Consider the following 57671-nt stretch of genomic DNA (forward strand, 5'->3'; position numbering starts at 1 on the left):
GCCTTCGCCGCTTCCACGCCGGCGCGGATGTCGGCGGGCAGCGACTTGCCGTCCTTCACCACGAACCACAGGTCCGCGTAATCGACGTACGCGAAGTGACGCTCCGAACGCGCGTCGGCCGCGGCGAGCAATTGCTTCGCGGACGCCTCGTCGCGCTTCACGCCCATGCCGTTGGCGTAGACGAACGCCAGCATCGTCATCGGCGTCACGAACTCTTTTTCGGCATAGGGCAGCAACGCGTCGGCCAGGCCATCGGCGCATTGCTTCGGCGCGCGATCGTCGGCGCACGCGATCAACCACGTTTTCAACGACTGGATGCCGCCCGCGGTGGCCGCGGCACGCACGCGGGCCAGCTTGTTTTCGGGCGTGTCCGGGCCCTTCGCGCCGCGCAGCGCTGCGAGGTCGACGATAGCCGCATCGGCGCCGGGATCGTCCACCAGACCGTCGACGAGCGCGGTCACGGTGGCGGGGTATTGCATCTCGGGATCGCGCATCAGCCGGCGCGCGACGTCGACGAAATCGAACCGCAGGATCCGTTCGACCTTGCGTTGCGGATCCCAGGCCGCGACGACATATGGCAGATAACGTTCCGGCGCGGCCGAGCTGAAGTACGCGTAGCGATATTCCAGGCCCGCGACATCGAGCAGCGCGAGCGCGTCATCGTTGCGCACGACCGGGATCGGCCGCGCGTGTTCGCTTTCGCTCGCGGTGGCGAGCGCATGTTTGGCGAGTGCGGCGATCGCGCTCAGTTCGCGCTCGGCCGCTGCGTCGTCGTGCCGCGCTTCGGCGCACAACATCGCGACGCGGTGGAAGTACAGGCTGACCGGCGCGGCTTCCAGCGCCGTGCGCAGGACCGACGCGTTGGCCGTGCACGCATCGGCGTCGGCGGTGCCGTCCTGCTTGATCAGGGGATTGACGGCCTCGAACGCGGGATAGACGTTCTTAAAGTCGCCGTGCGCGAGGAACCACGTCCACGCACCCGCGGGGTCGGTCACGACGTCGGGTGCGGCCGCGAGTTTCGGTTCGGCGGCGTGCGCGAGCGTGGCGCAGGCGAGCGCGATGCCCGCGACGAGGCGACGCAGCGTGGTGATTCGGGTGTTCGTCACTCTGATTTCCCTCCATCCATGACGTTGCGCAACAGGCTCTTCAGCCGTTCGTCGCGTTCCTTCGCCTCCACGCGCGAGGGCGGTGCCTGGAAGCGCATGCGCGTTCCGAGGTCTTCGCGCAGCTTGCGCAGTTGCGCCAGGTGTTCGGTCGCGCCGGCCGCGGTGGTTTCGCGCGACTTGATGCGAAGGTCGTAGACGATCGCGACGTTGTCGTCGGTGACGTCGATGTCGCGCGCGAAGTCGAACGTCGATGCGACGACGTTCTGCTTGTCCTTGCTCTGCAGGACGCGCCAACCCTTCGGCAGGGCGATGCGGAACTCGTGGCGGTATTCGGCGGGCGTGCCGACGGCGAGCGGACCGCTGCGCGCCATCGACGGCGGCAGGCGCGTGATGCCGTCGAGCGAGGAACCGTACAGATCCAGCGCACGCGCCCCGCTGTCGGCAATGAACGGCGACTTGAGCGTGTACGACTCGGTGACGACCAGTGCGTTGCGTACGCGATCGTCGCGAACGCTCGGCGGGGACACGACATCGACGTCGCCATAGCGCGCGCGCAACTCATCGGCCGATTGGCGCGAGATGTCTTCCACGCGCATCGCGGCGATGCCGTTGCGCGCGATGTCGGCGGCGGGACCTTCGTACGTCGTCTCGATTTCGAGCTTGGCGCCGCTGTCCGACGGCGTCCACCGTTCGACGGACGCGATGCGCATCTTCGCCGTGCGCGGCGCCGCGATGGCTTCGGGCGCACGCACGCCGGGCGCGACGGGCAACGCCATGCCGAGATCGGCGAGGTCGAAGTCGCGCGGGTCGCCGCCCTGTTGGCGCAGGGTCGGGTCGACGTAGACGATGCCGTCGGGCATCGACGCGCGCACGATCACGTGGTTGAACACCGCGCCGGTCGGCACGAAGTCCATCGAGCGCTTGCCGCGTTCGGTGCTGACCAGCGCCGGCACCGCGTCGATCTTCAACTTGCGCAGGATCGTCGAGAGCAGGTAGGCCTTGTCCTTGCAGTCGCCGAAGCGGCGCGTCCAGGTTTCAGACGGCTGCGTCGGACGATGGGAGTTGCTCCCCATTTCGATGCCGAAGTAACGCACTTCGTCCTGCACGGCACGCAGCGCGGCCTGCAGGCGCGCGCCGGGATCGGGCAACGCGCTCCACTGTGCGATGCGCGCTTCCAGGTCGGGCGGCAGCGTGTCGACTTGCGGGAACAGCGTGACCGCCCACGTCGCGACGTCGCCCCAGGTGCGCGCCTGCGCGATCTGCAGCGTCATGAACGGCTGGTACCACGTCGGGTAGTTTTGTTCGTCGACGATCAGCGGCGCGGCGTGGCGCGCGACCTGCACTTCGATGCCATCGGGCATGCGACGCACGGTCGGGGCCGGCGCGCCGTTTTCCAGATGCCATTTCGGATCGGCGTTCGGCGGAAGAAGCACGCGCAAGCGTGCGTCGAGCATCGGCGTCGGGCCGCCGATCATGCCGTAGTCGAGCGTCTGGCCCGCGAGGATCGGGTTGCTGCCGTAGATCGTGTAGCTCGTGCGTACGACATCGCCGATGCGCACGTCGTCGAGGACGAGCAGCGCGGTGACCTGGCCGTCGGCGAGGTCGTTCTCGAATCCCGTTTCGCGGCGCGCGAGCGAGATCTTGTCGGGCACCAGGCGGTCGGTCCAACCACCATCGCGCCGCACCTGCACGCGATGCAGGACGAGCCGCTGGTATTCGGGATTGAACTCGATCTGGTAGCGGGCGGCCTGCGCGAGCACGGGCGCACCGCGCGCTTCGACCGCGATGTCGAAGTACTGCGCGTCCTGCTTGACCGAACGACGGTCGATCTGGCGGTCGATCAGCCAGTTCCGCCACACCTTTTCGTCGGTGCCCGGCGCGGCCGGATCCCATTGCGCGGGAATCTCCTGCGCCTGCACGAACGTCGGTGCGGGACCGACGAAGAACGTGAAGTCACCGCGCTTGTGTTCCGTCTCCGCCGACCGGCACACCCCCGACATCATCAACGCCACGCACACCACGACGCCCACGCAAAAGCGCTTCATGCCGATCCTTCCCCCGAAGTCCCCGGGGTCAGGCTACACCAACAAACGTTGTTGTCAGCCGCGCGCCTGCAAAGCCGCTACCGCCGGTAACGTCTTGCCTTCCAGGAACTCCAGGAACGCGCCGCCGCCGGTGGAGATGTAACCGACCTGGGCGGCGATGCCGTACTTGTCGACGGCCGCCAGCGTGTCGCCGCCGCCGGCGATGGAGAACGCCTCGGACTTCGCGATCGCGCGTGCGAGGGCTTCGGTGCCCTTGCCGAAGGCATCGAACTCGAACACGCCGACCGGGCCGTTCCACACGACCGTGCCGGCTTTCATGATCAGCTCGGCGTAGCGCTTGGCGGTGTCCGGCCCGATGTCGAGGATCATTTCGTCGGCGCCGACCTGGTCGACGGCCTTGACCGTCGCCGGTGCATCGGCCGCGAACGCCGGCGCGACGACGACGTCGCTCGGCAGCGGGATGTCGGCGCCGCGCGCCTTCGCATCGGCCATGATCTTGCGGGCGGTGTCGATGAGGTCGGGTTCGAAGAGCGACTTGCCGACGCCATGGCCCATCGCGGCGATGAAGGTGTTGGCGATGCCGCCGCCGACGATCAGCTGGTCGACCTTGCCCACCAGCGAGCCGAGCAGTTCGAGCTTCGTCGAGACCTTGCTGCCGGCGACGATCGCGAGCAGCGGGCGCTTGGGCGCTTCGAGCGCCTTCGCGAGCGCGTCGAGTTCGGCCATCAGCAGCGGGCCACCGGCCGCGACCTTCGCGAACTTGATCACGCCATGCGTGGAGGCCTGCGCGCGGTGCGCGGTGCCGAAGGCATCCATGACGAACACGTCGCACAGGTCCGCGTACTTCTTCGCGAGCGTCGGGTCGTCCTTGCCTTCGCCCACGTTCATGCGGCAGTTCTCGAGCAGCACGATCTCGCCGGGCTTCACGTCGAAATCCGCGGACAGCCAATCGCGCACGAGCCGCACTTCGCGGCCGAGGCGTTCGGACAGGCGCTGCGCCACGGGCTGGAGGGAGTCTTCGCCGGTGAAATGCCCTTCCGTCGGGCGGCCCAGGTGCGACATGACCATGACGGCGGCGCCCTGGTCGAGCGCGGCGACGAGGGTCGGAATGGCGGCGGAAATGCGTTGTTCGGAGGCGACCTTGCCGTCCTTGATCGGCACGTTCAGGTCTTCGCGGATCAGGACGCGCTTGCCGCGCAGGTCGAGGTCGGACATCCGGACGATGGGCATGGCGGCGCCTGAAGCATTTCGGGGGCGCACATTGTAGCTAAAGCGATACGCGATTCCGGCCGGCGTGCTTGGCGCGATACAGGGCCGCATCGGCGCGCGCCAGCATCACTTCCGGATCGTCGCCGTCTTCGGGCAGGTTGGTCGCCACGCCGATGCTGACCGTCAGCATGCCGATCGGCGATCCGGCGTGCGCGATGTCGGCATGCAACACGCTCGCGCAGATGCGCTCGCCGACCCGCACCGCCTGTTCCAGCGTGGTGTCGGGCAGGAAGACGATGAACTCTTCGCCGCCCGGACGCACGATGACGTCTTCACGGTGATAGAGCGCGCTTCGCACGGCGCCGGCGAAACGCTTCAGCGCGTTGTCGCCGCGCGGATGGCCGTAGCGATCGTTGTAAGCCTTGAAGTGATCGATATCGAGCGCGAGCGCCGACAACATGCCGCCCTTGCCGTGCGTGTCGCGCCACAACTGGTTGGCGACTTCGCGGAAGCCGCGATAGTTGAGGCAGCCGGTGAGCGCGTCGGTGCGGCTGAGGCGGTCGAGTTCGGCGACGACGTTGCGCAGCTCGGCGGTGCGCTGCGCGATTTCGCGCTCGCGTGCGTCGACCACTTGCTCGAGCGAGGAACGCAGGCGGCGTTGTTCTTCCAGGCTGCGGCTGGTCGCGCGATACGCATCGGCCATGCGATCGCTGAGCTGGTTCATCGCGTCGGCGAGCGGCGCGAGTTCCTGCGGCATCGATTCGGCGGAGATCGGCGAGGACGCATGTTCGAGTGCGAAGCGCTGCATCTGCACGAGCAGCCTGTGCACGCTCGTCGAGAGCCGGCGCATCTGCCACCACGCGATCCCGAGCACGCCCGCGGCGACGGCGATCAGCAGGCCGAGCATCGTGGCGATCGTGCGGAACAGTTCGGCATCCAGCGTCGACTTCGGCATCAGCACGAGCAGGCGCCAACCGGACTGCAGCGGCATGGCGATCGCGTACGCGTCTTCGTCGCCGTGCAACACGCCGTCGACGCGCTGCCAGCCGGTATCGGAGTCGCCGGGCGCCAACGCACGCAAGGCTTGTCCGCCGGGCGTGGCGTCGAGCTTGTCCATCGTGGCGAGCGGCAGGCCGCTGCTGGCGTACGCGACCTGCCCCAGGCGATCGACGAGCACCGCTTCGTAGCCATGCATGCGCAGCCACGCGATGCGCTGGCCGGAGTTCTCCACGCGCATCGCCGCTTCGACGATGCCCGCGAAGCGCCCGTTCGCATGCAGGGGCGCGGCGACGCACGCGAGGGGGGGCGTGTTGGGCGAGGTGCGATAGACGTCGGAAACGGTCGGCGCGTCCTGGCTTTGCGCGGTGGTGAAGCACGGGCCCGGTTCGGACCCTGCGCGCTCCACCGGATCGGCGGCGATCACGCGCCCCTGCGCGTCGAGCACGCGCATCGCGGAGAACGCGGGGTAGTGGTCGCGCAGGCGGCGGAGATCGTCGGTCCAGCGTGCGCGATCGCCGAGCGTGGTTTCGTTGCTGCGGCGTGCGGCGAGCACCGAGGCGACGGCGCCGTGCATGCGGAGGAAATCGTCGAAGTCGCGCGCGGTGATCTCCGCGGCCGAGTGCAGTTGCGTGGCGGCCGCGGCGCGCTGCGAAGCGGACTGGCTCCAGGCCAGCAATGCGCACAGGATCAGGGCGGGAAGCACCACCGCGACGACCAGCAGGCGCGCAAAGTCCTTCCGCAGCGCCCAGTCGGGGCCTGCCGACCGGATTTCGATGGGAAGCACCGCCGCCATAGCCCTGCACGCTACCGGGGCCGCGCGGGGTCGGCAACGGGGAAACCCCTATCGCAGTCGGCACTACGTCTCAGAAATACGCGACCCCGCAAAAGCGGGGTCGCGTGTGAAGGCCGGTCCGTGACCCTGTCCGCAGGGCAAGCCTGATCGGAGAAGGCCGGCGCAGGGGCGATCAGCCCTTGGCGATGACCTTGACCATCTCCAGGCACTTGTTCGAGTAGCCCCACTCGTTGTCGTACCAGCTCACCAACTTGACGAAGGTGGCGTCCAGCGCGATGCCGGCATCGGCATCGAAGATCGACGTGCGCGCATCGCCGCGGAAATCGGTGGCGACGACCTTGTCTTCGGTGTAACCGAGGATGCCCTTCAGCGCGCCTTCCGACTGCGCCTTCATTTCGGCGCAGATCTCGGCGTAGGTCGCCGGCTTTTCGAGTTCGACGGTCAGGTCGACGACCGAGACGTCGGAGGTCGGCACGCGGAACGACATGCCGGTGAGCTTCTTGTTGAGCTCCGGGATCACCACGCCCACGGCCTTCGCCGCGCCCGTGCTCGACGGGATGATGTTTTCCAGGATGCCGCGGCCGCCGCGCCAGTCCTTGTTGGACGGACCGTCGACGGTCTTCTGCGTCGCGGTGGCCGCATGCACGGTGGTCATCAGGCCGCGCTTGATGCCCCACTTGTCGTGCAGGACCTTGGCGAGCGGCGCCAGGCAGTTGGTCGTGCACGAAGCGTTGGAAACGATCGCTTCGCCGTTGTACTTCTGGTGGTTCACGCCGTAGACGAACATCGGCGTGTCGTCCTTCGACGGGGCCGACAGCAGCACCTTCTTCGCGCCGGCATCGATGTGCTTCTGCGCGGTGGCCTTGTCGAGGAACAGGCCGGTGGATTCGATGACGACGTCGGCGCCGACTTCGTTCCACTTGAGGTTGGACGGGTCGCGTTCCTGCGTCAGGCGGATCTTCTTGCCGTTGACGATCAGCGCGCCGCCTTCGATCTTCACGTCGCCCTCGAAGCGGCCGTGCACCGAGTCGTACTGCAGCATGTAGGCCAGGTAGTCCGGCTCGAGCAGGTCGTTGATGGCCACGATCTCGATGTCGTTGCCGAAGTTCTGCACGGCGGAACGCAACACGTTGCGGCCGATGCGGCCGAAGCCATTGATGCCAACCTTGATCGCCATTTCGACTCCTGGAACGGGGTGGGGAGCTGGGGAAGGATGCGGCCGCGGTGGCCCGCGTCCGGGAAAGCCCGGTATTTTAAGGGAACCTTCCGCCACGGCCACCTTGATGTCCCGACTTCCGCATGCCCTCGCCCCCCTGGCCCTGTTCGTGGGCGCCCTGATCACGGCGCCGCAGGCCCAGGCCTGGAGCGCGCTGGGGCACCAGATGGTGGGTGAATTGGCGCAGCGGCACGTCCAGCCGGCCACGCAGGCGCAGATCGACGCGCTGCTGGCCGGGGAAAAGGACCCGACCCTGGCCGGCGTGGCCACCTGGGCCGACGATCTTCGAAACAGCGACAGCGAGCGCTTCAGGGCGACCTCGCGCTGGCATTACATCAATACGACCGACGGCACCTGCGATTTCGACCTGGCGCGCGACTGCCCGGACGGCCAGTGCGTGGTCGCCGCGATCGAAAAGCAGCGGCAGATCCTCGCCGACCGCACGCAGCCCATGGAAGCGCGCCGCGATGCGCTGAAGTTCATCGTTCACTTCGTCGGCGACGTGCATCAGCCGATGCACGCGTCCAACCACCCCGACAAGGGCGGCAACGAGTACCAGATCAGCCTGTCGACCAAGCTGGAGCCCGAGGCCTACGCGAAGAAGAATTACGTCGACGGCGTGATGGGCACCAACCTGCACTCTATCTGGGATTACTACATCCTCGGCGAGGTGGGCGTCGAAAAGCCCGGCCATCCGGGCCTCGGGCTCAAGGGTTACGCCGATCGCCTCGATGCGCTGCCGTGGCCGCCGGAATCGGGCGCCGTCAGCCCGCCGATGGCGTGGGCCGGCGAGTCCTGCCGCCTCGTCGATGGCCGTTCGCTGTATCCGAGCGGGCACAAACTGGATCGCACGTATCTCGACACGATGCGGCCGCTCGCCGAGCAACGCGTGCGCCAGGCCGCCTGGCGCCTCGCGAAACTGCTCGACGACACACTGGGCGCGCCCGCGCCCTGATCTTTGCAGGAGCACCGCCATGCGCCCCGACGTCGCCCCCTTCCACGACCCCGCCACCGGCACGTGGAGCTACGTGGTGTCGGACCCGGCGACGCGCGTCGCGGCGATCCTCGATCCGGTGCTCGACTTCGACGCGAAGTCCGCGCGCACGACGCACGCTTCGACGCAGAAGCTGCTCGACCATGTTGCATCCAACGCGCTCGACGTGCGCTGGCTGCTTGAAACGCACGCGCATGCCGATCATTTGTCGGATGCGCAGTGGTTGCTGGAGCGGTATCCGCAGGCGACGCTCGCCATGGGGAGCGGGATTCGGCAGACGCAGCGCAGCTTCGCGCCGGTGTTCGGGTTCGGCGACGATGTGGCGTTGGATGGGTCGCAGTTCGGGCGATTGTTCGAAGCGGGGGATCGATTTGCGATCGGCGCGCTCGATGTCGAAGTGATTGCAGCGCCGGGCCATACGGCCGATTGCGTCGCCTATCGCATCGGTGATGCGCTGTTCTGCGGGGATACGTTGTTCATGCCTGATGCCGGCACCGCGCGCACCGATTTCCCGAATGCGGATGCGGCGACGTTGTATCGCACGATTCAATCGTTCTATGCGCTGCCTGAGGAGACGCGCGTGTTCGTCTGTCATGACTACGGACCGAACGGGCGCGCCGTTGCTTGCGAGACCACCATCGGCGAGCAGAAGCGCGAGAACATCCATCTGCGCGCGGACACGAGTGAAGCGGAGTACGTCGCGTTGCGCCAGGCGCGGGATGCGACGTTGCCGATGCCGGCCTTGATCCTGCAATCGCTGCAGGTCAATTTGCGCGCCGGGGTGCTGCCCTCGCCTTCCGACAACGGCGTGCGTTATCTGCGCATTCCGCTCGACAGGATTTGACGAATGCGTTGGATCGTTCGCGGGATTGCCGGGCTTCTGATCGTAGTTGCATGCATGGCACCGGCATTCGCGGGCGAACCGCTGACGGTGTTCGCGGCGGCGAGCCTGAAGGAATCACTCGATGAGGCTGCGCGTGCCTACGAGCAGAAGACTGGGCAACCCGTGCGCGTGTCCTACGCGGCCAGCTCCGCGCTCGCGCGGCAGATCGAACAGGGTGCGCCGGCGGATGTATTCCTTTCCGCCGACGTCGAGTGGATGGATTATCTCGCCCGCGCGAAAGCGATCGACGCGACTACGCGGCGCGACCTGTTCGGCAACACGTTGGTGTTGATCGCGCCGCGTGACTCGAAGCTTGCGCCGATTGCGTTGAAGCCTGGCGTTGATCTCGTGAAGGTACTCGGTGATGGACGTCTTGCCGTCGCGCTTGTCGACAGCGTCCCCGCCGGCAAGTATGCGAAGCAATCGCTGATCGCGCTCGGTGCCTGGGACGGTGTGAAGTCGCGCACCGCCGAAGCGGAGAACGTGCGTGCAGCCTTGTTGTTGGTTTCGCGCGGGGAAACGCCGCTTGGCATCGTTTACGGCAGCGACGCGCTGGCCGAGCCGAAGGTCAAGGTGGTCGGCACGTTCCCCGATGCGTCGCACGCGCCCATCATCTATCCGGTCGCGCGCGTCGCTGCGAGCAAGCACGCAGGTGCACGCGCGTTCGTGCAATGGCTGCAGGCGAAAGATGCGCGTGCGATCTTCCTGCGCCACGGTTTCCGGTCGCTCTGACGCGTGCAACTGACGCCCGCCGAAACCGCTGCGATCCTGCTCAGCCTCAAGGTGGCGACGACGGCCGTGTTGTGCAGCCTGCCGTTCGGTATCGCGCTCGGATGGCTGCTCGCGCGCAAACGCTTTCCCGGCAAGTTGCTGCTCGACACCGTGCTCGTGTTGCCGCTGGTGTTGCCGCCGGTCGTGACGGGCTTCGTGTTGCTGATGGCGTTCGGCGCGCGCGGGCCCATCGGCATCTTCCTGCGTGAGACGTTCGGCATCGTGTTCGCGTTCCGCTGGACGGGCGCCGCGCTCGCCTGCGCGATCATGGGCTTTCCGTTGATGGTGCGCGCGATTCGTGTCGCGATCGAGACCGTCGACGCAAGGTTGGAACAGGCGGCCTCGACGCTCGGTGCGCCGCCGTGGCGCGTGTTCCTCACCGTCACCGTGCCGCTCGCATGGCCGGGCATCATTGCCGGCGCGGTGCTGGCTTTTGCGAAGGCGCTGGGCGAATTCGGCGCGACGATCACCTTCGTCTCCAGCATTCCGGGTGAAACGCAGACGCTGTCCTCGGCGATTTACGGTTTGATGCAAGTGCCCGGCGGTGAATCGAGCGTGTGGCGCCTGTGCGCGGTGGCGGTCGCGATCTCGTTCGCGGCGGTGTTCTGCTCCGAATGGCTCGTGCAGCGGCAACGGCGTGGAGCGGCGGAATGATCGCGCCGATGTTCTCCATCGATGTCGACCTGGCGCGGGGCGCGTTCAAGCGCACCGTGCGCTTCGAAAGCACGCGGCGCGTGATCGCGCTGGTCGGGCGCTCGGGCGCAGGGAAGACGTCGTTGCTGCATGCGATCGCCGGCCTCGTGCGACCTGAGCGTGGGCGAATCGCGATCGGTGGGCGGTGTCTGTTCGATTCGTCGACGCGCGTGGATGAGCCTGCGCATCATCGTCGAATCGGTTACGTGTTCCAGGATGCGCGCTTGTTTCCGCATCTCGATGTGCGCGAGAACCTGCGCTATGGCGCGCCGCGCGGACGCGGGGGTGAGACGCGCTTCGTGTTCGACCACATCGTCGAATTGCTCGGGATTGGCGAGCTGCTGACGCGTCGCGTCGAAGGCCTCTCCGGCGGTGAAGCGCAACGCGTGGCGATCGGTCGCGCGCTTCTGTCGCAACCCGAACTCCTGCTGCTCGACGAACCACTGTCGATGCTCGATCCCGAACGCAAGGACGAGCTGCTGCCCTGGTTGCGGCGGTTACGCGATGAAGTCGCGTTGCCGATGGTGTGGGTCAGTCATTCGCAGGAAGACACGGCGCGGTTGGCGGATGCGGTGCATAGGTTGGATTAATTGCCGGGTTACCAAGCACCAAACAGAATAAAAGCCCCCGGAGAATCCGGGGGCGATGTGGCTGTCGCTAATTGGATGTCATGGAGTGAACTCCAGGGTGACCTGCGCAATGTTCAAATAGGTGATACCAGGCTTCGTCCCTTTAACTTCGAGAGTCCAGGTTCCATTTGCAGGACTCCCGGAAGCATCGATTGTCGTGAATGCGGCACCGTTGGCTGCTGACGGGAAAGTGACGGCGAAGCGCGTGCCGTTCGGCGCTATCAACGTGCAGTTGGCTGTGCTGTCGGAGTAACCCCTGTAGCCTCGCCATAGGCCTACCTTCAGGTTTGCGGGTGCATTTCCGCTACGGTTCGAGATGCTGATCGGAATGAGGGCGGGGGGCTGGTTAGAGCCTTGGAAGTCCCAGTTGCCGGTCACGCGATATCTGACTTCCTTGCTGGTGAAGAACGTCTCGGTCGTACCGGTGTCACCGGTGGAATCTCTCGGCGTTACCGAGAATCCGACGTACATGCCCTGGTCCGACGGCGTTAGCACGTGCGTCTTTGCAGTTGCACCGGGAACCGCAACCTTGGTGGTCCCTGCCGCGTCGTGTGCGGTATACCACTGGTAGGTATGCGTCCCCTCGCTGTGGTTATCGGGGTCCGAGTAGGACCAGATGGCTTCAACCGTCTGACCGTAGTCGAGTGTCCCGGAGATGCTGAGTTGGGTCGCGGCGGGCGGACTGGTCACCGCAGGAGTGCTCGTCACCGCCGTGACCGCGGCACCGGTGTTCGGCGTACCGGTCGCACTGACCGGTGTGACGCGCACCATCAGGAACTTCGCGACGTCATCGACGCGCACGACATAGGTTGCGCTGGTCGCACTCGGGATCTGTACCGGGATGTCGCCGGCGACGTTGTCGACCTGGAACCACTGGAACAGATGCGTGCCTTCCGAATCACCGTCCGGGTCGTCGAACCCCTGCGGCACGGCCGTCAGCGCCTGGCCGACCGCGACCGTACCGTTGATCAGCGGCGTGGTCATCGTCGGCGGGCGGCCGTCGATCACACCTTGGCGCGAAGCCTGCCACTGTCCCGAGGGGCTGGTTGGACGCAGGCGCTCATTCGGCACACCGGTCAGCGTCGCGGCCTTCTCCACGCTGAACCACACGCGACGATTGGTGCCGATGTCTTCCGGACGAAGCGTGAAGGTACGACCGGTCTCCCCGGGCACCACCACCGGACCACCACCTGTCGGCGAGGAGCTGACCAACCACTGGTACTGCATGTTGGCTTCGTCGATCAGGTCGCCTTCGGGATCCTGCAGGTCGAAGGCCGCCGTGATCACGCCACCCACGCGCCAGTCACCACTGATCGCAACGTTGATGATGTTCGGCGCGGTACCCGGCACCGCGATGCTTGTGACCCTGGTGACCGCCGTGCCCGTGTTTGGGGTACCGGTCGCACTGACCGGCGTAATGCGCACCATCAGGAACTTCGCCTGGTCGACATTGCGCACCACGTACGTATCCGACGTCGCGCTGCCGATCGCCACCGGGTTGTCGCCGGCGACGTTGTCGACCTGGAACCACGCGTACAGGTGCGTGCCCTGGGCATCGCCATCCGGGTCGTCGAAGCCTTGCGGCACGGCCGTCAGCGTCTGGCCTACGGCGACCGTGCCGTTGATCAGCGGCGTGGTCATCGTCGGCGCGTGGCCTTCGATCAGGCCCTGGCGCGTCGCCTGCCACTGGCCAGCAGGGCTGGTCGGACGCAGCCGCTCGTTCGGCACACCGGTGAGCGTCGCGGCCTTCTCCACGCTGAACCACACGCGGCGATTGGTGCCGACGTCTTCCGGACGGATCGTGTACGTGCGACCGGTCTCGCCGGGTACTGCAACCGGACCGCCACCTGTCGGCGACGAGCTGACCAACCACTGGTACTGCATGTTGGCTTCGTCGATCTGGTCGTTTTCGGCATCCTGTAGGTCGAAGGTGCCCGTCAGCACTTCACCCACGCGCCAGACACCACTGATCGCAACGTTGATGATGTTCGGCGCCGTCCCCGGCACCACAGCCGAGACTGCGAACGCTTCCACGCCCGTCGTCGGCGCCACCGTGCTGACCGGAATGACACCGAACACCAGATACTGGGCCTGGTCTTCGGCAACCGGTGTGTACGTTGTCGAGGTCGCGTTCGTGATCGCCGTGCGCGGCGTGCCGCTGGAATTCGCCGAGCGGTACCACTGATATGTATGCGTGCCTTGCGGGTCGTTCTCTACGTCGTTGTAACCCGGATTACCCGTCAACTGCGTACCCACTGCCACTGCGCCGGTGATCGTCGGCGTCGCCGTCGGCGCGCTGCCCGAGACAGAGTTGTTCGTGACCGCAGTGACCGCGGCACCCGTGTTCGGCGTACCGGTCGCACTGACCGGCGTAACGCGCACCATCAAGAACTTCGCGAGGTCATCGATGCGCACGACATAGGTTGCGCTGGTCGCGCTCGGGATCTGCACCGGGTTGTCGCCGGCGACGTTGTCGATCTGGAACCACGCGTACAGGTGCGTGCCTGCCGCATCACCATCCGGGTCGTCGTAACCCTGCGGCACGGCGGTCAGCGTCTGGCCCACGGCAACGGTGCCATTGATCAACGGCGTGGTCATCGTCGGCGGGCGCCCTTCGATCAGCCCCGTGCGAGAAACCTGCCACTGGCCGCTAGGGCTCGTCGGGCGCAGCTGTTCGTTCGGCACACCGGTCAGCGTCTTCGCCTTGTCGACGCTGAACCATACGCGTCGATTGCTGCCGATGTCTTCCGGACGAATCGTAAACGTGCGACCGGTCACGCCTGGTACCACCGCCGGACCACCGGTACCGTTGGGCTGCACGCTCACGTACCAGCTGTAGACCATGCCCGATTCGTCGATCTGGTCTCCTTCGGGATCGACCAGATCGAAGGTCGCCGTAATCACGCCGCCCACGCGCCAGTCACCACTGAGCGCGAGGTTGGTGATGCTCGGCGCCGTGCCCGGCACCACAGCCGTGACCGCGAACGCTTCCACGCCCGTCGTCGGCGCCACCGTGCTGACCGGAATGACACCGAATACGAGGAACTGCGCTTGGTCTTCGGTGACCGGCGTGTACGTATCCGACGTCGCATTCGTGATCGCCGTGCGTGGCGTGCCGCTGGCATTCGCCGAGCGGTACCACTGGTACGTGTGCGTGTCTTGCGGATCGTTCTCCGCATCCGCATAGCCCGGATTACCGGTGAGCTGCGTGCCCACCGTCGGCGTGCCGGTGATCGTCGGCGTCGCCGTCGGTGCCGTGCCCGTTGCAGATGCACTCGTGACCGCGGTGACAGCCGTACCCGTGTTCGGTGTACCGGTCGCGCTGACTGGCGTGACGCGGACCATCAGGAACTTCGCGAAGTCCTCTACGCGCACGACATAGCTCGCGCTGGTCGCACTCGGGATCTGTACCGGATTGTCGCCGGCCATGTTGTCGACCTGGAACCACTGGAACAGATGCGTGCCTGCTGCATCACCATCCGGGTCGTCGTAGCCTTGCGGCACGGCTGTCAGCGTCTGGCCGACCGCAACGGTGCCGTTGATCAGCGGCGCGGTCATGGTCGGCGGGCGGCCTTCGATCAGGCCTTGGCGCGACGCCTGCCACTGGCCAGCAGGGCTGGTCGGACGCAGGCGCGAGTTCGGCACGCCGGTGAGCGTCGCGGCCTTCTCCACGCTGAACCAAATGCGGCGATTGGCGCCGATGTCTTCCGGACGAATCGTGTACGTGCGACCGGTCTCGCCGGGCACCTGCACCGGACCGCCACCCGTGGGCGACGAGCTGACCAGCCATCCGTACTCCATATTGGCTTCGTCGATCAGGTCGCCTTCGTCATCGACCAGGTCGAAGGTCGCCGTAATCACGCCACCCACGCGCCACTCGCCACTGATTTGCACGTTGATGATGTTAGGCCCTGTACCCGGCACCACCGCCGACACCGCGAACGCTTCCACACCCGTCGTCGGCGCCACCGTACTGACCGGAATAACACCGAACACCAGGTACTGCGCCTGGTCTTCGGTCACCGGCGTATACGTCGCCGAATTCGCATTCGCGATCGCCGTGCGCGGCGTACCGCTGGCGTTCGCAGAGCGATACCACTGGTACGTGTGCGTGCCGGCCGGATCGTTCTCCGCATCCGCATAGCCCGGATTACCGGTCATCTGCGTGCCCACCGTCGGCGTGCCCGTAATCGTCGGCGCCGCCGTCGGCACCGTGTTGTTCGTCACCGCCACGCTCGTGCTGCCCGTGCCGCTCGCAGGATCGGTGATCGCCGAATCCGTCGTCGCAATCGCTTCGACGGAAAGCGTCAAACCGCGGTCGGCTTCGACCACGGTGTAGGTGTTGGTGCTTGCGATTTCGGTACCGCCGCGTAGCCATCGGTAACTGGTCGCGGTGATCGTGTCGCCATCCGGATCGGTCGTCGTCGTGGTCGCGCGCAGCGCGTCACCGACGAGGGCGGCTTCGCCCGGTCGCGTCACGTTCTCCACCGCCACCGTGACCACCGGCGCGCGGCCGATGACCGATGTCGTGACCGCTTCGACCTGCACCACCCGCGGCGCCACCGATTGCGCAGAGGCGACCGAGAGCAGGGCGACGACCAGGAAGCCCACGAGCAGCGAGCGAACCAGCCTGGACAAACGTGTCGAAGTAGTCATGCGCGAAACCTTCTTGTTCGATCTGGTCCGCGGCCGCATGCATCGCATGCGTCGCGCACCCGGAATTGAGTGACGCTGCCGACGGGATTTCCCCGGGGCAACGTAACGAACCTGCTTTCGTTCCGCGATTACACCTTCGTGCATTTCGCGTGCGGGCCTGCCCATGCAGGACCGCCCAACCGCCGGGCGTGGACGCGTGTCCACGCCCGGCGACCCATCCGCGCGCCTGGTAGGGCAGGCGCGCCTCGGGAATCGATCAGGGTTTGGCGACCTGTACGCGGATGCGACGCTTCTGGTCGCCGGCCGTCACCGTGTAGGTCTGCGCCGTAGCGCCGACGATGTCGATGTACGTGCCCGAACCGATCGCGCTTTCGATCTGCCACTGATAGGTCAGCGTGGTCGGGCACTGGCCGTCGCCGGCGCACGTCACCGCGGCATCGAGGACCGAGCCCACCATCGGCGAACCGGTGAGCGGATTGCCGTTGAAGTGCACGTTGACGCCCGTCGGCGCATTGCCCGTGCCCGGATCGTTGGGATCCAGCGGATTGGTGCCGTTGTCGACTTCGGTCTTGTCGTCCAGCCCGTCGCCGTCGGTATCGGGCTTGTTCGGATCGGTGCCGTGCGTTTGTTCCTGCTCGTTGCTCAGCCCGTCGCCGTCGGGATCGATGTCGATCACGTCGATGATGAAGTGCTGCTGCGCATTGCGGCCGCGGCCGTCGACCACGTTGACGGTGACTTCGAAGCGGTTGTCCTTCGCAAGGTCCGCGGAGGTCATCTTCGTGGCATCCAGGCGCAGCTCGTTGCCGACGAGTACGAACAGCGCCGCATCCGTACCGCTCAGCGTGAACGAATACGGGTCGCGCGCACCGCTGACCTGCAGCAGGTAGCTGTACACCGCATCGGACATCACGCTGGCGTTGACCACCGCCGGTCCGACGAACGCCAGCGGGATCACCTTCTCGCGGATCTCGGTGACGATCTTGTCTTCGCGCTCGACGAAGTCGGTCGCGCGCTGGCGGATGTCGTTGCGCTGGGCGACGTTCTTGCGCGCCTGCTGCGCTTGCAGCGACTCGTTGAGCTGGTACTTGAAGTTGAACGAGAGCCGCGTGTCGCGTTGACCGGTGCCCATCGCGCTGTCGTGTTCGACCGCGATGTCGAACAGCGGCACCGGAGAGTACGCAATCTTCGTCGTCAGCACGAACGGATTCCGATACGTCTGCCCGCTTGCGAACACATCGACGTGCTCGCCCTTCCAGCGCGTGCCCTTGACCGACAGGTCCAGGCCTGGGGCCTGGAGCGGGCTCCACGTCAGGCCGAGGTCGTAACCGCTGGCGGCGCGTTCTTCGAAGTCCGGCTTGTTGTCGAGCGTCTTCCACGAATCCGACGCCGGCGCATAGGTGTTGGCGAAGTAGCGCATCGACGGCGTCGCTGCTTCGACACCGAAGCCGATGCGGTGCGCGCCATTGTCGAAGTCGTGGTCGTAGAACAGGTTGGTGCCGAACAACCAGGCGTCTTCCGGCGCGATCCAGCGATAGACCAGGCCGAGGTTCGCGGTCGCGCGTTCGCCTTCGTTGTGCACGCCGAACTGCGTGAGCAGGTAGTGGCGCTTGTCTTCGCCGCCGACAATCGTGCCGATCGTGCGCAGGTCGATGTCGATGCCGCCTTCCGTGCCGAAGGTCAGCCCGCCTTCGATGCGCTGGAGGAAGGGGTTCGTCGATTGCTTGAGCGCGTCGATGCCGGTGGCGACGGCCGCATTGGCCATGTCGCTCTTGAACTGGTCGGTCGCGCTGGTGCTGGTGGTGCTGGTGTTGTTCGACGACGTGCTGGCCGCCGACTGCGCGGCGCTGATCGCCTTGCTCGTCAGCGCGTCGGTGGTGGCCTTCGCCTGGTTGGGGCCCTGCGCCGCGCCGCCGATGTCGGGCAGGTTGTCCTGCGCCTTTTGCGTTTGCGCGCGCGCATTCGCCTCGAGCATGGACGCGTCGTTCGCGGCCTGTGCGCCTTGTTTCTTGTCTTCGGTTGCGAAAGCCACCGGGCTTCCGAACGAGAACATCAGTGTCATGGCGATCGATTTCGCCAGGCGGTTGGAACGGTGTTGCTTGAGCAATTGCGCAGCCATCGGATGCGTCCCCTACGACAGTCATCAAAGTGGCGCGCATTGTTCGGGTCGGGGTGGATGCTCGACACGAGCCGATGTCCATGTGACCTGTGAGAAAGCTCTACGTGGGGTTCGCCTACGGACTGGACGCGGCATGCGTCAAGCGCAAAAAAAAGCCCCCGGAAAATCCGGGGGCCGAAGTCGTGCAAATCGCATTGCGCGCCCATGCAGGCTCGCTTGCATGAAGTTACGGCTGGCTTGCGACGACCTTGATCTTCCGCTTCTGGTCGTCCTTGACAGGCGTGTACGTCGTGCCGGTTGCGCCGGCGATGTCGGCGTAGGTGCCGGAGCCCGAAGCCGTTTCGATCTGCCACTGATAGGTGATGCCGCCAGCGCACGTCGAGACGCAGGTCGGGGTTGCGGTGAGCGTCGTGTCGACGATCGGGTTGCCCGTCGGCGTGACCGCGACGGAGAGCAGCGCGTTCGGATCGGCCGGATTGATTTCGCCGCCGCCGCCAGGGCCGGTGCCACCGCCGCCGCCATCCGCACCGATGTCGGCTGCGATCGTCAGCGCACCCTGGTAGGGATCGGTGACACCCGGATCGGTATGCGGCATCAGCCTGTAGGTGATGACCTTGCCGGCGTCGGCCGCCTGCACCGTGTAGGTCATGCTGCCCGGCGCACCGACGGCCGTACCGTCGACGGTCCACTGGACGGTCGCGTTGGTTGCGGTCGTGTCGATCGTGTCGCTGTCGGGATCGGTGACGGTGAACGTTGCGGTCAGCACGTCACCGGCGAGCACCTGGCCACCGGCGCCCGAAGGCGTCACGCCGATCACCGCGGTCGCAACGACCGGCGCGCGGCCCTTGACGGTCGCGGTTTCCGGCGACGTGACGACGGTCTGCGCGTAGGCCAGGCCCGACAGCGTGAGGCCGATGAAGGTCGCGAGAAGCGACGTGCGCAGCGTTTTGTTGGACGGTTTGTTGCGTTGCATCCTGGAGTTTCTCCGGTTGATGTTGACGAGGCTTGCAAGGAACGGCACTCGCCGAGGCGAACGCAGAAGTGGCGCGCATTGTTCTGGCGGGCTGCGAAGCCCGACACAGGCCGATGTCCACACGACCTGCAAGAAAGCTCTACGTGCGATGCCAGTACGGACGGGACGCGTCACGCAACGCACAAAAAAAAGCCCCCGGAACATCCGGGGGCCATGCGTTGTTCCGCGATTGCAGCTGTTACGGCGCGGTGGCGACCACCTTGATCTTCTTCTTCTGGTCGTCCTTCTTCGGCGTGTACGTCGCGCCGGTCGCACCGGCGATGTCGGTGTACGTGCCGGAGCCCGACGCCGTTTCGATCTGCCACTGGTACGTGATGCCCGCACCGCAGGTCGCCACGCAGGTCGGGGTTGCGGTGAGTACGGTGTCGACGATCGGGTTGCCCGACGGCGTGACTGCAACAGACAGCAGCGCAGTCGGATCGGCCGGATTGATTTCGCCGCCGCCGCCAGGGCCGGTGCCGCCGCCGCTGCCGTCCGCACCGACGTCGGCTGCGATGGTCAGCACACCCTGGTAGGGATCGGTGACACCCGGATCGGTGTGTGGCACCAACCTGTAGGTGATGACCTTGCCGGCATCGGCCGCCTGCACGGTATAGGTCATGCTGCCCGCCGAACCGACGGGCGTGCCGTCGACGGTCCACTGGACGGTTGCACTGGTTGCGGCCGTGTCGATCGTATCGGTGTCGGGGTCGGTGACCAGGAAGTTGGCGGTCAGCACGTCACCCGCAAGCACCTGGCCACCGGCGCCCGAGGGCGTGACGTTGATCGTCGCCGTGGAAACCACCGGCGCGCGGCCCATGACGGTACTGGTTTCCGGCGAAGTGACGACAGTCTGCGCGTACGCCAGACCCGACAACGCCAGGCCGAGGAAAGTCGCGAGGAGCGACCTGCGCAGCGTGTTGTTGGAAGTTGTGTTGCGTTGCATCTGGGGGATCTCCGGTTGGTGTTGCGGGTCTTGCAAGAACCTGCGCGCGCGCGAGCGCACGCAGAAAGCCTTCAGGGCTGGGTGGCGAGCACGCGGATGCGACGCTTCTGGTCGCCGGCCACCACGGTGTAGGTCGCGCCGGTGGCGCCGGCGATGTCGACGTAGGTGCCGGAGCCGACCGCGCTTTCGATCTGCCACTGGTACGTCAGCCCCGTCGTCGGGCAACTGCCGTCTTTGCAGGTCACTGCGGCGCTGAGCACCGATCCCACCAGCGGCGCGCCGGTGAGTGGACTGCCGTTGAAATGCACGTCCACGTTCGTCGGCACGTTGCCGGCGCCCGGGTCGTTGGGATCCAGCGGATTGGTGCCGGTGTCGATCTCGGTCTTGTCGTCCAGGCCGTCGCCGTCGGTATCCGACTTGTTCGGATCCGTACCGTGTTCTTTTTCCTGTTCGTTGCTCAGCCCGTCGCCATCCGGATCGATGTCGATGACGTCGACGATGAAATGCTGTTGCGCGACGCGCCCGCGGCCGTCGATCACATTCACCGTCGCTTCGAAGCGGTTGTCCTTCGCCAGTTCGGCGGAGGTCATCTTGGTCGGATCCAGGCGCAGCTCGTTGCCGGCGAGCGTGAACACCGCCGCGTCGGCGCCGGTCAGCGTGAAGCTGTGTCCATCCTTCGCGCCGGTGACCTGCAACCCGTAGGTGTACATCGCATCCGACATCACGCTGTCGTTGACCACCGCGGGGCCGACGAACGCGAGCGGAATGTCCTTCTCGCGAATCTCGGTGACGATCTTTTCTTCGCGCTCGACGAACTCCGTCGCGCGCTTACGGATGTCGTTGCGCTGGGCGACGTTCGTGCGTGCGGTCTGCGCACCCAGCGTTTCGCCGAGTTGATACTTGAAGTTGAACGAAACGCGCGTATCGCGCTGTCCGGTGCCCATCGCGCTGTCGTGTTCGAGCGCAATGCCGAACATCGGCACGGGCGAATACGCAACCTTGGTCGTCAGGACGAAGGGATCCTTGTACGTCTGGCCGCTGCCGAATACGTCGACCTGATCGCCATGCCAACGCGTGCCCTTCACCGTCAGGTCCAGGCCGGGCGCGCGCGTCGGGCTCCACGTCAGGCCGAGGTCGTAACCGCTCGCGGCGCGTTCCTCGAAGTCCGGCTGGTTCTCGATCGTTTTCCAGTCGGAGGCCGGCGCGTAGGTATTGGCGAAGAAGCGCATCGACGTCGTCGCCGCTTCGACGCCGAGGCCGACGCGATGCGCGCCGTTGTGGAAGTCGTGGTCGTAGAAGACGTTGCCGCCGAGCAACCACGCATCGTTGGGCGCGATCCAGCGATACACCAGGCCGACGTTCGCGGTCGCGCGGTCGCCTTCGTTGTGCACGCCGAATTGCGTGAGCAGGTAGTGGCGCTTGTCTTCGCCACCATAGAGCGTGCCGATCGTCTTCAGATTGACGTCGACGCCGCCTTCCGCGCCGAGCGTGACGCCGCCCTCGAGCCGCTGGAGGAATTGATTGTCGGATTGTTTGAGCGTGCTGATGCCGCTGGAGATCGCGGCGTTGGCGACGTCGGCGGTGAACTGGTCGGTCGCGCTGGTGCTCGACGTGCTGGTGTTGCTCGACGAGGTCTTGGCCGCCGACTGCGCGGCGCTGATCGCCTTGCTCGTCAGCGCGTCGGCGGTCTCCTTCGCCTTGTTCGGGCCCTGGTCGCCACCGCCGATGTCGGGCAGGCCGTCCTGCACGTTCTTGGTCTGCGCGCGCGCGTTGGCTTCGACGAGGGCAGCATTCCGCGCTTCCTGGATCTTTTTCTTCTTTTCTTCCTCCTCGGCGAGCGCCGCCGGACTCGCGAAAGAAAAGGTGATCGCCATGGCGATCGATTTCGCCAGGAAAGTAAAACGATTCGGCTTGTGCGGTTGGTCGGTCATTTCCCGCAAGGGAACCGCGACCGGCTGGGTGGCCGCTATAGACCCAAGGGGCAAGGAAATGCGGGGCTGGAACTTTTGATGGCGGACGCGTCCCGTCCGCGCGTCGACGCGCGATGTCGCATGGCGTTTTGAAGGCGCCAGAAACGACAAAGCCCGCGAATGCGGGCCTTGTCATGGGTCTTGCAGTGCGTCGAACTTACGCGAGCTTCTTCGCCACCTGCACCACGTTCTCCACCGTGAACCCGAAGTGCGGGAACAGCTTCTCCGCCGGCGCGCTCGCGCCGAAACGGTCGATGCCGATTACCGCGCCATCCAGGCCGACGTACTTGCGCCAGAAGTCGCTCACACCGGCTTCGATCGCAACGCGACGGCGGCAAGCGTTCGGCAGCACGGCTTCGCGATAGGCGGCGTCCTGTCGATCGAACACATCCGTGCTCGGCATCGATACCACGCGCACGCCATCGCCGAGTTGCGATGCGGCCTGCATCGCGAGTTCGACTTCCGAACCGGTGGCGATGAGGATCAACTGCGGCGCGCCCTTGCTGTCGCGCAGGATGTAGCCGCCGCGGCGAATGTCGGCGACCTGCTGCGTCGTGCGCGGCTGGTGCGCGAGGTTCTGGCGCGTGAACACCAGGCACGAAGGGCCGTCGTGTTGTTCGATCGCCGCGCGCCAGGCCACTGCGGATTCGACGGCGTCGCACGGCCGCCACACGTCGTTGCCGGGGATGTAGCGCAGCGAGGAGACGTGTTCGATCGGCTGGTGCGTCGGACCGTCTTCGCCCAGGCCGATCGAATCGTGCGTGTAGACATGGATCGCATGCGCGCCCATCAGCGCGCTCATGCGCACGGCGTTGCGCGCGTAGTCGCTGAAGACCAGGAAGGTCGCGTCGTACGGAATGAAACATTCGTGGAGGCCAAGACCATTGCTGATCGCGGTCATCGCGAACTCGCGCACGCCGAAGTAAATGTAATTGGCGTTGGCATCGTCGCTGGTGACGGACTTGCTGCCCTTCCACAACGTCAGGTTGGAATGCGCGAGGTCCGCCGAGCCGCCGATCAGTTCCGGCAGCAGCGGGCCGTAGGCTTCCAGCGCCATCTGCGAGGCCTTGCGCGACGCGACGACCGGGCCTTCGGCCTGCAGCTTCGCGATGTACGCATCCGCGGCGGCGGCCCAGGTGTCGGGGAGTTCGTTGCGCGCGCGGCGCACGAGTTCGTCGGCGAGTTCGGGATAACGCGCGGCGTACTGGTCGAACAGGCGGTTCCACTGTTCTTCGCGCACCAGGCCCGCGTTGCCGGCGCGCCAGCCGTCGCGGATCTCCTGCGGGATGTCGAACGCTTCGTGCGGCCAGTTCAGCGCGGCGCGCGTGGCGACGATTTCGTCCTTGCCCAGCGGTGCGCCGTGCGAGGACTCCTTGCCCGCCTTGCCCGGCGAACCGAAACCGATCGTCGTGCGCGCGCAGATCAGCGTCGGCTTGTCGCTCGATGCGAGCGCGGCATCGACCGCGCGCTTGATCGCATCGGCGTCATGCCCGTCGACGCCGCGCACCACGTTCCAGCCATAGGCTTCGAAGCGCTTGCCGGTGTCGTCGGTGAACCAGCCCTGCGTGTCGCCGTCGATGGAGATGTGGTTGTCGTCCCAGACGGCGATGAGCTTGTTGAGGCCCCACGTGCCCGCGAGCGACGCGGCTTCGTGCGAGATGCCTTCCATCAAACAACCATCGCCCATGAACACCCACGTGTGGTGGTCGACGACTTCCATCTCGGGGCGGTTGAAGCGCTGCGCGAGCAGTTTTTCCGCGAGCGCCATGCCGACGGCGTTCGCGAAGCCCTGGCCGAGCGGGCCGGTCGTGGTTTCCACGCCCGGCGTCATGAAGTTTTCCGGATGGCCCGGCGTCTTCGACTCGAGTTGGCGGAAGGCCTTCAGGTCGTCGATCGACATGTCGTAGCCGGACAGGTGCAGCAACGCGTAGTGCAGCATCGAGCCGTGGCCGTTGGACAACACGAAGCGGTCGCGGTTGAACCACGACGGGTTGTTCGGGTTGTGGCGGTAGTAGTCGTTCCAGACGACTTCCGCGATGTCGGCCATGCCCATCGGCATGCCCGGATGGCCGGACTTCGCGGCCTCGACCGCATCGATGGCGAGGAATCGGATGGCGTTGGCGAGGTCGCGGCGGCTGGGCGTCGGCATGGCGGGGGCGGGGTCGGAATCGGCGGGCAGGAACGGAATTGTCCCATGCCCGGGGTTGCCGATGCTCCGGGCCCGCTCGCCTATGGGCCAGCGGCTGTTTCGCCAGCGCCCAGGTCGGGCTCGCCCGCGGCCACCAGGGTGGCGAGCGTGAGGTCGCCGGTGACGTTGAGCGTGGTTCGGCACATGTCGAGGAAGTGGTTGACGCCCAGGATCATGCCGATGCCGACGGGGTCGACGCCGACCATCGCGCAGATCAGCGCCACCACCGGCAGCGAACCCGACGGCACGCCGGCCGTGCCGATGCCGCCGAGGATGCAGACCAGCATCACCATCGCCTGCTGGCCGAGGCTGAGGTCCACGCCGAAGAACTGCGCGAGGAACAGCACCGTCACGCCTTCGAACAGGGCCGTGCCGTTCTGGTTGGCGGTGGCGCCGACGGTGAGCACGAAGCGCGCGATGCGGCGCGGCAGGCCCAATTCCTCTTCGGCCACGCGCAGCGCGGTGGGCAGGGTCGCGTTGCTGGAGGCCGTGGAGAAGGCCATCACCATCGCTTCCTGCGCGCCCTTGAAGAACCGGACCGGCGAATGGCCGGCGATCTTCAACGCGATCGAATAGTTGACGAACAGGTGGAACGCGAGCGCGAGCACGACGACGCCGACGTACGCCCCCAATCGAATCAGCAGGTCGAAGCCGAAGATCGACACCAGGTTGAACATGAAGCAGAACACCGCGATCGGCGCGAGGCGGATCACCAGGCCGATCAGCGTCATCGAGATTTCGAGCAGGCCGTCGATGCCGCGCTTGAGCACTTCGGTCTGCGGCGTGGGCGTCAGCACCAGGCCGATGCCGAACATCACCGCGAAGAACATCAGCGACAGGATCGAACCGTTGCTCGACGCCGCGGCGATCACGTTGTCGGGCACGATCGAGACGAGCATGTCGATGCCGCGCGGTTGCGTCCCGACGCTGGCGACGATTTCCTTCGCGCGATCGGCGTTGTCGGCGAGCAACTGTTGCGCCAGCGCCGGATCCACGCCCGCGCCGGGCTGGAGCCAGTTCACCAGCACCAGGCCGAGCAGCACCGCCACCGCCGAGAGCACCACGGTGTAGAACAAGGTCTTCCAGCCGATGCGGCCGAGCGCGCGCACGTCGCCCATTTCCGCGATGCCGACCACGAGTGCCGAGAACAGCAACGGCACGATCAGCATGAAGATCAGCGCGAGGAAGACCTTCGAGAACGGCGTGGTGACGTAGGTGGTGAAGGCCTGCACCCACGCCAGATCGGTGATGCCGCCGGCGTGGATCGCCAGGCCCGCCAGGATGCCGGCGATGAAGCCGATCGCGATCTTCGTGTGCAGCGGGAGGCGCTTGCGCGCGGTGGGCGTGGCCATGCAGGTTCCTGGGCCGCGGACCCCCCGCGGAACGGATGCGACTGTAACGCGCGGCTCAGGCCGGGGGATAGAGCGGCGGCAGCGGTTCCGGGACGTTGGCGGCGCGTGCAGGCTTCTCCAGGCGCACGCCACGGGTGAAGGCGCGCCGCAAGGACTCGCGCGCGGTGCGCGGATCGGCGCCGGCCCAGCGCGCGCGTTGCAATGCGTCCAGTGCCGCACGCTGATCGGCGTCGGCGATGCGCGCGCGCAATGCATCGATGTCGGCGGCGGGCGGATCGACGGAGGCGCACAAGGTTTCGGCGATGTCGCCCAGGTCGCCGTCGGCCAATGCGCGCTTGAGGTCGGGGCGCGGGGATGCGGACTTCGCGGGCAACTCGGTCTTGTGCGCGTGCGTCGGATGTCGGCCGAGGAAGAACAACAGCGTGAACAGCCAGAGCAGCGCGAACGCGGCGGCCGTCGCGGCCCAAGGCAACACGCGCCCCTGGATGCCGGGAATCGCGATGCGACCATCGCCGGTTTGCGTTGCGTCGGCGACATCGGCGGGCGCGCCGACACCGGGCACGCCATTGGCATTCGCACCGGTGCCCGGCGTGACCTGCAGTTCGATCGGCGGCAAGGTGGCCGTGCGCGCGACGCCCGCGCGCACGTCCCACCATTCCAGGCGCGGCGGATCGATGCGCAGCGCGCCGGCGCGCGTGGGCACGATCGAGAACGTGCGCGACAACGTCGTGCGCGGCCGGCCTTCGGTGAAGGATTCGTCGGCCTGCAAGGCGGCGGGGAACACTTGCGCCGCGCCGCTGGAGGCGAGTTTCAGTTCGGGCATCTGCGCTGCGACCGCGCCGTCGGCGATCGCTTCGATCTGCACGGTCGCCGATTCACCCGCGCGCACGGCTTGCGGCAACGCGACGTAACGCAGGCGCAGGTCGGTCAGCGGCAACCACGGTTGCGGCGCGTTCGCGGGAATCGCACGGACCTGCACGACGCGATCGGGTGCGTCGGCGGCGAGCGGACGTCGTCCATCGCCGAGCAGATCATCGAAGAATCCACCGACACCCTGCCCGCGGAAGCGCGCACCCGGCAACACGATGCGCCCGCTGCGTTCGCCGATGACGAGGAACCGACGTTCGACCACGTTGTAGCGGCGTCCGCCCATTTCCTGCGAATACTGCAGATCCTGGCCGACCTTGCGCAGCGTCGCGCCTTCCGGTTGGGATTGTTCGAGCGCGCCGGAGACCAGCGGCACGGCGGTGTACAGCCGCACTTTCAGGCCGACCGCCTGTTGCACCCACGGATCGCCGTCGTCGATTTCCGATTCGATGAATGCATCGTCGCCCGCCTTCGTCGGCACGCGGCTCATCGGCGCGACGGTGAGCGTGAGCGGCGGCGTGGTTTGCCCGCCGATGCGCAGCGACGGAATCGTGATCACGCCTTCGCGGCGCGGTTGCAGCACCACCGAGTACTGCGCGCTCACGGTGATGCGGCCGTTCTCCGCGCGCGCGCTGCGGGCGCTGGAATGTCCGCTGAGGATGAAGTCGCGTTCGAGCGGTGCGTAGTCGGGACCGCCCTGCGCGGAATCGGCGGCGACGTTGAGCGTCGTGGTCTCCCCCGCTTCGATGCGATCGCGATCCAGCCACGCGCGCACCTGCGCATGCGCTTGCGGCGCGAGCAGCGCGAACAGGACGAGCATTGCGACAGCCCACTTGCGCATCATTCACCGCCCTCCAGTTGGCGGCGTTCGTATTCGAGTCGGAACTTCGCACGCAGCAGGCCGCCCGGATCGTCGGGGACGCGGCGCAGCCACGCTTCGTTCGCCAGGCGACGTTCGCGCTCCTGCGGCGTTTCGGCGCGCGCCTGCGCTTCGCCCTTCTGCGGCTTGCCGTCCTTGCCCTTGCCGAGCGCGCGCTGCATGCGTTCGCGTTGCGCGGCATCGGCGGCGCGTTGCGCCTCCGCTTGCTTCGGCGATTGGGGTTTGGCCTGGGCTTGCGTCTTCTGCTGCGAATCGCCGGCCTGCTCCGATGGCTTCGGTTGTTGTCCCGATTGTTGCGGTGCCGGCGACTGCTGCGGTTGCCCGTTCTGACCGGATTGCTGCTGCGCTTGTTGTTGCTGTTGTTGTTGCTGCGACTGCGATTGCCCGGACTGCTGTTGTTGCTGCTGCTTGCCGTCCTGCTTGCCCTGCGAGCGCGGATCGTTGCGCTTGGATCCGCCGGAGGGCGGCTTGCGCTTCATCGCGGCTTCGACCGCGCGGCGGTTCGCGATCGCATCGGGCATGTTCGGTTGCGCGCGCAACGCACGGTCGTAGGCCGCGATTGCGGCTTCGTACTGGCCCTGTTTCGCGAGTGCGTTGCCGTGGTTGTACTGCGCATCGGCGCCGGGCAGGCCGTCGTAGGCGTTCGCGGCGGCGTCGAACTTGCCGGCGCGATAAGCGGACTCACCGGCCTCCATGCGTTGCGCCGCCACCTGGTCCGCGCGTCGCCACAACGTGCCCTTCGGCGCTTCCTGCGCCTGCGCGAATCCCATCGGCACGCAAAGCACCAACAACATCGCGGCGACGCCCGCGCCGCGACGGAACGCGAACACCGCCAGCAACATCAGCGGTGGAATCAGCCAGTAGCCGGCGTCTTCCCAACTGCGACCAGCGCGGCCTTGCGTCGATGTCGCACCCGAGGCATCGGAGGTCAGGACACCCAGCGCGCGCAGGTCGGCATCGTCGATCGACAACGTCGCGAAACGCCCGCCGCCTGCACTCGCGAGCGATCGCAAGGATGCAGGATCGAGCGACACGCGCGAGATGCCGCCGCCCACTTGTTGCACGACGGTGCCCTCCTCGCTCCCCAGACCAAGTACGGAGACGCGCATGCCCTGCTTCAGCGCCTGCGAGGCGGCGGCATTCGCGGCGGCGTCGCCGTGGTCGGTGAGGACGAGGATGTCGCCATGGTCGAAACCGGCCTGGCGCATCAGTTCGACTGCGCGCGTGATGGCGCGATCCGGGCGATGCCCATCGATCGGCATCACGTCGGGGGAGAGCGAATCGAGGAAGAGTGCAACGTTCGCGGCGTCGTCAGTGAGCGGCGCAACGGTGTAAGCGTCGTCGGCGAAGGCGAGCAAACCCACTTGCCCGCCCGCGCGTTCGCGCAGCAGCGTGGCGAGTTTCGCGCGCGCCTGTAGCAGGCGCGACGGCGGCAGATCGGCGGCCAGCGCGCTGCTCGACAGATCGAGTGCGACGACCAGCGGCGTGCGGCTCTGCCACGCCGGCTGCGCGACCTGTTTCCACGCGGGGCCCGCGAGCGCGAGCACGGCCAGTGTGAAGGCGAGCAGCACGGCAACGAGCGTGGAGCGCGTGCGCACGTTCGATGCCGGTTCGAGCAACCAGGGCAACAGGTGCGCATCGACCGACGCGCGCCAGACGTTGTCGCGGCGTCCGCGCTGCCACCACAACCACGCGATCACGGGCAAGGCGAGCAAGGCCCACAGCCACGACGGGCGCAGGAAATGCAGCGTATCGATCGCGCTCATGTGAAGCGGATTCATGCGCGCCTCCGCAACGGCACCGCACCCAGGGCCGCAAGGCCGAGTGCGATCGCGAGCGGCAGCGGATAGCGTTCGATGCGTGGGCGCACGGCTTGTCCCGGGCGACGAATCGGTTCGAGCCGATCGATCTCCGCGTAGATGCCCGCGAGCGATTCGGTATCGCGCGCGCGGAAGAAGCGACCGCCCGTGACCTGCGCGATCTGTTGCAGCCCCGATTCGTCGATCTCCGCATCGCCCCCGCCGGGCAGACGGAATCCGAACAGCGATACGCCGCCCTCGCCACCGAACGCGATGGTGTGCACGCGCACTTTGGCATCGCGCGCGAGGTCGGCCGCCTTCGCGGGATCGAGCACGCCGGCGGTGTTCACGCCGTCGGTCAGGAGGATCACGACACGCTGGTCGGAAGGCTGCGATTGCAATCGCTTCACCGCGAGCGCGAGTGCATCGCCGAGTGCGGTCTCGCGCCCCGCGAGGCCGACGACGCTGTCCTGCAATTGCTGGCGCACCGTCGTCAGGTCGAGCGTCAGCGGCGTCAGTGTGTACGCGCGTTGGCCGAAGACGAGCAGGCCGACGCGATCACCGCCGCGACGGTCGAGGAAGTCGGCGAGTACGGCCTTCGCAGCGGTCAGTCGATCCACGACCTGCCCACCGAGTTCCATGTCCTCTTCGCTCATGCTGCCGGACAGATCGACGGCGAGCATCAGGTCGCGCCCGACTTGCGGCGGCGCGATGGGTTCGCCCAGTTGCTGCGGACGCGCGCATGCGAAGCACAACGCGATCCACGCCAACCACGCGAGCAAGCCGGCGCCGCGGCCACGCAATGCGTGTCCGCTTCCTGCGGCAGCGATCTTGTCGATGTGCGCGCCATAGGGCACGCGCAACGCAGCAGCAGCCGAACGCCGGCGCGGCAGCAACCAACGCACGAGCAACGGCAGCGGAATCGCGAGCAGCGCGTACGGCCACGCGAACGCGGATAGCCATGCGTCGAAGGCGTTCACCGCATCCACTCCAGATAGCGGCGGCGCGCGCGTTCGCGCAGATCGGCGACGGCGGCGGGGTCGACATCGCGACGGAACGCGCCATCGAGCAGGACCGCGCCAGCCGTGCCACGGAACAGGGGTTCGCGCGCGCCGGCATCGAGATGCGTGCGCCAACGATCGCCTTCGTAGCGATCGGCTTCGGGATCCTTGCGACGCGCGGCGCGGCGCAGGAGTTCGGAAATCGCGGCCACTTGCGCGGCAGGTGTGTCGGCGCGTGCAAGCGCTTCGTCGAACACGCCGACGATCGCGCGATGGCGCACGCGCCTGCGATGCGCGAGGAACGCGAGCACGAGCGAGACGGCGACGATTGCGGCGAGCACGAGCCACCAGCCCGGCGCGGGCGGCCACCACGCGGTCGCCGGGGCGCCATGGACATCGCGCAGCACGAGATCGGGCGGCGTGCGCATGCTCAGGCCACGCTCGCCTGCGCGCGGCCCCAGGCACCGAGCCATGCATCGCTGGCCGCGTCGGTCGACAGGGTCTCGACGCGCACGCCGCGCGCGGGCAAGGCCTGCAACGCGGCCTCGATGGGCGCGACGAATTCGCGGCGCCAACGCTGGCGTTGCGGCGCGCTCGCGAGGTCGAGTTCGACGCGGTGATCGTCGGTCGCGAACGGCAGCGCAGCCTTCGGCGGATCGCGCTCGAGCGGATCGACGAGCAGCAACACCGTCGTGTCGTGATGCAACGCGAACGCCGGCCAGCGATGCGGATCGATCGCGGCGATGCTCGCGGGATCGGCGAGGACGATCAGGCGCGAACCGGGCCGCAACACGCGTTGCGCCTGGTCGAGTGCGACGGCCAGGCCCGCATCCTCTTCGGGCGGCGCGGCATACCAGCGCACGAGTGCATCGAGGACGCGCAACGCACCGCGCGGCCCGCCTGCGGGGGGAATCGGTGCTTCGCGCTGGCTGCCGCGCAATGCGGCGACGCGATCACCATCGCGCAATGCGGCCCACGCGGCGATCGCGCCCGCGCGCGCGGCCTGCACGGACTTGAAGCGCACGCGCGTACCGAAATACAGCGCCGGCGCGGTGTCGGCGACGATCAGCGTGAGGCGTTCGCGTTCGGCCTGGAACAACTTGGTGTGCGGGCGGCCGCTACGCGCGGTGAGGCGCCAGTCGATGTGGCGTGCGTCGTCGCCGATCGCGTATTCGCGCGACTCGGCGTATTCCATCCCGCGCCCGCGCATCGGCGAGAGCGCATGCCCGGTCACGCCGTGACGCCCGCGACGCGGCGCACGTCGCCCGAGCGCAAGCGCCCGCAGGCCGACGAGTTCCTGCAGCGTGGGCGCGATGCCTTCCTGCGGCGGGACTGCGCGCGGCATGGTCAGGGCAGCGGCACTTTGTCGAGCAGCGCGCGCACGAGGCGATCGCCATCCCAGCCTTCGGCGGTGGCTTCGTAACTCGGCAACACGCGATGGCGCAGGACGTCGGGCGCGATCGCGCGCACGTCTTCGGGCGTAACGAAGTCGCGGCCGGCGAGCCAAGCACGCGCACGTGCGCAGCGTTCGAGTGCGATCGAACCGCGCGGGCTCGCGCCCCATGCGATGCGGCGCGCGAGTGCGGCGTCGTAACGCGTCGGTTCGCGCGAAGCGAGGACGAGTTCGATCAGATAACGCTCCACCGGCGGCGCGAGATGCAGGTCGAGCACCGCGGCGCGTGCTTCGAAGACATCGTCGATCGGCATGCGTTCGACCGCTTCGGTGGTCGCCTGCAACACGTTGCGCGCGCGTTCGCGGGCCAGGCGCAGGATCTCGGTTTCCGCGGCGGCGGCGGGGTAGCCGATGCGCAGGTACATCAGGAAGCGATCGAGCTGCGCTTCGGGCAGCGGGAACGTGCCTTCCTGTTCGATCGGATTCTGCGTGGCCATCACCAGGAACAGCGCCGGCAGCGGATAGGTCTGCCGGCCGACGGTGACCTGGCGTTCGCCCATCGCTTCGAGCAGCGCCGATTGCACCTTCGCCGGCGCGCGGTTGATTTCGTCGGCGAGCAGGATCTGATGGAAGATCGGGCCGGGCTGGAATTCGAAGCGGCCGTCCTGCGGGCGCCAGACTTCGGTGCCGGTGAGGTCGGCGGGCAGCAGGTCCGGCGTGAACTGCACGCGGGCGAAGGCCGCGTCCAGCCGCGCGGCGAGTGCGCGGATGGCGCTGGTCTTGGCCAGGCCCGGCGCGCCTTCGACGAGCAGGTGCCCATCGGCCAGCAGCGCGATGAGCAGGCGTTCGATCAGCTCGCCCTGCCCCACGATCTGCGCGGAGAGCTGGTCGCGCAGCGCCGAAAAGGCGGCGTGCAGGCGGGACGGCGGTGCGGTGCGGCTTTCGGCGCGATTGTCCATTGCGGGTCGGGGGATCCCGGGCGGTGTCGGGCCGAGTTTGACTGGTTCGCGGCCCGTTGGTTCACCCCAAAACGGCAACGGGGCCGTGAGGCCCCGTTGCGTTCATCGTTCGTCGATACAGATCAATTGCGCTGTGCGACCGTCAACACCTTCGGGGTGACGAAGATCAACAGCTCGGCCTTCTCCTTGGAGCGGCCCTTCTTCTTGAACAGGTTGCCGATCACCGGCAGGTCGCCCAGCCACGGCACCTTGGTCACGTCGGCGCGGTCGCGGAACTCGTACACGCCGCCGACCACCACCGTCTGGCCGTTGTCGACGAGGACCGCCGTGTTGATTTCGCGCTTGTTGATCTGGGGCACGTCACCGATGTCGGTGTCGATGAAGCCTTCGATCTCGTCCTTCTTGAGGGCCATGTTGAGGAACACGCGGCCATCGTTGGTGATCGTCGGGGTGACCTTGAGCTCGAGCAGCACGTCCTTGAACTGGACGTTCGGGATCGCGGCGGCGCCGGCACCCTGCTGCTGGGAGATCGTCACGTAGCCGACTTCCTGGCCCTGGCGGATCACCGCTTCCTTCTGGTTGCTGGTGACGATGCGCGGGTTGGAGATCACTTCGCCGCGGCCTTCGGTCTGCAGCGCCGAGAGTTCGACGTCCAGGACGTAGCCGGCGTTGATGATCGACAGTGCGAGCGAACCGGCGGCACCGACGACCGGGAGGTCGACGTTGAGGTTCTTGACCGGCGGGCTCGGGCGCGGCGTGCCGCTGTTGGCCGTGTTGCCGGCGGTGTTGCCGCCGAAGATCACGTTGTTGTTGGCGCCGGCGATGCCGAACTTCGCACCCAGTTCGCGGGCGAAGGATTCGGTGGCGATCACGATGCGGGCTTCGATGAGCACCTGGTCGACGGGCTTGTCGAGCAGGCTGACGAGGCGGCGCACTTCCGAGACCTTCGACGGGATGTCGATGATCAGCAGCGTGTTGGTGCGACGGTCGAAGCTCATGCTGCCGCGCGGCGAGAGGAAGCCACGCTGGCTGTTCGCGCCACCACCACCACCACCGGAGCTGGACTTGCTCTCTTCGGTGAGCAGCTTGGCGATGTCTTCGGCGTTGCCGTAGTTGATCGGGATGTACTCCGTGATCATCTCGGCGCGGTTTTCGATCGCGATGCGCGCGTCTTCCTTCGCCTGTTCGTACTTGGCGATTTCTTCCTGCGGCGCGACCCACACCACGTTGCCGTCGCGGCGCTTGTCCAGGCCCTTGGCGCGCAGGACGATGTCCAGCGCCTGGTCCCACGGCACGTTGATCAGGCGCAGCGTGACGTTGCCCGACACCGTGTCGGAGGCGACGACGTTGAGGTTGGATTCCTCGGCGATCAGCTGCAGGACCGTGCGAACCGGCACGTCCTGGAAGTTGAAGGTCACCGGGCGGCCGCTGTAGACGCGGACCGGGGCGTTGCTCGCCGTGGCGCCGACGTTGGCGTTGCCGGCAGCCTTGGCTGCGGCGGCACGCGGCACGATCTCGACCACGTATTCGTTGCCCGACTGGTAGGCCATCGACTCGAAGTTGCCATTGGTGGCCAACACGAGCTTGGTGCCCGCGCCGTCGGCCCGCGCGTCGATGCGCTGCACCGGCGTTGCGAAGTCGGCGACGTTCAGCGGCTTGGCCAGCGAGGCCGGCAACTTGGCGTTGCCGACATCGATGATCACGCGCGAGCCTTCATTGCGCAGGTCGGGGATCGCACCGGCGCCGTTGAAGCGCAGGCTCAGCCGGCCGGAGCCGCCATCGCCGCGCTTGAAGTCGATGTTGGAGACCGCGATCGTGCCGGGCACGTTCTTGCTCGGATCGACGTTGGGCGTCGGCGCGGTGGCCGCGGACTGCGCTGCGAGGATGCGCGCCGCCTGGGCGGCATCCGCGGCGCCGAAGGCCGTCACGAGCCCGATTGCGAGCCCCAGGGCCCCGGCCCGAAGGAAGGGGCGCCGTGCGGGCCGCATCGGTGTGGCGTTGTGCAAGGTCATCGTCCTTTCCCCTTATTGATCTTCGAGCGCGACGGTCGCAGGGCGTTCCAACCAGCCGCCCGCGCCGTCCGGCACCAATTCCACGAGTTCGATCCGGTCTTCGTACACCGCGGTCACGCGACCGTCGGCCTGCCCCAGGTACACGCCGGGGCGAACGCGATACGTCACCTTGTCCGGCGCCATGACCAGCGCGATGAGACTGGACCCGCCACCCAGCGTGCCGACCATGTCGAGGCTGTCGAGCGGGAACTGTTCGAGCGTTTGCTTCGGCCGGTCCGGATCCGGGCGCGGGCCGCTGCCACCACTGATGTCGCTGAAGGCCTCGCTGAAGGGATCGCGCAGCGCCTGGGCGGCGTATTCGAAGGTCTCGAACTGCTGCATCACCGGCAGCGGATCGAGCGGCGGCGCGGGACGCGCCTTCACTTCGGCAACCCACTTCTCGAGGTTGTTGGCGGGTTCCGGGCCGCTGGTGACGCTGCGGCCGCAGGCGGCGAGCGCGAGCAGCGCGATCGCCATCAGGACGCGGGAGGTCTTTTTGGAAGCCATTACTTCTTCCCTCCCTTCGGCGGCGGGGTCTTCTTGCCGCCCTTGGCAGGCGCACCGGCGCCGGCACTGGTCTCGTTGTCGTCCAGATAACGGTAAGTCTTCACCGTACCGGCAAGCTGCAGGACGCTGTTCGGACCGATCTTGGCGCCCGGCGACGGATTACGCGGGGTCAGCACGATGTTGTGCATCGTCATGATCACCACGCGCGGCAGCGACGCCACGCCGCTCACGAACGCGCCGAACTGGTGGTAGGTGCCCACCATGCGCAGCTGGATCGGCTTCTCGGCGTAGAACTCCTTCGGCGCTTCCGGACCCGGCTGGAAGAGCTCGTTGGTGATGCCGGTGGCGAGCGCGGTCTGCGAGATGTCGATGATCAGGTCCGGCATCTCGGTCTTGCTCGGCAACTGGCGCAGCATCTGCTGGAGCTGCTGTTCCATCTGCGCGAGCTGCAGCTTGAGCGGTTCGAGGTTGGCCGCCTGGCCTTGCTTCTCCTCGAACGTCCTGCGCAGGTCGCCTTCCTTGCGGTCCAGATCGGCGAGCTGTTCGCGCTGGCCGGTGACCACGAAGTACCAGACCAGCCCGATGATGACCGCGGCGATGATCGCGCAGAACACGATCTTGTAGGACTGCGGCCACGAGGCGGTGTTGCTGAAGCTGACGTCCTTCAGCGCCATCTTTTTCTGGCTCATGGCGCGGCTCCATTGGTCGGGGCGGCGGCGGGCGCTGCGGGCGCCGGCGCGGCGTTGGCCGGGGCGGCGGCGGTGCCGGCGCTCGCGGGCGGCGTGACGCCCGTGGGCGGCGCGACCGTCGGCGCGGCGTCGGGGATGCCGTCCTTGTTCTCGTCCTTCGGCGCGTTCGGGTTGGCGAGCTTGACCTGGAGGTCGAACTCGTACGGCAAGCCCTTGTTCGTGCCGCGCGCTTCGATCACCGAGAGTTCGGGGTTGGTCATCCAGCCCGAGCTTTCGAGGTTGCGCATGTAGGTGGAGACGCGCGCGTTGGACTGCGAACGACCCTTGAGCGTGAGCATCTCGCCGTTCTGCTGGATCGAGCTGAGCGTGACGCCGTCGGGGATGGTGCGCACCAGCGAGTCGAACAGGTGGACCATCTGCGAGCGGTTGGCCTGCAACTCTTCGATCACCGTCTTGCGGGCGAGCAGCTTGGCCTTCTTCTCGTCGAGCAGCTTGATCTCGTCGATCTTGGCCTGGACCTTCGTGATCTCGCCATCGAGGTAGGCGTTGCGCTCGGTCTGCCCGGCGATCTGCGCGTTGTAGAACATGTAGATGAGGAACGAGAGGACGACCGCGCCGAGCGCGGACGCACCCACCATCGCCCCGAATTCCTTCTGGCGCTGGCGCCGGCGCTCAGCACGCCAGGGGAGGAGGTTGATCCGTGCCATCAGTCGAAACTCCTCATGGCAAGGCCGCAGGCAATCATCAGCGCGGGGGCGTCCTGGTTCAGCGCGTGCGCCTGCACGCGCGGGCCAAGCGTCATCTGCGCAAGCGGGTTGGCCATCACCGTCGGCACGCCCAGTTGCTCTTCGACCATCGCGGCGATGCCGGGGATCGAAGCGCAGCCACCGGCGAGGACGATCTGGTCGACGCGGTTGAATTCGCTGCCGGCGTAGAAGAACTGCAACAGGCGGCTGACCTGCTGGACCATCGCTTCCTTGAAGGGCTCGAGGACTTCGATGTCGTAGCTCTCGGGCAAACCACCCTGGCGCTTGGCCAGGCCGGCTTCTTCGTAGCTCAGGCCGTAGCGGCGCATCACTTCGTCGGTGAGCTGCTTGCCGCCGAACACCTGTTCGCGGCTGTAGAGGCTACGGCCGTTGCGCAGGATGTTGAGCGTGGTCATCGTCGCGCCGGTATCGACCAGGGCGATGATCCCGTCGCGCGGTGCGCTCAGGGTGTCGGCCAGCAGCGAGAAGGCGTTCTCGATCGCGAAGGCCTCCACGTCCATCACCTTCGCGGTGAGGCCGCCGAGTTCGAGCGCGGCGACGCGGGCGTCGACGTTCTCGGTGCGCGAGGCCGCGAGCAGCACCTGCACCATTTCCGCGTTGCCCGGCATCTGCCCCAGCACTTCGAAGTCGAGGTTCACTTCCTCGATCGGGTACGGGATGTAATTGACCGCCTCGAGCTCGACCTGCGATTCCAGGTCGTTCTCGTCCAGGTCGCCCGGCATCGGGATGATCTTGGTGATCACCGCCGAGCCCGCGACAGCGGCAGCCGCGTGTCGGGCGCGGGCGCCCGAGCGGTTGACGGCGCGCTTGATGGCTTCGCCGACGGCTTCCACCTCGACGATGTTCTTTTCCACCACCGCGTTCGGCGGCAGCGGTTCGACCGCGTAGTGTTCCACGCGGTAACGGTTCCCGGATCGGGAGAGTTGCAGCAGCTTGACGGCAGTCGAGCTGATGTCGACCCCAATCAGCGGCGGCTGACTATTTGTGATCAATCCCACGTTTTCTCCCCTATTCACGGGCGCTTACGCGCACTTCGTGCCCCGAAGCATTAAATAACGGACTTTAAACGATCTGGCAACCTCCCCTACCCCGGGCGCCCATCACAAGTCCGACATTCCCCTTACCTGAACGGTCTTGGTGGTCGTTTCCGGCCGCCGAGTCGTTCCCCACACCTCCTCTATACTCCTTGCCCCAAGAAGGCCGCAATCGGATTGGTTTGATGTCTCGTTTTCGTCGTGTGCTGCGTTGGGGTTTGGTGGGTTTCCTCGGCGCGGCCGTCCTGGGTGTCCTGGGACTTGGCCTCCTCTACTTCCTGATCGCGCCCAAGCTGCCCGACGTGGATCAGCTTCGGAACGTCGAGCTCCAGGAGCCGATGTACGTGTACGCACGGGACGGGCGCCTGATGGCCCTGTTCGGCGAGACGCGGCGCTATCCCATCGAGATCGAGAAGGTCCCGCCGCGCCTGAAGCAGGCCTTCATCGCCATCGAGGACTCGCGCTTCTACGAGCACCACGGTGTCGACTACAAGGGCGTCGCCCGCGCGGTGTGGCTGCTGGCCACCACCGACAACAAGCGCGTGCCCGGTGGTTCGACGATCACGCAGCAGGTCGCGCGCCAGTTCTTCCTGAGCTCGGAATACAGCTACTCGCGCAAGCTCGCCGAGATGATGCTGGCGATGCGCATGGAGAAGGAGCTGACGAAGGACGAGATCCTCGAGCTCTATCTCAACAAGAGTTTCTTCGGCAATCGCGCGTACGGCGTCGCCGCGGCGTCGGAGTTCTACTTCGGCAAGTCGCTCGACCAGCTCTCGCTCGACGAGATGGCCACGCTCGCGTCGATTCCGAAATTCCCGTCCAGCGGCAACCCGATCACCAATCCCGAACGCGCGAAGATCCGCCGCGATTACGTGCTGCAGCGCATGCGCGAGTTGAACTTCATCTCGCCGGGCGAAGAGCAGGCGAGCGCGGGCGTCGCGATGCATGCCACGCCGCACGAGCGCCTGATCGAGGTGTACGCGCCGTACGTGGCGGAAATGGTGCGGCAGGAAATGGTCGCGAAGTTCGGCGGCGACGTGCTCACCAAGGGTTACCACGTCACCACGACGATCGATCCGACGCTGCAGGCGGCCGCCGACCAGGCGATCCGCGATGGCCTCGCGGTGTACGACCATCGCCACGGTTGGCGCGGCGCCGAGAAGCAGGTCGAACTGCAGGCGAACGAAACACCTGAAGCGCTGCGTGCGCACCTGCGCGGCATCGTCACGCAAGCCAACCTGTTCCCGGCGCTCGTCACCGCGACGACGGGCAGCGATGCGACGGTCCTCCTCGCCGACGGCACCGAGCTCGAACTCGACGCCAAGTCGAGCCAGTGGACGGGTCGATCGCCGGGCGCGCTGCTCAAGCGCGGCGACATCGTGCGCGTGCGTCGCGACATGCCGAGGGCCACGGTCGGCAAGGACGGCAAGCCCGTGCCGCCGCCGGCCGACGCCACGCCGACCTACGCGCTGGACCAGGTGCCGCGCGCGCAATCGACGCTGATCTCGATGGAAGCCGAAACCGGTGCGCTGCGCGCGTTGATCGGCGGCTACAGCTTCGCGGCGAACAAGTTCAACCGTGCCACGCAGTCGCGTCGCCAGCCGGGTTCGAGCTTCAAGCCGTTCCTGTACGCGGCGGCGTTCGATCGCGGCTTCAATCCCGCCTCGATCGTGCTCGATGCGCCGGTCGTGTTCCGCGACCGCGTCGGCCACCTGTGGCGCCCGCAGAACGACACCGGCAACTTCGCCGGCCCGATGCGCTTGCGCGAAGCCCTCGTGCAGTCGCGCAACCTGGTGTCGGTGCGCCTGCTCGATGCGATCGGCGTGGACTACGCGCGCAAGTACATCAGCCACTTCGGTTTCCCGATCGATCAGCTGGTGCCGAATCTTTCGATGTCGCTCGGCAGCTCGTCGCTGCAGCCGCTCGCGGTCGCGCGTGGTTACGCGGTGTTCGCCAACGGCGGCTTCCTCGTCACGCCGTATCTCATCGACGACGTGAAGGACCGCAGCGGCAAGGTGATCTTCAAGGAAAAGCCCGTGGTGGCCTGCCGCGGTTGCGGCATGCGCAACGGGCAGTTGGTGGCGTCCACCGTCATCGATGGCTTCGACCTCGGCAACGCGCCGGCGTCGCCGTCCACGGTACGGTCGTCCAAGCCCGCCGAGCCGGTGAAGCTCGCCGAAGGCACGACCATCGCGCCGCGCGCCATCGACGAACGCGTCGCCTACCAGCTCGTGTCGATGATGCGCGACGTCGTGCAGCGCGGCACCGGCACGGCGGCGAAGGTGCTCGGCCGCGAGGACATCGGCGGCAAGACCGGTTCGACCAACGATCACCGCGATGCGTGGTTCTCCGGCTTCGGCGGCAACATGGCGACGACCGTGTGGGTCGGCCGCGACGACTACAAGTCGCTCGGTTATCGCGAGTACGGCGGCAAGGCCGCGTTGCCGATCTGGATCGACTACATGCGCGTGGCGCTCGACGGCCGCCCGGTGATGGCGAACGACCCGCCCGAGGGCATGGTCGAAGTCGCGGTGGGTCCCGGTGGTCACCTGGTGGCCGCCAGCAGCGGCGGCATCACCGAGTGGGTGAAGGCCGAAGATCTCGAACGCATGGAAAGCTACGTCGACTACGGCCCCGACGACCAGGCGCCGAGCGAAGACACGTACGACATCTTCTGAAGCATGCCGGCCACGGCCGGCGTGACGTTTGATGCGCGGGCCGATGCGGTACAGTCGGCCCGGGTCGACTCGGGAGACGCGCCATGCACCACGCCCGCCAGCATGCCGAGACCCGCACCCACGAACGCCGGCGTCGCGTCGCCCACGAGGCGGCGCGCCTGATGGCCGAAAGCGGCATCCGCGATTTCCACCAGGCCAAGCGCAAGGCCGCCGAACGCCTGGGCATCCACGACGACGCATCGCTTCCGCGCAATCGCGAGATCGAAGACGCATTGCGCGAATACCAGCGGCTGTTCCAGGGCGACGCGCAAGCCGCCGGGTTGCGCGCGCGTCGCGAAGGCGCGCTGCGTGCGCTGGAATTCTTCGCGGGCTTCGACGCGCGCCTGGTCGGCCCGGTGCTCGACGGCACCGCCGATCGTTACTCGCCCGTTGCGTTGCACCTGTACACCGACGACGCCGATGCCGTCTCGCGTTATCTCGACCAACACATGATCCCCGCCGAGTCGCGCTCGCGGCGCATCCGCTTCGATCGCGAACGCGCGGGCGACGTGCCGGTGTGGGTGTTCAGCGCGGAAGAATTGACCTTCGACCTGACCGTGCTGCCGCACGATGCATTGCGCCAATCGCCGCTGTCGTCGATCGACGAGAAGCCGATGAAGCGCGCGTCGCTGTCGCAATTGCGCGAGTTGATCGCCGAAGACGAGATCGCCGGGTACGAAGCTGGCCCATGAAAAAAGCCCCGCATTCGCGGGGCTTTTTTTGGATCACGCGCAGATCGATCAGCGCTTGGCGAGATCGACGTAATCGCGCTCGGCGTAGCCGGTGTAGATCTGGCGCGGACGGCCGATCTTGGCTTCCGGATCGGTCTGCTGTTCCAGCCAATGCGACACCCAGCCGGCGGTGCGCGCGATGGCGAACATGACGGTGAACATTTCCGTCGGGATGCCCAGCGCCTTGTAGATGATGCCCGAGTAGAAATCGACGTTCGGGTAGAGCTTGCGCTGCACGAAGTAGTCGTCCTTCAGCGCGGCTTCCTCGAGCTTCACCGCCACGTCGAGCAGCGGATCGTTGACGCCGAGTTCGTCGAGCACCTTGAAGGTCATCTCGCGGATGATCTTGGCGCGCGGATCGAAGTTCTTGTAGACGCGGTGGCCGAAGCCCATCAGGCGGAAGCCCGATTCCTTGTCCTTCGCCTTCGCGACGGCCGAGCCCACGTTCTCCGGGCGGCCGATCTCCGACAGCATCTTGAGCACGGCTTCGTTCGCGCCACCGTGCGCGGGGCCCCACAGCGCGGCGACGCCGGCGGCGACGCACGCATACGGGTTGGCGCCGGTGGAACCGACGAGGCGCACGGTCGAGGTCGACGCGTTCTGCTCGTGGTCGGCGTGCAGGATGAAGAGCAGGTCCAGCGCCTTGGCGGCGGTCGGGCTGAGCTCCAGCGGCTCGCTCGGCACTTCCTTCATCATGTGCAGGAAGCGCGTGGTGTATTCGAGGTTGTTCTTCGGATAACGGATCGGCCAGCCGATCGAATAGCGGTAGCACGCGGCGGCGATCGTCGGCACCTTCGCGATCAGGCGGATCGCGGCGAGGCGGCGCTGCTCGGCGTCCTCCAGGTCCAGCGAGCCGTGGTAGAAGCTCGCCATCGAACCCAGCATGCCGACCATCATCGCCATCGGATGCGCGTCGTGGCGGAAACCGTAGAGGAACGTGCGGAAGGCCTCGTGCATCATCGTGTGATGCGTGACTTCGTGGTCGAAGGCTTCGAACTCGGTCTTCGACGGCAGTTCGCCGTGCATCAGCAGGTAGGCCACCTCGAGGAAGCTCGAGTTCTTGGCGAGCTGCTCGATCGGGTAACCGCGGTACAGCAACACGCCTGCATCGCCGTCGATGTAGGTGATCGCCGACTTGCACGCGGCGGTGGCGGTGAAGCCCGGATCGTAGGTGAAGCAGCCGGTTTCCTTCGGCAACTTCGCGATGTCGATGCAGGGCTGGCCGAGCACGGGATGCTGCACCGGCAGCGCGACGTTCTTGTCGCCGGCGGTCAACGTCACCTGGTCGAGTTTGGACACAAGACACTCCTTCGAAAACGTAGAGCCGCGGGCGGCCGCGGAAGGCCGGAATTATTGCATGGGAACCGTTTTCCCGATGCGCGACTTTCGACCTGGGGCGTTGCGCCGTTTTTGAAGGAATGCACTAAAAAACAGGCGCTGCGGACCGTGGCCCGGAAACGAAAACGGCCGCCCAGGGGCGGCCGTCGTCTGCGTGAATGCCCCGGGGGGGCAAGCCGCGGAGATTACTTCTGCGCGTAACGCTTGCGGAACTTGTCCACGCGACCGCTGGTGTCGACCAGCTTGTTCTTGCCCGTATAGAACGGATGCGTGGCCGACGAGACTTCCACCTTGATCAGCGGATACTCGTTGCCGTCCTCCCACTTCGTCGTTTCCTTGGAGGAAAGCGTCGAGCGCGTGAGGATCTTGAATTCGGAAGTCACGTCGTGGAAAACCACGTCGCGATATTCGGGATGGATGCCGGCCTTCATGGCTGCCACCGGGTCATGAGCTAGGGAAGAGCGGCATTCTAGCCGGGCGGCAGAGCTGGGCGCAACCCATGGAGCCACCAAATCCCTGAATCCCCGCACGCCTCATCCCCCTTCCAAGGGGGATCGAGCGCGCAGCGCGCGCTCGAGGGGGATAAACCGCGACGCAACCTACCCCGCAGCCAACGCCGACGCCACCCGCGCCTCGAACGCCGCCTGGTCGTACCGCAGCAGGATCGCGACATTGTCCGGCCGCCCTTCTTCACGACGCCAGTCGACGATCGTGGCCCCGCGCGTGTGGCGGCCCGCGAGTTCGACGGTCATCGGGCGCTCGACGATTTCCAGCGCGCCCGCCGGATGCAGCGCATGCGCCATCGCCAGGGCATCGGCCGAATGCCAGTTCTCGCCGCGGCGGTCCACCGCCCAGTCGCGCGTGCGGCGCGAGATCGCATCGTAGAAACGCGCGCGCTTCGACGGCGCCTGCAGCCACGCCTCGAAACGTTGGTGCGGGAAGCCGTGCGCCATCACCGCTTCCCAATCCACGACTTCAGTCCGCGCAAACGCAGAGAACACGATGTGCGCCGCTTCGGGATCGAAGGCCACGTTGAATTCCGCCGCCGCCGTGATGTTGCCGTGCGCGGTGACCGCGCCGCCCATGACGACCAGGCGGGCGATGCGCTCGGGCAGCGTCGAATCCAGCTTCAGCGCGAGCGCGAGGTTGGTCAGCGGACCGAGCGCGACGAGCAACAACTTGCCCGCGTGCGCATGCGACAGGCGCAGGATCGCGAGCGCCGCGTGTTCTGTTTCCGCCGTGCGAACCGGTGCGTCGTAGGCAATGTCGCCGAAGCCGTCGGTCCCGTGCACGTAGCCCGCATCGCGCGCCGGATGCAGCAGCGGCGCCGGCGTGCCCGCGAATACTGGCACCGGGTGATCGACGACTTCGCACAACTTCAACGCGTTGCGCACCGTGTGCGCGAGGCCGACGTTGCCCGCCGCGATCGTCAAACCGACGACTTCATGGTGCGGATCGTCGAACGCCATCAGCAGGGCGAGTGCGTCGTCGACGCCGGGGTCGGTGTCGATCAAGAGAGGAATGCGGGTCATGGGTCGGAATCTTATGCGGAAGCGTAACGCGCCGCGCCACCGACCCAACGGTCGATGACGCGATCGGCGAGCGCGGGATCGTCGGCGAGCAAGCGGTCGGCGAGTGCGCGCACCTGCGGCAGCATCGCGGCGTCGCGCACCAGGTCGGCGACGCGGAACGCGGCCAGGCCCGTCTGTTTCGTGCCCAGCAATTCGCCCGGGCCGCGCAGTTGCAGGTCCTTTTCCGCGATCACGAAACCGTCGTTGGTTTCGCGCATCGTTTCCAGGCGTTGCTTGGCCATCATCGACAGCGGCGATTGGTAGAGCAGCACGCAAGAAGAGACCGCACTACCCCGCCCCACCCGTCCGCGCAACTGGTGCAACTGCGAGAGGCCGAGCCGTTCGGCGTTTTCGATGATCATCAGCGAAGCGTTCGGCACGTCGACGCCGACTTCGATCACGGTCGTCGCCACGAGTAGATCGAGCGCGCCTTCCTTGAACGCGCGCATCGTCGCCTGCTTCTCGGCGGCCTTCATGCGCCCGTGCACAAGCCCGACGCGCACATGCGGCAACGCGGCGGACAACATTTCGAACGTGGTCTGCGCGGCCTGCGCAATCACTTCATCGGAGTCGTCGATCAGCGTGCAGACCCAGTACGCCTGGCGCCCTTCCGCGCATGCTGCGCGGATGCGTTCGATCAGTTCGGGCCGGCGATCGCTGCTGAGCGCGACGGTCTGCACCGGCGTTCGGCCCGGTGGGAGTTCGTCGATCGCGGAGACATCGAGATCGGCGTAGGCCGCCATCGCGAGCGTGCGCGGGATCGGTGTGGCCGTCATGACGAGTTGATGCGGCACGCTGTCGCCGCCGGTGCCCTTGTCGCGCAACGCGAGGCGCTGGTGCACACCGAAGCGATGTTGTTCGTCGACGATCGCCAACGCGAGATCGTTGAACGCCACGCCTTCCTGCATCAACGCATGCGTGCCGACAACGACCTGCGCTTCCCCCGACGCCACCGCCGCGAGCACGCTCGCACGCGCCTTGCCGGTGACCTTGCCCGCGAGCCACGCGACGCGCACGCCGAGCGGTTCGAGCCAGCCGCGCAGATTCGTCAGATGTTGTTCGGCGAGCAGTTCCGTCGGCGCCATCAACGCCGCCTGGCGTTTACCTTCGACGGCGAGCATCGCCGCCAACGCAGCGACCACGGTCTTGCCGCTGCCCACGTCGCCCTGCACGAGGCGCAACATCGGATGCGGCTGAGCGAGATCGTGACGCAACTGCGCATACACACGCGCCTGTGCACCGGTCAGCGCGAACGGCAGCGACTTCTGCAAACGCCCCGCCAGCACGCCCGGCGAATCGAGTACCGGCGCGCGATGGCGCTGCAAGGCGATGCGCTGACGGCGCAGGCTGAGGTTGTGCGCGAGCAATTCTTCGAGCGCGAGCCGCTGCTGCGCCGGATGCGTGCCTGCGAGCAAGGCATTGATGTCCGCATCGCGCGGCGGGCGGTGCATCGTCAGCAAGGCATCGCGGAGCGACGGCAGATCGAGTTCCGCACGCATAGTCTCCGGCAGCAATTCCAGCGCGTCGGCGTCGGGCAACTTGTCGAGCGCCTGCCCGATCAATTTGCGCAGCGCGCCGGGGCCGATGCCTTCGATCGCCGGATACACCGGATCGAGCAATTCACCGAGCGCATCGCCGGCCTCGCCGACCACGCGGTAACTGGGATGCACGATCTCCATGCCCTTCGCACCGGCGCGCGGCGTGCCGTAGCAGCGCACGCGCGTGCCAGGCGCGAATTGCGCCGCCTGCTGCGCACGAAAATGGAAGAAGCGCAGCACGAGTGTCGACTGCGAGTCGTCGCCGATAGCCACGCGCAGCGAAGGACGGAAGCGAAACCCGCGATCCACCGCTTCGACGATGCCTTCGATCTGCGCCGGCTGTCCCGGCTTCAACGCACGGATCGGCGTGAGCGACGTGCGGTCTTCGTACTGGCGCGGCAAATGCAGCCACAGGTCCTGCAGCGTGAGCAGGCCGCGCGTCGCGAGCTTTTCGGCCACGCGCGGGCCTACGCCGCCGAGCGACGACAGCGGCGCATCGCCTGCGGCGGCGAATCCGGGGATCGGTCGAGCGACGCGCGCCACGCGGTGCGTCGGATGCGTCAGCGCAGGACGAGGATGGCGTCGACTTCGAACTGCGCGCCGCGCGGAAGCCCGGACACCTCGATGGTCGAACGCGCGGGATACGGTGCGTCGAAATACTCCGACATCACCTGGTTCACGATGGCGAACTGGCCGAGGTCGGTGAGATACAGGCCCAGGCGCACCACATCTTCGAGCGAGGCATCGGCCGCTTCGCACACCGCCTTGAGGTTGTCGAACGCGCGGCGTGCCTGCGCCTCGACGCCACCTTCGACCAGCAGGCCGGTGGCGGGATCCAGCGCGATCTGGCCGGAGAGGAACACCATGTCGCCGGCGCGCGTGGCCTGCGAATACGGACCGATGGCCGCGGGCGCGCGGTCGGAATGGATGGGCTGGCGGGGCATCGGTGCAGCTCCGTTCAAATGAAGGCGATGCGCAAGTGTAACGGCCCCTACAGGCGCTGCACGCCATGCACCACGTGCAGGCGGCGCACGCGGCGGATCACGTCGGCCAGGTGCTTGCGGTCGTGCACTTCGATCGAGAAGCGGATGGCGCTGATGTTGCTGTCGCGCTCGACGTATTCCACGCGGTCGATGTTCGACTCGGCCTGCGCGATCGCCGCGGCGACCTGCGCGAGCACGCCCGGCCGATTGTCGACTTCGATCTTCAGCGCGGCCTGGTAATCGCCCGTGACTTCGCGATCCCAGCCCACCGGCACCCAGCGTTCGGGCGACTTGCGCAACTCGACGACGTTCGGGCATTCGATCCGGTGCACCACGATGCCGCGGCCGGCGGTGTGGTAGCCCATGATCTCGTCGCCCGGAATCGGCAGGCAGCAGTTGGCGAAGGTGATGACCCCGCGCTCCTGCCCGGTGATCAGGATGCGGTCGGTCGAAGGACGGAACAGGCCCGCGGCGTCGAGCAGCATGTTGTTGTCGGCGACATCGGGCGCGCGGCGCGCGAGGACGTTCGCGACCTGCGACGGCATGCGATTGCCGAGTGCGATGTCGGCGAGCAGCGCTTCCAGCCGCGGGTAGCGATGCTCGTGCAGATACGATTCCAGGTGCTGCTGCGGCAATCGGTCGAGCGACGTGCCCAGCGTTTCCAGCGAGCGATCGAGCATGCGATGGCCAAGCTGCACGGCATCTTCGTGTTCCAGATGCTTGAGCTGGTGGCGGATCGCGGTGCGCGCCTTGCCGGAGACGACGAATTCCAGCCACTGCGGTTTCGGCGTCGACGACTTGGCGGTGATGATCTCCACCGTCTGCCCGCTCACCAGCTTGGTGCGCAGCGGCACCAGCGCGCGATCCACGCGCGCGGCAACGGCCTTGTTGCCGACATCGGTGTGCACCGCGTACGCGAAATCGAGCACGGTCGCGTTGCGCGGCAACGAGAGGATCGCGCCCTTCGGCGTGAACAGGTACACCTCGTCGGGGAACAGATCGACCTTGACGTTCTCGAGGAACTCCAGCGACGAACCGGTCGAGCGCTGCGATTCCACCAGGTTGGCGATCCACTGGTGCGCGCGACTCTGCGCACTCGTCGGCGTCTCGCCGCCGTGCTTGTACGACCAGTGCGCCGCGATGCCGCGTTCGGCGATCAGGTCCATTTCTTCGGTGCGGATCTGCACTTCGATCGGCGAGCCGTAGGGCCCGAACAACACCGTGTGCAGCGACTGGTAACCGTTGGCCTTCGGGATCGCGACGAAATCGCGGAAGCGCCCGTCCAGCGGCTTGAACGCGGTGTGGACCACGCCCAGCGCGTGGTAACACTCCGGCACGGTGCGCACGACGATGCGGAAGCCGAAGACATCCATCACCTGGTCGAGCGTCTTTCCTTCCGCGCGCATCTTGCTGTAGATACTCCACGGCGACTTGATGCGGCCGACCAAGCGGTACGAGAAGCCTTCCTTCGTCAGGCGCTGCGCGAGGCGCGCCTCGATTTGGGTCAGCGATTCGCGGCGCACGACCGGCTGCATGCGGATGCGCTTTTCGATCACCGCATGCCGCCACGGATGCAGGCCGCGGAAGCCGAGATCCTGCAGCTCGGCCTTGATCAGGTTCATGCCCAGGCGCTGCGCGATGGGCGCGTAGATCTCCAGGGTTTCGGTCGCGATGCGGCGGCGCGCTTCGACGCTCTGCGCGCCGAGCGTGCGCATGTTGTGCAGGCGGTCGGCGAGCTTGATCAGGATCACGCGCAGGTCGCGCGCCATCGCCAGCAGCATCTTGCGGAAACTTTCGGCGGCGGCTTCCTGGCGGTCGCGGAATTGGAGCTTGTCCAGCTTGGTGACGCCGTCGACCAGGTCGGCCACCGTTTCGCCGAACTCCTTGGCGATCGCCAGGCGCGTGAGCGGCGTGTCCTCGATCGTGTCGTGGAGGATCGCGGCGATCAGGGTTTCGACGTCGAGGCGCTCTTCCGCCAGCACCGTCGCCACCGCGACCGGGTGCGTGATGTAGGGCTCGCCCGACTTGCGCGTCTGGCCCACATGGGCCGCGGCCCCGACGGCCCAGGCCCGGCGCAGCAGGCCGAGTTGGTCCGACGGGAGATAGGAGGCGGCCTTCTCCAGCGCGAGGACGTACTCGGGGACCACCGGGGTCGACGGCGGTTCGGCGAGCAGGGGCGCGGGTTCGGGGGAACGCATGGAGCCAGCCTACGCGTGCGGGCCCAAGGCGGCAAACCGGTGGCGGCGCTGGTGGCACGCAGCCACCAGGGGTGTGCGAAATCGACCGATCCGCGGCCCGCGATCACGACGATTCAATCACTTGCGGCTGGCACGCGACGTGCGCTTGGAAGGCTTTCGCCTGCTCCCGGACCTTCGACATGCGCGTGTTCCGCTCCGCCCTTTTCCTGTCCACCTGCATCGCGGCCCCGGCGTTCGCGCAGGATGCCGACGCCGTGGCCAGGAAGCTCTCCAATCCGATCGCCGACCTGGCGAGCGTGCCCTTCCAGTTCAACTTCGAGCGCGGCCTGGGGCCACTCGACGACGGGACGCGCACGCGTCTCAACATCCAACCGGTGGTGCCCTTCTCGATTGGCGAAGACTGGAACCTGATCTCGCGCACCATCGTGCCGATCATCGAGCAGCACGATCTCGTGCCCGGCACCTCGCAACGCGGCATCGGCAACGTCACGCAGAGCCTGTTCTTCTCGCCCAAGGCGACGACCGCGAGCGGGTGGACGTGGGGCGTCGGACCGGCGTTCCTGCTGCCGATCGCAAGCAACGATCTGTTGGGCAGCGATCGCACGGGGGCGGGGCCGACGGCGGTCGCCTTGCGGCAAACGCCGTCCGGCTGGACCTATGGCGGACTGGCCAACCACCTGGTGTCGGTCGGCGGCGGAGACGGCAAGGCCTTCAGCGCGACCTTCGTGCAGCCCTTCCTCTCCCGGCGCATCGGCCCGGGGCGGACGCTCTCGGCGAATGCCGAAGCCACTTACGACTGGAAGGCCAGTCGCTGGACCGTCCCCCTGAACCTCGGCGTGAGCCAGGTGATCCCCGCCAAACGCCAGATGTTCAGCGTGCAGGGCGGCGTCATGTGGGTGGCGCAGGGGCCGGCCGGCGCACCGGACTGGGGGCTGCGCCTGACGGTGACCCTGCTGTACCCGAAGTCCTGAAAGCAGAAGCCCCGCTTTCGCGGGGCTTCGTCGTGTCTTCAGTCGTCGCCCTTGGACATGTCGTCGTCGGCGACCACTTCGGCGGCGGCCCATTCGAGGGCTTCGCGCTCCTTGCGCTCGCGCTCGGCCTTGTCGACGGCATCGATGTAATCGGTGTCGATCTGACGGGCGGCGATCTCGCGCAGGGCGAGGACCGTGGGCTTGTCGTTGTTTTCGGAGTTGTCGATGCGGGGCTCGACGCCGTTGGCGAGCTGGCGCGCGCGCTTGGCGGCCATCATCACGAGTTCGAAGCGGTTATCGACCACTTCCAGGCAATCTTCGACGGTAATGCGGGCCATGGGGCTCCGGGGCCTTGCGGCCTGGCAGAAACAGAAGGGGCGCGATTGTAGGGGCGCGGCTGCTTGCGATGCAAGCAGGTTTCTTGGAAATCAGTGAGTTAGGTTCACGAACCGGACCCATCGCCCGCCAGCAGGGCGGCGATCAGGGCGCCATGGCGCACCTGCTGCATCGGCCGGCGCAGGCGGCTTGCCACGAAGATCGCGCACATCTCGGAGACCGCGTCGGCGAAGTGCTCGTTGACGATGACGTAGTCGAACTCGTCGTAGTGCGACATCTCCTCGCGCGCGGCGGACAGGCGGCGCTGGATCGTCTCCTCGCTGTCCTGCGCGCGCTTGCGCATCCGCTCTTCCAGCGCCTCGCGCGAGGGCGGCAGGATGAAGACGCTCACCGCCTCCGGCACCTGCTTGCGGACCTGCAGCGCACCCTGCCAGTCGATTTCCAGCAGCACGTCGTGGCCGGCGGCCAGTTGCGGTTCAACCGACTGTTTCGCCGTCCCCTTCCAGTCGCCATGCACGAGCGCGTGTTCGAAGAAGTCGCCCTTGGCGACCATCTGCTGGAATTGCTCGGCGCTGACGAAGTGGTAATGCTCGGCGTGCCGCTCGCCCGGGCGCGCGGCGCGCGAGGTGAACGAGATCGACAGGCGGATGTTGCTGTCGCGCGCCAGGCACGCATTGACGATGCTGGACTTGCCGGCGCCCGAAGGCGCGGCGACCACGAAGAGGGTTCCGCGCATCTGGCTCATTCGATGTTTTGGATCTGTTCGCGGATCTGGTCGATCAGCACCTTGAGCTCGACCGCCGCGCCGGAGGTGCGCGCATCGACCGACTTGCTGCCTAGCGTGTTCGCCTCGCGGTTGAATTCCTGCAGCAGGAAATCGAGGCGACGGCCGACCGGTTCCTTCTGGCCCAGCACGCGCTTGAGTTCGGCGATGTGGCTGTCGAGGCGATCGAGTTCCTCGTCGACATCGAGCTTCTGCAGCCCGAGCACGAGTTCCTGTTCGAAGCGGCCGGGATCCACCGGCTGCGCGAGATCGGCCAGGCGCGCTTCGAGTTTCTGCTTGAGCCCCGCACGAATCGCGGGCACCAGCGTGCGCACGTCGGCGGCGATGCGCGCGATGCCCGCGTTGCGTTCGGAAATCACCGCGGCGAGGTTGGCGCCTTCGCGTTCGCGCGAGGCGACGAACTCGGCGATCACCTGATCGAGCAGCGAGAGCGCTTCGGCGTGGAGCGCGGCGGTGTCGGTCGCGCGCGTGCCGAGCACGCCGGGGAATTGCAGCAGTTCGGTGAAGCCGACCTGCATCATCGGAAACTTGGGCAGCATCTCGCGTGCGATGCCCGCGAGTTGCTCGACCACGACCGCGTCCACCTGCAAGGTCTCGCCGCCTTCCGGTGCGCGCAGGCGCATGCCGACGTCGACCTTGCCGCGCGAGATCCGCGCGCTGATGCGTTCGCGCAGCGCCGGTTCCAGCGCGCGCAGGTCGTCGGGCAGGCGGGTGCCGATTTCCAGGAAGCGATGGTTCACCGAGCGCAACTCGCACGACAGCGTGCCCCAGGGGGTCGTGCGTTCGCCGGAGGCGAAGGCGGTCATGCTGCGGATCACAGGGTGTCCAATGAAGTTCATGCCGGGGCGGCGCAGGGGCGGATGGTAATCTAGGCGCCCGCCTCCTGCGTCCCCCCGGAATCCTCATGAGCGTCGTGCGCCCCAGCGGCCGCATGCCCGAACAACTGCGGGCGGTTACCCTCCAGCGCGGCTTCACGCGCCATGCCGAAGGCTCGGTCCTCGTCTCCTTCGGCGACACGCGCGTGCTGTGCACCGCGAGCATCGACAACAAGGTCCCGCCGTTCCTGCGCGGCAAGGGCGAAGGCTGGGTCACGGCCGAGTACGGCATGCTCCCGCGCGCCACGCATACCCGCTCCGATCGCGAAGCCGCCCGCGGCAAACAGGGCGGTCGCACGCTCGAAATCCAGCGCCTGATCGGCCGCGCCTTGCGCGCCTGCGTCGACCGCAGGGCCCTGGGCGAACGCACCATCACGCTCGATTGCGATGTGCTGCAGGCCGACGGCGGCACGCGCACGGCCGCCATCACCGGTGCGTACGTCGCCCTGGTCGATGCGATCCGCCATCTGCAGCAGCGCCGCGAAATCACGAAAGACCCGATCTTCGGCGCGGTCGCCGCGGTGTCGGTCGGCATCTTCAACGGCGTGCCGGTGCTCGACCTCGATTACGCCGAGGACAGCAACTGCGACACCGACATGAACGTGGTGATGAACGACGGCGGCGGCTTCATCGAACTGCAGGGTACGGCCGAGGGCCACGCCTTCCGTCGCGACGAACTCGATCGCCTGCTCGCGCTGGCCGAAACCGGCATCGCGGAATTGTTCGCCGCGCAGCGCGAGGCGTTGGCGCAACGGTGAACGATGTGCGCAAGTTGGTGCTGGCAAGCGGCAACAAGGGCAAGCTGGTCGAACTCCGCGACCTGCTCGCCGACGTCGGCCTGGACCTGCACGCGCAATCCGAATTCGGCGTGCAGGACATCGACGAAACCGGACTGACCTTCGTCGAGAACGCGCTGCTCAAGGCACGCCACGCCGCGCGCGAAACCGGCTTGCCGGCACTCGGCGACGATTCGGGCCTGTGCGTCGATGCGCTCGGCGGCGCGCCGGGTTTGTATTCGGCGCGTTACGCGGGCACGCACGGCGATGCGCAGGCGAACATCGCCAAGTTGCTGGAAACAATGCGCGACGTTCCGGACGCGCAACGCACCGCGCATTTCCACGCCGTCGTCGTGCTGTTGCGCACGCCCGACGATCCGCAACCGATCATCGCCGAAGGCCGCTGGCCCGGCCGCATCCTGCATGCACCGCGCGGCGATGGCGGTTTCGGTTACGACCCGGTCTTCCTCGATCCGGTGCTCGCGCGCTCGGCGGCCGAACTCGATGCGGCGACCAAGCACGCGCGCAGTCATCGCGGCCTCGCGCTCGCCACGTTGCGCGCGCGCCTGCACGAACTTTGATTCCGTAAAACCCGATGTCCCTCGTCACGCCGCCGCTGTCGCTGTACGTCCACCTGCCCTGGTGCGTGCGCAAATGTCCGTACTGCGATTTCAATTCGCATGAAAAGCGCGGCGTGCTCCCCTTCGGCGCGTACATCGATGCGCTGATCGCCGACCTCGACCAAGACCTGCCGCTCGCGTGGGGCCGGGTCGTGCATTCGGTGTTCTTCGGTGGCGGCACGCCGTCGTTGTTTCCGCCCGAAGCCATCGATGCGTTCCTGCAACAGGCGAGCGCGCGCCTGCGCTTCGCGCCGGGCTTGGAAATCACGCTCGAAACCAACCCGGGCACGGCCGAACACGGACGCTTCGAAGGCTATCGGGCCGCGGGCGTGAATCGTTTGAGCTTCGGCATCCAGAGTTTCGACGATGCGTGCCTGCAACGCCTGGGCCGCATCCACGACAGTCGCGAAGCCGACAGCGCGGTGAAGCTCGCGCAGGACGCGGGCTACGACAACATCAACCTCGACCTGATGTACGCGCTGCCCGAGCAGACGCTGGAGATGGCGGTGTACGACGTCGAGCGCGCGCTCGCGCTCCAGCCGGCGCACCTGTCGCACTACCAGCTCACGCTCGAACCCAACACGGTGTTCGCCGCGCGCCCGCCGCAGGGCATCCCCGGCCTCGACGAGAGCTGGGACATCCAGGAGGCCTGCCAGGCGCGGATCGCCGAAGCGGGCTTCGCGCACTACGAAGTCTCGGCCTACGCAAAGCCCGGGCGGCAGTCGCAGCACAACCTCAATTACTGGCGCTTCGGCGATTACCTCGGCATCGGCGCCGGCGCGCACGGCAAGCTCACGCTGGGCGCATCGCAGGAAGTGCTGCGCCGGTGGAAGGTCAAGCATCCCACCGAGTACCTGGCCAAGGCCGGCACGCCCGGTTCGATCGGCGGCGACGAAACCCTGGCCACGCATCGCCTGCCCTTCGACTACATGCTCAACGCCCTGCGCTTGCATGAGGGCTTCGGGCTGGATGCATTCGAAGCGCGCACCGGCCTGCCGCGCTCGGCCATCGCGCCGCAGCTGGAACAGGCGCGCGAACAGGGCTGGCTCACCGTGGATACCGCGGGTCACGTGCGGCCGACCGAGCTGGGCCGGCGCTTCACCAACGACGTCATCGAGCTGTTCCTCGCCGACGAGTGACGCCCCGGGTCGATGCCCGACCCGCCCCGTCGAATCGCGCCCCCCGGCGACACCGATGCGGCGGCGCAACGCAAGCATGTGTGGCGGGCGCAACACTGTCGTGTTATCTAGCTGTCAATAGCACCGCGCGAGCGACCGATGCCCGTTTCGTTCGACCTGCCCGGCACCCACACGCCTCCGGCGACCCTGGCCTCCGCCAACCTGCCACGTCGCGTGCGCCGGGTGATGGAGCACCTTCTCAGCTTCGTCTCCGACGAGATGGCCCGCCATCTCTCGCAAATGCTCAACGAGGCCGAGCAGCAACTGTTCCGGCTCGCCGACCATGCGCGCAATCCCGGCATCCAGGCCGGGCACATGGAAACCTTGCGCACGTTGCGGCTGAACCGGGCCGACCTCGTCCCGCGTTACCTGATCGGCCTTGAAGCGGCGCTGGCCGGCATCCGCGATCCCAAGCTCGCGGCGAAGCTCGCGTCCATCGGCACCAAGCCGCCCTCGTTCCGCAACCTGAGCCTGGTCGACGACGACTCGATGGACGAAGAGTCGGTGCTGCGCGACATCGCGCTGCGCCACGAATCGCGCGCGAGCCTGCCGCTGCACCTGCTCGGCCAGCGCTTCGGCGTGCTCGCCGGCGCGCCGGCCTTCGACGCCGAGCGCCTCGCGGTGGGCCCGCAGATGCTGGGCCGCATCCTGCGCGAGGCCACCAACGCATTGCAGATCGGGCTCGAAGCCCGCCTGCTGCTGTTCCGCACCTTCGACCGCATCGTGATGGTGCATTACACGCACCTGGCCGAAACGATGAACGCGCTGCTCGAGCGCGACGGCATCCTTCCCAGCCTGGCCTACGTGCCGCTGCGCCTGCGGCCGAGCGTGCAGAACGCCAAGCCGCAGCCGCGCCGCGAGAAAGTCGCACCGCCGCAAAACGCGGGCGGTGGCGGTGGTGGTGGCGACGGCGGGAGCTTCGCGCTCGGCGGCGGCGACGAGATCCAACATGCGGCAGGCACGGCGCCGCCCGATTCGGGCACCGGCGGCGGCGGCGATTCCGCGCAGCCCCGCGTGGGCGGCGGCCGCGGCCGCGTCATGGGCCGGGGCGAACAACTGCGTCCGCACACGGCGTGGATGGGCGAAGCCGACGGCGAAGAAGCCGGTTACGACGAACAACAGGCGTACGCGCTGCTGGAGCAATTGCTGTCCGGCCGCCGCGACCTGATCGGCAAGCTGCGCCCGGGCCGCCCGGAACGCACGCGCCAGGAACTCACCACGCCCGATTTGCTGCGTGCGCTCGACACCCTGGTCGCCGCGCCCGCCACCTCGCCCACCGGCAGCCCGCGCAGCCTGCTCGACATCAAGCAGACGCTGCTCGCGCAATCGCGCCAGGTGCACGGCAAGGGCGCGGCGTTCTCGCGCGAAGACAACGACGCGTTCGAACTGCTCGGCATGCTGTATTCGCAGATCGAGCGCGAAGTGCGGCGCGACACGCCCGCCGTCGGCCTGCTCGGCCGCCTGCAGGTGCCGTTGTTGCGCGTCGCGTTGCAGGACCGCGCGTTCTTCGTCCGCCAGCAGCATCCGGCTCGCCAGTTGCTCAATGCGGTCGCCGAATCCGGCGCGACCTGGCTCGGCGACGAGGAAGTCGACCCGCAGCTCGTGCACTCGCTGCGCAGCGCGGTCGAACACGTCGTCCAGAATTTCCGCGAAGACCCGGCTGCATTCGAAACGGCGAACCGCGAATTGCAGGGCAGCCTGCAGCAACTCGCGCGCAAGGCCGAAGTCACCGAGCGCCGCCACGTCGAAGCCGCGCGCGGCAAGGAAAAACTCGAACTCGCCAAGCGCCGTTCGAACGAAGTCATCGAAGCCTCGGTGCGCGACCAGCGCCTGCCGAAGTTCGTGCGCGCGCTGCTCAACCAGGCGTGGGCCGACGTGCTCACCCTGTCGCTGCTGCGCCACGGCGAGGATTCGGAAGAGTGGCAGCGCCAGCTCGAAGCCACGCAGCACATCGTCGCGGCGACCACCGGCAAGGCGACGGGCGAGGTCGATCCGCAGCTCACGCAGCAGATCGAAAGCTCGCTGGTCCAGGTCGGTTACCACATCGACGAAGCCGCGGCGATCGCGCGTCGCCTGACGACGGGCATCGCCGAGGACGAAGACGACCCGGCTTCGCGCACCGAGCTTGCGATGAAGCTCAAGGCGCGCGCGCGCCTGGGCGAAGACTCCGAGACGCCCAAGCCGAAGCTGTCGGCGCGCAATCCCGACGAGCAGGCCGCGTACGAACACCTGCGCACCCTGCCCTTCGGCACGTGGTTCGAGTTCGTCTCCAACCAGCAGGGCGACCGCGTGCGTCGTCGCCTCTCCTGGTTCAGCCCGATCACCGACAACGCGTTGTTCGTCAACCAACGCGGCCAGCGCCTGGGCGAGCAGTCGCTCGACAGCCTGGCGCGGATGATCGCGATCGGCCAGGCCTACATCGTCACCGCCGACAAGGGCCGCCTGGTCGACCGCGCCTGGCAGGCCGCGCTCGGCGCGCTGCGCAGCTTCGCCGGCGGCAAGGACAAGGACAAGGAGGAAGACGCATGATCGACGAATTCCGCCGTGCCAAGCGCCGCAAGGTCGCCGACACGGTGATCGTGGTGGACACGATGGTCGATGCGGTCGTCGGTCGCCTGGGCAACCTGTCGGAGACCGGCATGCTGCTGATGGCCAACACCGCGATGCAGGAAGACGCGCTGTACCAGTTCCGTTTCAACCTCAACGATCCGCAGGGCCGCGAGGCCCCGATCGAAGTCGGCGCGCACCTGCTCTGGCAGGACGCCGCCCACGCCTCGGGCCAGCGCTGGAGCGGCTTCCGCTTCATCACGGTGCCGGACGATCACATGAAGCAACTGCGCGACTGGATCGACGGCCCGGGCGGGCAATTCGAGTAAACATCCGGCGGGCCTGCGTTGGGGCAGAATGTGGACCCCCACCGCACCACGAGCGCCCGCCATGCGTCCCGATCTTTTCGCACTCTACGCAGACCACCTCGATACGCTGAAGCAGCGCGCCGATGAAGCGTTGCAGCGCGGCGGCTTCGATGCGCTGGTCGTGCCGAGCGGGCGCCTGCACTTCCAGTTCTTCGACGACCGCGATTACCCGTTCGCGGTGAACCCGCAATTCAAGGCATGGCTGCCGCTGGTGCGCGTGCCCGACAGCTGGCTGGTGTACCAGCCGGGCCAGCGGCCGAAGGTGATCTACCTGCAGCCGTTCGACTATTGGCACGTGGTGCCGAGCGCGCCGTCGGGCGATTGGGTCGAACACATGGATGTCGTGATCATCCGCACGGCCGAAGAAGCGTTGCAGCATCTGCCGAAACAGGTTGCGCGTTGCGCGATCCTCGGCGAGCCGCAGAGTGCACTCGGTGAGTTCGTGCCGAACAATCCCGAAGCGGTCGTTGCGTACCTCGAATACCACCGCGCGTTCAAGACGCCGTACGAAATCGAGAAGATGCGCGCCGCCAGCCGCATCGGTGCGCGCGCGCATCGCGCGGCCGAGCGCGCGTTTCGCGCGGGCGCCAGCGAATTCGGTATTCATCTCGCTTA

Annotated in this window: 47 protein-coding genes (2 of these 47 only partly in view); 15 read left to right on the forward strand and 32 right to left on the reverse strand. The window is 67.1% G+C overall.

Features of this window, described 5'->3' with window-relative positions; translation table 11 throughout:
- The 5 genes from GN331_RS00270 to gap form a co-directional block, all read right to left on the reverse strand.
- Positions 1–1106, reverse strand: the 5' end (the start) of a protein-coding gene (locus GN331_RS00270; RefSeq protein ID WP_156639413.1) for a tetratricopeptide repeat protein. The gene continues 1213 nt to the left of window position 1, outside the view; 1106 of the gene's 2319 nt are visible here — the first part of the coding sequence; the start codon lies at positions 1104–1106; its stop codon lies off the left edge, out of view.
- Positions 1103–3151, reverse strand: coding sequence for a DUF3857 domain-containing transglutaminase family protein (locus GN331_RS00275; RefSeq protein WP_156639414.1), 2049 nt, complete (start codon positions 3149–3151; stop codon positions 1103–1105). The genes GN331_RS00270 and GN331_RS00275 overlap by 4 nt, the downstream gene beginning before the upstream one ends.
- 54 nt (positions 3152–3205) lie before the next feature.
- On the reverse strand, positions 3206–4381 hold the full coding sequence (locus GN331_RS00280; RefSeq protein WP_156639415.1) for a phosphoglycerate kinase: 1176 nt from the start codon (positions 4379–4381) through the stop codon (positions 3206–3208).
- 37 nt (positions 4382–4418) lie between these two features.
- On the reverse strand, positions 4419–6152 hold the full coding sequence (locus GN331_RS00285; RefSeq protein ID WP_156639416.1) for a sensor domain-containing diguanylate cyclase: 1734 nt from the start codon (positions 6150–6152) through the stop codon (positions 4419–4421).
- Between the two features lie 172 nt (positions 6153–6324).
- Entirely contained in the window at positions 6325–7329 is a 1005-nt protein-coding gene (gene gap / locus GN331_RS00290; protein WP_156639417.1) for a type I glyceraldehyde-3-phosphate dehydrogenase, read from the reverse strand.
- Positions 7330–7435: 106 nt separating this feature from the next.
- Between gap and GN331_RS00295 the strand changes: the two genes are divergently transcribed.
- The 5 genes from GN331_RS00295 to GN331_RS00315 are packed head-to-tail and all read left to right on the forward strand — an operon-like array spanning position 7436 to position 11299.
- Positions 7436–8323 carry a S1/P1 nuclease gene (locus GN331_RS00295; protein WP_197426942.1) on the forward strand — a complete coding sequence of 296 codons (888 nt, stop codon included), beginning with the start codon at positions 7436–7438 and terminating at the stop codon, positions 8321–8323.
- Positions 8324–8342: 19 nt separating this feature from the next.
- Positions 8343–9206: an MBL fold metallo-hydrolase gene (locus GN331_RS00300; RefSeq protein ID WP_156639419.1), complete on the forward strand. Its 864-nt coding sequence runs from the start codon at positions 8343–8345 to the stop codon at positions 9204–9206.
- Positions 9207–9209: 3 nt separating this feature from the next.
- Entirely contained in the window at positions 9210–9977 is a 768-nt protein-coding gene (gene modA, locus GN331_RS00305; protein ID WP_156639420.1) for a molybdate ABC transporter substrate-binding protein, read from the forward strand.
- Between the two features lie 9 nt (positions 9978–9986).
- Positions 9987–10670: a molybdate ABC transporter permease subunit gene (gene modB / locus GN331_RS00310; RefSeq protein ID WP_156641149.1), complete on the forward strand. Its 684-nt coding sequence runs from the start codon at positions 9987–9989 to the stop codon at positions 10668–10670.
- An 8-nt stretch (positions 10671–10678) separates the two neighbouring features.
- Positions 10679–11299, forward strand: coding sequence for an ATP-binding cassette domain-containing protein (locus tag GN331_RS00315; RefSeq protein ID WP_156641150.1), 621 nt, complete (start codon positions 10679–10681; stop codon positions 11297–11299).
- Positions 11300–11377: 78 nt separating this feature from the next.
- Here the strand turns inward: GN331_RS00315 and GN331_RS00320 are convergent, their stop codons facing one another.
- From GN331_RS00320 to GN331_RS00340, 5 genes are all read right to left on the reverse strand, one after another.
- Positions 11378–15994 (reverse strand): hypothetical protein, encoded by a 4617-nt coding sequence (locus GN331_RS00320; protein ID WP_156639421.1) that lies wholly within the window; start codon positions 15992–15994, stop codon positions 11378–11380.
- 256 nt (positions 15995–16250) lie between these two features.
- Positions 16251–18110, reverse strand: a complete 1860-nt coding sequence (locus GN331_RS00325) for a ZirU family protein (protein WP_156639422.1) — start codon at positions 18108–18110, stop codon at positions 16251–16253.
- Positions 18111–18336: 226 nt separating this feature from the next.
- Positions 18337–19083: a ZirU family protein gene (locus GN331_RS00330; protein ID WP_156639423.1), complete on the reverse strand. Its 747-nt coding sequence runs from the start codon at positions 19081–19083 to the stop codon at positions 18337–18339.
- A gap of 238 nt (positions 19084–19321) precedes the next feature.
- Positions 19322–20068 carry a ZirU family protein gene (locus tag GN331_RS00335; protein WP_156639424.1) on the reverse strand — a complete coding sequence of 249 codons (747 nt, stop codon included), beginning with the start codon at positions 20066–20068 and terminating at the stop codon, positions 19322–19324.
- A 71-nt stretch (positions 20069–20139) separates the two neighbouring features.
- Complete coding sequence (locus tag GN331_RS00340) at positions 20140–21942, reverse strand: ZirU family protein (protein WP_197426943.1); 1803 nt, start codon at positions 21940–21942, stop codon at positions 20140–20142.
- Here GN331_RS00340 and GN331_RS16460 point away from each other — a divergent pair.
- Positions 21941–22078, forward strand: a complete 138-nt coding sequence (locus GN331_RS16460) for a hypothetical protein (RefSeq protein WP_197426944.1) — start codon at positions 21941–21943, stop codon at positions 22076–22078. The two genes, GN331_RS00340 and GN331_RS16460, sit on opposite strands and share 2 nt — an antisense overlap.
- A gap of 117 nt (positions 22079–22195) precedes the next feature.
- Here GN331_RS16460 and tkt read toward each other — a convergent pair whose 3' ends face one another.
- The 13 genes from tkt to GN331_RS00405 form a co-directional block, all read right to left on the reverse strand.
- Positions 22196–24187 (reverse strand): transketolase, encoded by a 1992-nt coding sequence (gene tkt / locus GN331_RS00345; RefSeq protein WP_156639426.1) that lies wholly within the window; start codon positions 24185–24187, stop codon positions 22196–22198.
- An 80-nt stretch (positions 24188–24267) separates the two neighbouring features.
- Positions 24268–25578, reverse strand: a complete 1311-nt coding sequence (locus GN331_RS00350; protein WP_156639427.1) for a dicarboxylate/amino acid:cation symporter — start codon at positions 25576–25578, stop codon at positions 24268–24270.
- 55 nt (positions 25579–25633) lie between these two features.
- Positions 25634–27265: a BatD family protein gene (locus GN331_RS00355; protein ID WP_197426945.1), complete on the reverse strand. Its 1632-nt coding sequence runs from the start codon at positions 27263–27265 to the stop codon at positions 25634–25636.
- Between the two features lie 20 nt (positions 27266–27285).
- Positions 27286–29106: a vWA domain-containing protein gene (locus tag GN331_RS00360; protein ID WP_156639429.1), complete on the reverse strand. Its 1821-nt coding sequence runs from the start codon at positions 29104–29106 to the stop codon at positions 27286–27288.
- Entirely contained in the window at positions 29103–30104 is a 1002-nt protein-coding gene (locus GN331_RS00365) for a vWA domain-containing protein (protein ID WP_331713304.1), read from the reverse strand. The genes GN331_RS00360 and GN331_RS00365 overlap by 4 nt, the downstream gene beginning before the upstream one ends.
- The gene (locus tag GN331_RS00370; RefSeq protein WP_156639430.1) at positions 30101–30553 is read right to left on the reverse strand and encodes a DUF4381 domain-containing protein; all 453 of its coding nucleotides are present in this window, start codon (positions 30551–30553) and stop codon (positions 30101–30103) included. The genes GN331_RS00365 and GN331_RS00370 overlap by 4 nt, the downstream gene beginning before the upstream one ends.
- 2 nt (positions 30554–30555) lie before the next feature.
- Positions 30556–31470, reverse strand: coding sequence for a DUF58 domain-containing protein (locus GN331_RS00375; protein ID WP_156639431.1), 915 nt, complete (start codon positions 31468–31470; stop codon positions 30556–30558).
- Between the two features lie 2 nt (positions 31471–31472).
- Complete coding sequence (locus tag GN331_RS00380; RefSeq protein WP_156639432.1) at positions 31473–32477, reverse strand: AAA family ATPase; 1005 nt, start codon at positions 32475–32477, stop codon at positions 31473–31475.
- Positions 32478–32599: 122 nt separating this feature from the next.
- Positions 32600–34489, reverse strand: coding sequence for a type IV pilus secretin PilQ (locus tag GN331_RS00385; RefSeq protein ID WP_156639433.1), 1890 nt, complete (start codon positions 34487–34489; stop codon positions 32600–32602).
- 12 nt (positions 34490–34501) lie between these two features.
- Entirely contained in the window at positions 34502–35035 is a 534-nt protein-coding gene (locus GN331_RS00390; RefSeq protein WP_156639434.1) for a pilus assembly protein PilP, read from the reverse strand.
- Positions 35035–35724: a type IV pilus inner membrane component PilO gene (locus tag GN331_RS00395; protein WP_156639435.1), complete on the reverse strand. Its 690-nt coding sequence runs from the start codon at positions 35722–35724 to the stop codon at positions 35035–35037. Before GN331_RS00395 ends, GN331_RS00390 begins: the two co-directional genes overlap by 1 nt.
- Entirely contained in the window at positions 35721–36431 is a 711-nt protein-coding gene (locus tag GN331_RS00400; protein ID WP_156639436.1) for a PilN domain-containing protein, read from the reverse strand. Before GN331_RS00400 ends, GN331_RS00395 begins: the two co-directional genes overlap by 4 nt.
- Complete coding sequence (locus tag GN331_RS00405) at positions 36431–37489, reverse strand: pilus assembly protein PilM (protein ID WP_331713305.1); 1059 nt, start codon at positions 37487–37489, stop codon at positions 36431–36433. Before GN331_RS00405 ends, GN331_RS00400 begins: the two co-directional genes overlap by 1 nt.
- A gap of 221 nt (positions 37490–37710) precedes the next feature.
- On the opposite strand from GN331_RS00405, the gene GN331_RS00410 reads away from it, so the two are divergent.
- Positions 37711–40203, forward strand: coding sequence for a penicillin-binding protein 1A (locus GN331_RS00410; protein ID WP_156639437.1), 2493 nt, complete (start codon positions 37711–37713; stop codon positions 40201–40203).
- 83 nt (positions 40204–40286) lie between these two features.
- A complete protein-coding gene (locus tag GN331_RS00415) occupies positions 40287–40934 on the forward strand; it encodes a hypothetical protein (RefSeq protein ID WP_156639438.1) in 648 nt (215 codons plus the stop codon).
- 48 nt (positions 40935–40982) lie between these two features.
- Here GN331_RS00415 and GN331_RS00420 read toward each other — a convergent pair whose 3' ends face one another.
- The 6 genes from GN331_RS00420 to GN331_RS00445 all read right to left on the reverse strand — a co-directional run bounded on the left by GN331_RS00420 (position 40983) and on the right by GN331_RS00445 (position 48601).
- Positions 40983–42272, reverse strand: a complete 1290-nt coding sequence (locus GN331_RS00420) for a citrate synthase (protein WP_331713306.1) — start codon at positions 42270–42272, stop codon at positions 40983–40985.
- A gap of 224 nt (positions 42273–42496) precedes the next feature.
- Positions 42497–42742 carry a type B 50S ribosomal protein L31 gene (locus GN331_RS00425; protein ID WP_156639439.1) on the reverse strand — a complete coding sequence of 82 codons (246 nt, stop codon included), beginning with the start codon at positions 42740–42742 and terminating at the stop codon, positions 42497–42499.
- 168 nt (positions 42743–42910) lie between these two features.
- Entirely contained in the window at positions 42911–43843 is a 933-nt protein-coding gene (locus GN331_RS00430; protein ID WP_156639440.1) for a nucleoside hydrolase, read from the reverse strand.
- 11 nt (positions 43844–43854) lie between these two features.
- Complete coding sequence (recG, locus tag GN331_RS00435) at positions 43855–45963, reverse strand: ATP-dependent DNA helicase RecG (RefSeq protein ID WP_331713307.1); 2109 nt, start codon at positions 45961–45963, stop codon at positions 43855–43857.
- Positions 45964–45980: 17 nt separating this feature from the next.
- On the reverse strand, positions 45981–46364 hold the full coding sequence (locus tag GN331_RS00440) for a RidA family protein (protein WP_156639441.1): 384 nt from the start codon (positions 46362–46364) through the stop codon (positions 45981–45983).
- 47 nt (positions 46365–46411) lie between these two features.
- On the reverse strand, positions 46412–48601 hold the full coding sequence (locus GN331_RS00445; protein WP_156639442.1) for a RelA/SpoT family protein: 2190 nt from the start codon (positions 48599–48601) through the stop codon (positions 46412–46414).
- Positions 48602–48780: 179 nt separating this feature from the next.
- Between GN331_RS00445 and GN331_RS00450 the strand changes: the two genes are divergently transcribed.
- Positions 48781–49572, forward strand: coding sequence for a transporter (locus GN331_RS00450; protein WP_156639443.1), 792 nt, complete (start codon positions 48781–48783; stop codon positions 49570–49572).
- A 38-nt stretch (positions 49573–49610) separates the two neighbouring features.
- Here the strand turns inward: GN331_RS00450 and rpoZ are convergent, their stop codons facing one another.
- The 3 genes from rpoZ to GN331_RS00465 form a co-directional block, all read right to left on the reverse strand.
- On the reverse strand, positions 49611–49910 hold the full coding sequence (rpoZ, locus tag GN331_RS00455; RefSeq protein ID WP_156639444.1) for a DNA-directed RNA polymerase subunit omega: 300 nt from the start codon (positions 49908–49910) through the stop codon (positions 49611–49613).
- A gap of 104 nt (positions 49911–50014) precedes the next feature.
- Entirely contained in the window at positions 50015–50644 is a 630-nt protein-coding gene (gmk, locus tag GN331_RS00460; RefSeq protein ID WP_156639445.1) for a guanylate kinase, read from the reverse strand.
- Between the two features lie 5 nt (positions 50645–50649).
- Positions 50650–51510 (reverse strand): YicC/YloC family endoribonuclease, encoded by an 861-nt coding sequence (locus GN331_RS00465; protein WP_331713390.1) that lies wholly within the window; start codon positions 51508–51510, stop codon positions 50650–50652.
- 86 nt (positions 51511–51596) lie between these two features.
- On the opposite strand from GN331_RS00465, the gene rph reads away from it, so the two are divergent.
- The 6 genes from rph to pepQ form a co-directional block, all read left to right on the forward strand.
- The gene (gene rph / locus GN331_RS00470; protein WP_156639447.1) at positions 51597–52325 is read left to right on the forward strand and encodes a ribonuclease PH; all 729 of its coding nucleotides are present in this window, start codon (positions 51597–51599) and stop codon (positions 52323–52325) included.
- Between the two features lie 5 nt (positions 52326–52330).
- Entirely contained in the window at positions 52331–52924 is a 594-nt protein-coding gene (rdgB, locus tag GN331_RS00475; protein WP_331713391.1) for an RdgB/HAM1 family non-canonical purine NTP pyrophosphatase, read from the forward strand.
- A 14-nt stretch (positions 52925–52938) separates the two neighbouring features.
- Complete coding sequence (hemW, locus tag GN331_RS00480; protein ID WP_156639448.1) at positions 52939–54102, forward strand: radical SAM family heme chaperone HemW; 1164 nt, start codon at positions 52939–52941, stop codon at positions 54100–54102.
- 138 nt (positions 54103–54240) lie between these two features.
- On the forward strand, positions 54241–56670 hold the full coding sequence (locus GN331_RS00485; RefSeq protein ID WP_156639449.1) for a DUF1631 domain-containing protein: 2430 nt from the start codon (positions 54241–54243) through the stop codon (positions 56668–56670).
- Positions 56667–57017 carry a PilZ domain-containing protein gene (locus tag GN331_RS00490; protein ID WP_156639450.1) on the forward strand — a complete coding sequence of 117 codons (351 nt, stop codon included), beginning with the start codon at positions 56667–56669 and terminating at the stop codon, positions 57015–57017. The genes GN331_RS00485 and GN331_RS00490 overlap by 4 nt, the downstream gene beginning before the upstream one ends.
- Positions 57018–57078: 61 nt before the next feature.
- A protein-coding gene (pepQ, locus tag GN331_RS00495) for a Xaa-Pro dipeptidase (protein ID WP_425489252.1) crosses the window boundary here: on the forward strand, positions 57079–57671 show its 5' portion. Its footprint extends 727 nt past the window's final position; 593 of the gene's 1320 nt are visible here — the first part of the coding sequence; it begins with the start codon at positions 57079–57081; its stop codon lies off the right edge, out of view.

This window comes from Noviluteimonas gilva (genome assembly GCF_009740395.1).
GTDB classification, from domain to species: Bacteria; Pseudomonadota; Gammaproteobacteria; order Xanthomonadales; family Xanthomonadaceae; genus Noviluteimonas; species Noviluteimonas gilva.

Excerpts from the sequence above, each read along its gene's own strand:
- GN331_RS00275 (WP_156639414.1), bottom strand. The coding sequence starts at position 3,151 with ATGAAGCGCTTTTGCGTGGGCGTCGTGGTGTGCGTGGCGTTGATGATG.
- GN331_RS00280 (WP_156639415.1), bottom strand. The coding sequence starts at position 4,381 with ATGCCCATCGTCCGGATGTCCGACCTCGACCTGCGCGGCAAGCGCGTC.
- GN331_RS00285 (WP_156639416.1), bottom strand. The coding sequence starts at position 6,152 with ATGGCGGCGGTGCTTCCCATCGAAATCCGGTCGGCAGGCCCCGACTGG.
- gap (WP_156639417.1), bottom strand. The coding sequence starts at position 7,329 with ATGGCGATCAAGGTTGGCATCAATGGCTTCGGCCGCATCGGCCGCAAC.
- GN331_RS00295 (WP_197426942.1), top strand. The coding sequence starts at position 7,436 with ATGTCCCGACTTCCGCATGCCCTCGCCCCCCTGGCCCTGTTCGTGGGC.
- GN331_RS00300 (WP_156639419.1), top strand. The coding sequence starts at position 8,343 with ATGCGCCCCGACGTCGCCCCCTTCCACGACCCCGCCACCGGCACGTGG.
- modA (WP_156639420.1), top strand. The coding sequence starts at position 9,210 with ATGCGTTGGATCGTTCGCGGGATTGCCGGGCTTCTGATCGTAGTTGCA.
- GN331_RS00315 (WP_156641150.1), top strand. The coding sequence starts at position 10,679 with ATGTTCTCCATCGATGTCGACCTGGCGCGGGGCGCGTTCAAGCGCACC.
- GN331_RS00320 (WP_156639421.1), bottom strand. The coding sequence starts at position 15,994 with ATGACTACTTCGACACGTTTGTCCAGGCTGGTTCGCTCGCTGCTCGTG.
- GN331_RS00325 (WP_156639422.1), bottom strand. The coding sequence starts at position 18,110 with ATGGCTGCGCAATTGCTCAAGCAACACCGTTCCAACCGCCTGGCGAAA.
- GN331_RS00330 (WP_156639423.1), bottom strand. The coding sequence starts at position 19,083 with ATGCAACGCAACAAACCGTCCAACAAAACGCTGCGCACGTCGCTTCTC.
- GN331_RS00335 (WP_156639424.1), bottom strand. The coding sequence starts at position 20,068 with ATGCAACGCAACACAACTTCCAACAACACGCTGCGCAGGTCGCTCCTC.
- GN331_RS16460 (WP_197426944.1), top strand. The coding sequence starts at position 21,941 with ATGGCGATCGATTTCGCCAGGAAAGTAAAACGATTCGGCTTGTGCGGT.
- GN331_RS00340 (WP_197426943.1), bottom strand. The coding sequence starts at position 21,942 with ATGGCGATCACCTTTTCTTTCGCGAGTCCGGCGGCGCTCGCCGAGGAG.
- tkt (WP_156639426.1), bottom strand. The coding sequence starts at position 24,187 with ATGCCGACGCCCAGCCGCCGCGACCTCGCCAACGCCATCCGATTCCTC.
- GN331_RS00350 (WP_156639427.1), bottom strand. The coding sequence starts at position 25,578 with ATGGCCACGCCCACCGCGCGCAAGCGCCTCCCGCTGCACACGAAGATC.
- GN331_RS00355 (WP_197426945.1), bottom strand. The coding sequence starts at position 27,265 with ATGCTCGTCCTGTTCGCGCTGCTCGCGCCGCAAGCGCATGCGCAGGTG.
- GN331_RS00360 (WP_156639429.1), bottom strand. The coding sequence starts at position 29,106 with ATGAATCCGCTTCACATGAGCGCGATCGATACGCTGCATTTCCTGCGC.
- GN331_RS00370 (WP_156639430.1), bottom strand. The coding sequence starts at position 30,553 with ATGCGCACGCCGCCCGATCTCGTGCTGCGCGATGTCCATGGCGCCCCG.
- GN331_RS00375 (WP_156639431.1), bottom strand. The coding sequence starts at position 31,470 with ATGCCGCGCGCAGTCCCGCCGCAGGAAGGCATCGCGCCCACGCTGCAG.
- GN331_RS00380 (WP_156639432.1), bottom strand. The coding sequence starts at position 32,477 with ATGGACAATCGCGCCGAAAGCCGCACCGCACCGCCGTCCCGCCTGCAC.
- GN331_RS00385 (WP_156639433.1), bottom strand. The coding sequence starts at position 34,489 with ATGACCTTGCACAACGCCACACCGATGCGGCCCGCACGGCGCCCCTTC.
- GN331_RS00390 (WP_156639434.1), bottom strand. The coding sequence starts at position 35,035 with ATGGCTTCCAAAAAGACCTCCCGCGTCCTGATGGCGATCGCGCTGCTC.
- GN331_RS00395 (WP_156639435.1), bottom strand. The coding sequence starts at position 35,724 with ATGAGCCAGAAAAAGATGGCGCTGAAGGACGTCAGCTTCAGCAACACC.
- GN331_RS00400 (WP_156639436.1), bottom strand. The coding sequence starts at position 36,431 with ATGGCACGGATCAACCTCCTCCCCTGGCGTGCTGAGCGCCGGCGCCAG.
- GN331_RS00410 (WP_156639437.1), top strand. The coding sequence starts at position 37,711 with ATGTCTCGTTTTCGTCGTGTGCTGCGTTGGGGTTTGGTGGGTTTCCTC.
- GN331_RS00415 (WP_156639438.1), top strand. The coding sequence starts at position 40,287 with ATGCACCACGCCCGCCAGCATGCCGAGACCCGCACCCACGAACGCCGG.
- GN331_RS00425 (WP_156639439.1), bottom strand. The coding sequence starts at position 42,742 with ATGAAGGCCGGCATCCATCCCGAATATCGCGACGTGGTTTTCCACGAC.
- GN331_RS00430 (WP_156639440.1), bottom strand. The coding sequence starts at position 43,843 with ATGACCCGCATTCCTCTCTTGATCGACACCGACCCCGGCGTCGACGAC.
- GN331_RS00440 (WP_156639441.1), bottom strand. The coding sequence starts at position 46,364 with ATGCCCCGCCAGCCCATCCATTCCGACCGCGCGCCCGCGGCCATCGGT.
- GN331_RS00445 (WP_156639442.1), bottom strand. The coding sequence starts at position 48,601 with ATGCGTTCCCCCGAACCCGCGCCCCTGCTCGCCGAACCGCCGTCGACC.
- GN331_RS00450 (WP_156639443.1), top strand. The coding sequence starts at position 48,781 with ATGCGCGTGTTCCGCTCCGCCCTTTTCCTGTCCACCTGCATCGCGGCC.
- rpoZ (WP_156639444.1), bottom strand. The coding sequence starts at position 49,910 with ATGGCCCGCATTACCGTCGAAGATTGCCTGGAAGTGGTCGATAACCGC.
- gmk (WP_156639445.1), bottom strand. The coding sequence starts at position 50,644 with ATGCGCGGAACCCTCTTCGTGGTCGCCGCGCCTTCGGGCGCCGGCAAG.
- rph (WP_156639447.1), top strand. The coding sequence starts at position 51,597 with ATGAGCGTCGTGCGCCCCAGCGGCCGCATGCCCGAACAACTGCGGGCG.
- hemW (WP_156639448.1), top strand. The coding sequence starts at position 52,939 with ATGTCCCTCGTCACGCCGCCGCTGTCGCTGTACGTCCACCTGCCCTGG.
- GN331_RS00485 (WP_156639449.1), top strand. The coding sequence starts at position 54,241 with ATGCCCGTTTCGTTCGACCTGCCCGGCACCCACACGCCTCCGGCGACC.
- GN331_RS00490 (WP_156639450.1), top strand. The coding sequence starts at position 56,667 with ATGATCGACGAATTCCGCCGTGCCAAGCGCCGCAAGGTCGCCGACACG.